Annotated in this window: 61 protein-coding genes and 2 pseudogenes (1 of these 63 running past the window's edge); 38 read left to right on the plus strand and 25 right to left on the minus strand. The window is 66.2% G+C overall.

Translation table 11 applies throughout. The features are described 5' to 3' along the window. The first annotated feature begins 289 nt into the window (after positions 1–289). Genes phnD through HDC95_RS14010 form a run of 6 tightly spaced genes read left to right on the plus strand, consistent with a single transcriptional unit; the run spans position 290 to position 4,570 of the window. Positions 290–1,198: a phosphate/phosphite/phosphonate ABC transporter substrate-binding protein gene (gene phnD / locus HDC95_RS13985; protein WP_259064211.1), complete on the plus strand. Its 909-nt coding sequence runs from the start codon at positions 290–292 to the stop codon at positions 1,196–1,198. Beyond that, positions 1,195–2,055, plus strand: a complete 861-nt coding sequence (locus tag HDC95_RS13990; RefSeq protein ID WP_259064212.1) for a phosphonate ABC transporter ATP-binding protein — start codon at positions 1,195–1,197, stop codon at positions 2,053–2,055. The genes phnD and HDC95_RS13990 overlap by 4 nt, the downstream gene beginning before the upstream one ends. Further along, positions 2,036–2,908, plus strand: a complete 873-nt coding sequence (phnE, locus tag HDC95_RS13995; protein WP_259064213.1) for a phosphonate ABC transporter, permease protein PhnE — start codon at positions 2,036–2,038, stop codon at positions 2,906–2,908. The genes HDC95_RS13990 and phnE overlap by 20 nt, the downstream gene beginning before the upstream one ends. Next, positions 2,905–3,687: a tyrosine-protein phosphatase gene (locus HDC95_RS14000; protein WP_259064215.1), complete on the plus strand. Its 783-nt coding sequence runs from the start codon at positions 2,905–2,907 to the stop codon at positions 3,685–3,687. Before phnE ends, HDC95_RS14000 begins: the two co-directional genes overlap by 4 nt. Beyond that, positions 3,684–4,304 (plus strand): TetR/AcrR family transcriptional regulator, encoded by a 621-nt coding sequence (locus HDC95_RS14005; protein WP_259064216.1) that lies wholly within the window; start codon positions 3,684–3,686, stop codon positions 4,302–4,304. Before HDC95_RS14000 ends, HDC95_RS14005 begins: the two co-directional genes overlap by 4 nt. 47 nt (positions 4,305–4,351) lie before the next feature. Then, positions 4,352–4,570 (plus strand): SCO4848 family membrane protein, encoded by a 219-nt coding sequence (locus HDC95_RS14010; protein ID WP_259064217.1) that lies wholly within the window; start codon positions 4,352–4,354, stop codon positions 4,568–4,570. 17 nt (positions 4,571–4,587) lie between these two features. Here the strand turns inward: HDC95_RS14010 and HDC95_RS14015 are convergent, their stop codons facing one another. After that, positions 4,588–5,931, minus strand: coding sequence for an MFS transporter (locus tag HDC95_RS14015; protein ID WP_259064218.1), 1,344 nt, complete (start codon positions 5,929–5,931; stop codon positions 4,588–4,590). A gap of 75 nt (positions 5,932–6,006) precedes the next feature. On the opposite strand from HDC95_RS14015, the gene HDC95_RS14020 reads away from it, so the two are divergent. Next, the gene (locus HDC95_RS14020; protein WP_259064219.1) at positions 6,007–6,642 is read left to right on the plus strand and encodes a helix-turn-helix transcriptional regulator; all 636 of its coding nucleotides are present in this window, start codon (positions 6,007–6,009) and stop codon (positions 6,640–6,642) included. A 104-nt stretch (positions 6,643–6,746) separates the two neighbouring features. Here the strand turns inward: HDC95_RS14020 and HDC95_RS14025 are convergent, their stop codons facing one another. Genes HDC95_RS14025 through HDC95_RS14035 form a run of 3 tightly spaced genes read right to left on the minus strand, consistent with a single transcriptional unit; the run spans position 6,747 to position 8,718 of the window. Next, a complete protein-coding gene (locus HDC95_RS14025; RefSeq protein ID WP_259064220.1) occupies positions 6,747–7,433 on the minus strand; it encodes a hypothetical protein in 687 nt (228 codons plus the stop codon). Next, entirely contained in the window at positions 7,433–8,326 is an 894-nt protein-coding gene (locus HDC95_RS14030; protein ID WP_259064221.1) for an ABC transporter ATP-binding protein, read from the minus strand. Before HDC95_RS14030 ends, HDC95_RS14025 begins: the two co-directional genes overlap by 1 nt. Next, a complete protein-coding gene (locus tag HDC95_RS14035; RefSeq protein ID WP_259064222.1) occupies positions 8,323–8,718 on the minus strand; it encodes a GntR family transcriptional regulator in 396 nt (131 codons plus the stop codon). Before HDC95_RS14035 ends, HDC95_RS14030 begins: the two co-directional genes overlap by 4 nt. 148 nt (positions 8,719–8,866) lie before the next feature. Here HDC95_RS14035 and HDC95_RS14040 point away from each other — a divergent pair, with 148 nt between their 5' ends. From HDC95_RS14040 to HDC95_RS14070, 7 genes are all read left to right on the plus strand, one after another. Then, positions 8,867–9,679, plus strand: a complete 813-nt coding sequence (locus HDC95_RS14040) for a glycosyltransferase family A protein (RefSeq protein WP_259064224.1) — start codon at positions 8,867–8,869, stop codon at positions 9,677–9,679. After that, positions 9,676–10,512, plus strand: a complete 837-nt coding sequence (locus HDC95_RS14045; protein ID WP_259064225.1) for an endonuclease/exonuclease/phosphatase family protein — start codon at positions 9,676–9,678, stop codon at positions 10,510–10,512. Before HDC95_RS14040 ends, HDC95_RS14045 begins: the two co-directional genes overlap by 4 nt. Before the next feature lie 8 nt (positions 10,513–10,520). After that, positions 10,521–11,120 carry a hypothetical protein gene (locus HDC95_RS14050; protein WP_259064226.1) on the plus strand — a complete coding sequence of 200 codons (600 nt, stop codon included), beginning with the start codon at positions 10,521–10,523 and terminating at the stop codon, positions 11,118–11,120. After that, a complete protein-coding gene (locus tag HDC95_RS14055) occupies positions 11,121–12,341 on the plus strand; it encodes a class I SAM-dependent methyltransferase (protein WP_259064227.1) in 1,221 nt (406 codons plus the stop codon). A 337-nt stretch (positions 12,342–12,678) separates the two neighbouring features. Continuing rightward, positions 12,679–13,974: a glycine betaine/L-proline ABC transporter ATP-binding protein gene (locus HDC95_RS14060; RefSeq protein WP_259064228.1), complete on the plus strand. Its 1,296-nt coding sequence runs from the start codon at positions 12,679–12,681 to the stop codon at positions 13,972–13,974. Continuing rightward, positions 13,974–14,903, plus strand: a complete 930-nt coding sequence (locus tag HDC95_RS14065) for a proline/glycine betaine ABC transporter permease (protein ID WP_259064229.1) — start codon at positions 13,974–13,976, stop codon at positions 14,901–14,903. Before HDC95_RS14060 ends, HDC95_RS14065 begins: the two co-directional genes overlap by 1 nt. Before the next feature lie 40 nt (positions 14,904–14,943). Next, positions 14,944–15,858: a glycine betaine ABC transporter substrate-binding protein gene (locus tag HDC95_RS14070; RefSeq protein WP_259064230.1), complete on the plus strand. Its 915-nt coding sequence runs from the start codon at positions 14,944–14,946 to the stop codon at positions 15,856–15,858. Positions 15,859–15,988: 130 nt separating this feature from the next. Here HDC95_RS14070 and HDC95_RS14075 read toward each other — a convergent pair whose 3' ends face one another. Next, on the minus strand, positions 15,989–16,783 hold the full coding sequence (locus tag HDC95_RS14075; RefSeq protein WP_259064428.1) for an SDR family NAD(P)-dependent oxidoreductase: 795 nt from the start codon (positions 16,781–16,783) through the stop codon (positions 15,989–15,991). 102 nt (positions 16,784–16,885) lie between these two features. On the opposite strand from HDC95_RS14075, the gene HDC95_RS14080 reads away from it, so the two are divergent. Then, complete coding sequence (locus HDC95_RS14080) at positions 16,886–18,334, plus strand: lipase maturation factor family protein (RefSeq protein ID WP_259064231.1); 1,449 nt, start codon at positions 16,886–16,888, stop codon at positions 18,332–18,334. Positions 18,335–18,488: 154 nt separating this feature from the next. Here HDC95_RS14080 and HDC95_RS14085 read toward each other — a convergent pair whose 3' ends face one another. Beyond that, on the minus strand, positions 18,489–19,304 hold the full coding sequence (locus HDC95_RS14085) for a hypothetical protein (RefSeq protein WP_259064232.1): 816 nt from the start codon (positions 19,302–19,304) through the stop codon (positions 18,489–18,491). On the opposite strand from HDC95_RS14085, the gene HDC95_RS14090 reads away from it, so the two are divergent. The 4 genes from HDC95_RS14090 (at position 19,299) to HDC95_RS14105 (ending at position 22,205) form a co-directional block, all read left to right on the plus strand. Next, a complete protein-coding gene (locus HDC95_RS14090; RefSeq protein WP_259064438.1) occupies positions 19,299–20,027 on the plus strand; it encodes a hypothetical protein in 729 nt (242 codons plus the stop codon). The genes HDC95_RS14085 and HDC95_RS14090 overlap by 6 nt on opposite strands. Further along, on the plus strand, positions 20,014–20,259 hold the full coding sequence (locus HDC95_RS14095) for a hypothetical protein (RefSeq protein WP_259064429.1): 246 nt from the start codon (positions 20,014–20,016) through the stop codon (positions 20,257–20,259). Before HDC95_RS14090 ends, HDC95_RS14095 begins: the two co-directional genes overlap by 14 nt. Before the next feature lie 15 nt (positions 20,260–20,274). Further along, positions 20,275–21,330 carry a phosphogluconate dehydrogenase (NAD(+)-dependent, decarboxylating) gene (gene gnd, locus HDC95_RS14100; RefSeq protein WP_259064233.1) on the plus strand — a complete coding sequence of 352 codons (1,056 nt, stop codon included), beginning with the start codon at positions 20,275–20,277 and terminating at the stop codon, positions 21,328–21,330. 131 nt (positions 21,331–21,461) lie between these two features. After that, positions 21,462–22,205, plus strand: a complete 744-nt coding sequence (locus tag HDC95_RS14105; RefSeq protein WP_259064235.1) for an SDR family oxidoreductase — start codon at positions 21,462–21,464, stop codon at positions 22,203–22,205. Positions 22,206–22,271: 66 nt separating this feature from the next. On the opposite strand, the gene HDC95_RS14110 is transcribed toward HDC95_RS14105, so the two are convergent. From HDC95_RS14110 to HDC95_RS14145, 8 genes are all read right to left on the minus strand, one after another. Continuing rightward, positions 22,272–22,457: a hypothetical protein gene (locus HDC95_RS14110; RefSeq protein WP_259064237.1), complete on the minus strand. Its 186-nt coding sequence runs from the start codon at positions 22,455–22,457 to the stop codon at positions 22,272–22,274. Positions 22,458–22,546: 89 nt separating this feature from the next. Beyond that, on the minus strand, positions 22,547–22,900 hold the full coding sequence (locus tag HDC95_RS14115) for a TraR/DksA C4-type zinc finger protein (protein ID WP_259064238.1): 354 nt from the start codon (positions 22,898–22,900) through the stop codon (positions 22,547–22,549). A gap of 144 nt (positions 22,901–23,044) precedes the next feature. Next, entirely contained in the window at positions 23,045–23,209 is a 165-nt protein-coding gene (locus HDC95_RS14120) for a hypothetical protein (RefSeq protein ID WP_259064240.1), read from the minus strand. Positions 23,210–23,244: 35 nt separating this feature from the next. After that, a complete protein-coding gene (locus HDC95_RS14125; RefSeq protein WP_259064241.1) occupies positions 23,245–23,952 on the minus strand; it encodes a DUF2786 domain-containing protein in 708 nt (235 codons plus the stop codon). 224 nt (positions 23,953–24,176) lie between these two features. Next, positions 24,177–24,353, minus strand: coding sequence for a hypothetical protein (locus tag HDC95_RS14130; RefSeq protein WP_259064242.1), 177 nt, complete (start codon positions 24,351–24,353; stop codon positions 24,177–24,179). Continuing rightward, complete coding sequence (purL, locus tag HDC95_RS14135) at positions 24,350–26,680, minus strand: phosphoribosylformylglycinamidine synthase subunit PurL (RefSeq protein ID WP_259064243.1); 2,331 nt, start codon at positions 26,678–26,680, stop codon at positions 24,350–24,352. The genes HDC95_RS14130 and purL overlap by 4 nt, the downstream gene beginning before the upstream one ends. Before the next feature lie 81 nt (positions 26,681–26,761). Further along, positions 26,762–28,138, minus strand: a complete 1,377-nt coding sequence (locus tag HDC95_RS14140; protein ID WP_259064244.1) for a plasmid pRiA4b ORF-3 family protein — start codon at positions 28,136–28,138, stop codon at positions 26,762–26,764. A gap of 255 nt (positions 28,139–28,393) precedes the next feature. Next, complete coding sequence (locus HDC95_RS14145) at positions 28,394–28,987, minus strand: biotin transporter BioY (RefSeq protein ID WP_259064245.1); 594 nt, start codon at positions 28,985–28,987, stop codon at positions 28,394–28,396. A gap of 65 nt (positions 28,988–29,052) precedes the next feature. Here HDC95_RS14145 and HDC95_RS14150 point away from each other — a divergent pair, with 65 nt between their 5' ends. Continuing rightward, positions 29,053–29,673 carry a TetR family transcriptional regulator gene (locus HDC95_RS14150; protein WP_259064246.1) on the plus strand — a complete coding sequence of 207 codons (621 nt, stop codon included), beginning with the start codon at positions 29,053–29,055 and terminating at the stop codon, positions 29,671–29,673. An 82-nt stretch (positions 29,674–29,755) separates the two neighbouring features. After that, positions 29,756–29,983: a DUF2188 domain-containing protein gene (locus HDC95_RS14155; protein ID WP_259064247.1), complete on the plus strand. Its 228-nt coding sequence runs from the start codon at positions 29,756–29,758 to the stop codon at positions 29,981–29,983. 22 nt (positions 29,984–30,005) lie between these two features. On the opposite strand, the gene HDC95_RS14160 is transcribed toward HDC95_RS14155, so the two are convergent. Beyond that, on the minus strand, positions 30,006–31,007 hold the full coding sequence (locus HDC95_RS14160) for an SDR family NAD(P)-dependent oxidoreductase (protein ID WP_259064248.1): 1,002 nt from the start codon (positions 31,005–31,007) through the stop codon (positions 30,006–30,008). 75 nt (positions 31,008–31,082) lie between these two features. On the opposite strand from HDC95_RS14160, the gene HDC95_RS14165 reads away from it, so the two are divergent. Both HDC95_RS14165 and HDC95_RS14170 read left to right on the plus strand, forming a co-directional pair. After that, positions 31,083–31,652: a TetR/AcrR family transcriptional regulator gene (locus HDC95_RS14165; protein ID WP_259064249.1), complete on the plus strand. Its 570-nt coding sequence runs from the start codon at positions 31,083–31,085 to the stop codon at positions 31,650–31,652. A 53-nt stretch (positions 31,653–31,705) separates the two neighbouring features. Beyond that, positions 31,706–32,242, plus strand: coding sequence for a hypothetical protein (locus tag HDC95_RS14170; protein WP_259064250.1), 537 nt, complete (start codon positions 31,706–31,708; stop codon positions 32,240–32,242). Here the strand turns inward: HDC95_RS14170 and HDC95_RS14175 are convergent. Beyond that, positions 32,239–32,751: a DUF4188 domain-containing protein gene (locus HDC95_RS14175; RefSeq protein ID WP_259064251.1), complete on the minus strand. Its 513-nt coding sequence runs from the start codon at positions 32,749–32,751 to the stop codon at positions 32,239–32,241. The two genes, HDC95_RS14170 and HDC95_RS14175, sit on opposite strands and share 4 nt — an antisense overlap. 69 nt (positions 32,752–32,820) lie before the next feature. Here HDC95_RS14175 and HDC95_RS14180 point away from each other — a divergent pair, with 69 nt between their 5' ends. Both HDC95_RS14180 and HDC95_RS14185 read left to right on the plus strand, forming a co-directional pair. Beyond that, positions 32,821–33,465: a MerR family transcriptional regulator gene (locus HDC95_RS14180; RefSeq protein ID WP_259064253.1), complete on the plus strand. Its 645-nt coding sequence runs from the start codon at positions 32,821–32,823 to the stop codon at positions 33,463–33,465. Between the two features lie 4 nt (positions 33,466–33,469). Further along, entirely contained in the window at positions 33,470–33,646 is a 177-nt protein-coding gene (locus HDC95_RS14185; RefSeq protein WP_259064255.1) for a hypothetical protein, read from the plus strand. Between the two features lie 164 nt (positions 33,647–33,810). Here the strand turns inward: HDC95_RS14185 and HDC95_RS14190 are convergent, their stop codons facing one another. Continuing rightward, positions 33,811–35,334 (minus strand): ATP-dependent DNA ligase, encoded by a 1,524-nt coding sequence (locus HDC95_RS14190; RefSeq protein WP_259064256.1) that lies wholly within the window; start codon positions 35,332–35,334, stop codon positions 33,811–33,813. A 46-nt stretch (positions 35,335–35,380) separates the two neighbouring features. Then, positions 35,381–36,334 (minus strand): hypothetical protein, encoded by a 954-nt coding sequence (locus tag HDC95_RS14195; protein ID WP_259064257.1) that lies wholly within the window; start codon positions 36,332–36,334, stop codon positions 35,381–35,383. Positions 36,335–36,436: 102 nt separating this feature from the next. Between HDC95_RS14195 and HDC95_RS14200 the strand changes: the two genes are divergently transcribed. Next, entirely contained in the window at positions 36,437–38,215 is a 1,779-nt protein-coding gene (locus tag HDC95_RS14200) for a serine hydrolase (protein WP_259064258.1), read from the plus strand. A 33-nt stretch (positions 38,216–38,248) separates the two neighbouring features. Here HDC95_RS14200 and HDC95_RS14205 read toward each other — a convergent pair whose 3' ends face one another. Genes HDC95_RS14205 through HDC95_RS14215 form a run of 3 tightly spaced genes read right to left on the minus strand, consistent with a single transcriptional unit; the run spans position 38,249 to position 40,633 of the window. Continuing rightward, positions 38,249–39,313 (minus strand): LacI family DNA-binding transcriptional regulator, encoded by a 1,065-nt coding sequence (locus HDC95_RS14205; RefSeq protein WP_259064259.1) that lies wholly within the window; start codon positions 39,311–39,313, stop codon positions 38,249–38,251. A gap of 13 nt (positions 39,314–39,326) precedes the next feature. Continuing rightward, complete coding sequence (locus HDC95_RS14210) at positions 39,327–39,659, minus strand: hypothetical protein (RefSeq protein ID WP_259064260.1); 333 nt, start codon at positions 39,657–39,659, stop codon at positions 39,327–39,329. 8 nt (positions 39,660–39,667) lie between these two features. Further along, on the minus strand, positions 39,668–40,633 hold the full coding sequence (locus HDC95_RS14215) for a DUF6772 family protein (protein ID WP_259064261.1): 966 nt from the start codon (positions 40,631–40,633) through the stop codon (positions 39,668–39,670). A gap of 289 nt (positions 40,634–40,922) precedes the next feature. Here HDC95_RS14215 and HDC95_RS14220 point away from each other — a divergent pair, with 289 nt between their 5' ends. From HDC95_RS14220 to HDC95_RS14265, 10 genes are all read left to right on the plus strand, one after another. Next, positions 40,923–41,846 (plus strand): ABC transporter permease, encoded by a 924-nt coding sequence (locus tag HDC95_RS14220; RefSeq protein WP_259064263.1) that lies wholly within the window; start codon positions 40,923–40,925, stop codon positions 41,844–41,846. Further along, positions 41,843–42,730, plus strand: a complete 888-nt coding sequence (locus HDC95_RS14225) for an ABC transporter permease (RefSeq protein WP_259064264.1) — start codon at positions 41,843–41,845, stop codon at positions 42,728–42,730. The genes HDC95_RS14220 and HDC95_RS14225 overlap by 4 nt, the downstream gene beginning before the upstream one ends. Further along, positions 42,730–43,767: an ABC transporter ATP-binding protein gene (locus HDC95_RS14230; RefSeq protein WP_259064265.1), complete on the plus strand. Its 1,038-nt coding sequence runs from the start codon at positions 42,730–42,732 to the stop codon at positions 43,765–43,767. Before HDC95_RS14225 ends, HDC95_RS14230 begins: the two co-directional genes overlap by 1 nt. Continuing rightward, positions 43,760–44,584 (plus strand): ABC transporter ATP-binding protein, encoded by an 825-nt coding sequence (locus tag HDC95_RS14235; protein ID WP_259064266.1) that lies wholly within the window; start codon positions 43,760–43,762, stop codon positions 44,582–44,584. Before HDC95_RS14230 ends, HDC95_RS14235 begins: the two co-directional genes overlap by 8 nt. Next, positions 44,581–45,240, plus strand: coding sequence for a histidine phosphatase family protein (locus HDC95_RS14240; RefSeq protein ID WP_259064267.1), 660 nt, complete (start codon positions 44,581–44,583; stop codon positions 45,238–45,240). The genes HDC95_RS14235 and HDC95_RS14240 overlap by 4 nt, the downstream gene beginning before the upstream one ends. Then, on the plus strand, positions 45,237–46,034 hold the full coding sequence (locus HDC95_RS14245; protein ID WP_259064268.1) for an endonuclease/exonuclease/phosphatase family protein: 798 nt from the start codon (positions 45,237–45,239) through the stop codon (positions 46,032–46,034). The genes HDC95_RS14240 and HDC95_RS14245 overlap by 4 nt, the downstream gene beginning before the upstream one ends. Before the next feature lie 55 nt (positions 46,035–46,089). After that, on the plus strand, positions 46,090–47,670 hold the full coding sequence (locus tag HDC95_RS14250; RefSeq protein WP_259064269.1) for an ABC transporter substrate-binding protein: 1,581 nt from the start codon (positions 46,090–46,092) through the stop codon (positions 47,668–47,670). Positions 47,671–47,781: 111 nt separating this feature from the next. After that, entirely contained in the window at positions 47,782–48,711 is a 930-nt protein-coding gene (locus tag HDC95_RS14255) for a DUF6772 family protein (RefSeq protein WP_259064270.1), read from the plus strand. Continuing rightward, positions 48,708–50,069 carry an FAD-dependent oxidoreductase gene (locus HDC95_RS14260; protein WP_259064271.1) on the plus strand — a complete coding sequence of 454 codons (1,362 nt, stop codon included), beginning with the start codon at positions 48,708–48,710 and terminating at the stop codon, positions 50,067–50,069. Before HDC95_RS14255 ends, HDC95_RS14260 begins: the two co-directional genes overlap by 4 nt. Positions 50,070–50,073: 4 nt before the next feature. Next, positions 50,074–50,400, plus strand: a complete 327-nt coding sequence (locus HDC95_RS14265) for a DUF6385 domain-containing protein (protein WP_259064273.1) — start codon at positions 50,074–50,076, stop codon at positions 50,398–50,400. 66 nt (positions 50,401–50,466) lie between these two features. On the opposite strand, the pseudogene HDC95_RS14270 reads toward HDC95_RS14265, so the two are convergent. Then, positions 50,467–50,610, minus strand: a pseudogene (locus HDC95_RS14270) (alpha/beta hydrolase); the annotation flags it as partial. Between HDC95_RS14270 and HDC95_RS14275 the strand changes: the two are divergent. Further along, positions 50,607–51,046: pseudogene (locus HDC95_RS14275) on the plus strand (helix-turn-helix transcriptional regulator); the annotation flags it as partial. The pseudogenes HDC95_RS14270 and HDC95_RS14275 sit on opposite strands and share 4 nt — an antisense overlap. A gap of 20 nt (positions 51,047–51,066) precedes the next feature. Here the strand turns inward: HDC95_RS14275 and HDC95_RS14280 are convergent. The 3 genes from HDC95_RS14280 to HDC95_RS14290 all read right to left on the minus strand — a co-directional run bounded on the left by HDC95_RS14280 (position 51,067) and on the right by HDC95_RS14290 (position 54,577). Then, positions 51,067–51,453 (minus strand): hypothetical protein, encoded by a 387-nt coding sequence (locus HDC95_RS14280; protein WP_259064439.1) that lies wholly within the window; start codon positions 51,451–51,453, stop codon positions 51,067–51,069. Positions 51,454–51,631: 178 nt separating this feature from the next. Beyond that, entirely contained in the window at positions 51,632–53,419 is a 1,788-nt protein-coding gene (locus HDC95_RS14285) for a class I mannose-6-phosphate isomerase (protein ID WP_259064275.1), read from the minus strand. A 141-nt stretch (positions 53,420–53,560) separates the two neighbouring features. After that, positions 53,561–54,577 (minus strand): LacI family DNA-binding transcriptional regulator, encoded by a 1,017-nt coding sequence (locus HDC95_RS14290; RefSeq protein WP_259064277.1) that lies wholly within the window; start codon positions 54,575–54,577, stop codon positions 53,561–53,563. A 204-nt stretch (positions 54,578–54,781) separates the two neighbouring features. Between HDC95_RS14290 and HDC95_RS14295 the strand changes: the two genes are divergently transcribed. After that, positions 54,782–54,824, plus strand: the start of a protein-coding gene (locus HDC95_RS14295; protein ID WP_259064278.1) for an ABC transporter substrate-binding protein. Its footprint extends 1,199 nt past the window's final position; the window shows 43 of its 1,242 coding nt (coding positions 1–43); the start codon lies at positions 54,782–54,784; its stop codon lies beyond the right edge, outside the window.

Raw genomic sequence — 54,824 nt, forward strand, 5'->3', positions numbered from 1 at the left:
CGACCGACTCTCGAGCTACAGACTCCAGCCAACCGACTCAACGAGCTACTACTCGCCGCATGACCCCGGCGTTGCTCCCACCACTTGACATTGCCCGGCGCATCCGGTGCAAGAACCTCCCGTCGATCCGGCGCGGTGGCGGCGCGCAACGACTCAAGGCCGTGCCGAGTCACTCGCTGTTCACCGGACATTCCATTCCAAGTACGACGGTCTCGTAATTCCTGGACACCTTCGGGAGTTCGAATACAGGTGTTCTCGAAATCCCGTCATCCTCGGAAAGGTCACACCCATGCGTCGCTACACCCTCCCCGCGGTGGGCTTGCTCGGCATCGCTGCTCTCGCCCTCACCGGTTGCCAGACCCCGGCCGCAGACGCCGACGCCGCTCCTGCTGCGTCCGTCGTCCCCATCACGATCGCCACGCTCCCGCTCGGTGAGGATCCCACGGCGGAGAATCCGATCGAAGTCTTCGCCGAGCTGTTCGAGGAAGCGACCGGCCGCGAGGTCGAGGTCACCGATGTTCCCGACTATCTCAGCGTCGTCGAAGCCATCCGCAACGACCACGTCGACATCGGGATCATGAGCGGGTTCCCGTCGGCGCTCGCCGTGAACACCGGTGAGGTCGATCCCGTCGTCGCGTTCAAGGGCGACGACGAGCCCGTCTCGACCTGCGTCGTCTTGAACGACTCCCCGATCGAAGAGGTCGAGGACTTCAAAGGTAAGACGGTCGCATTCGCCGATCAGGCGTCGAGTTCCGGCTACTTCATGCCGGTGTACATGCTTCACGAGGCAGGGCTCGAGCAGGGAGTCGACTACGAGGCGATCTTCGCCGGCGGCCATGAGGGCAGCTTCGCCGCACTCGCGCAGGGCCAGGTGGATGCCGCGTGCACCGCGAACATGCTCACCGAACTCGGTGCACCGATGTTCCCCTTCGCCGATGGGGAATGGCGCGGCGTCGGCCAGAGCCCTTCCATGAGCGTGCAGGGCACGGTGCTGGGTCGTCAGTCGCTCGACGAGGTAACACGCGCCGTGATCGCCGAGGGGATCGCCGAGGTCTTCAGCGCAAAGAATGCCGAGCGCCTTGGCGCCATGGGGTCGTTCGCGACGCTTGAGCAGACGGTTGAGCCTGACGCCTCGCTGTACGCTTCCTTCGCCGAGATCGCTGCAGTGGCGGGTGTCGAGCTCGAGGATCTGGAATGAGCAGCTCCGTGACACGGGTGGCGGATGCCGCGGCATCCGTCACCGCTGAGCCGGCGATCACTACGGCCGAGCTGCGCCAGGCGCTTCCGCTCGTCACCGTGCGCGGGCTGCGCGTCGCCTACGACGAGAAGCCCGACACGAAGCCGGTACTCGACGGCGTCGATCTCGACCTGTTCCCCGGCGAGATGGTGGCGCTGCTCGGTGCGTCCGGGTCGGGGAAGTCCACGCTGATGAAGAGCCTTACGGGATTCGCGCCGGTCTCTGGCGGGTCGGTGCGCATCGCCGGGCATGACGTCACCAACCTTGCGCGGGGCGAGCTGCGCACGCTTCGCTCGGATGTCGGACAGGTGTTCCAGCAGTTCCAGCTGATTCCCCGGCTGAGCGTGCTCACCAATGTGCTCACGGGAGCGCTCCACGGCGCGGGGCCGATCAACCTCGTCGGCGGGTTCTCCTCGGTGCACCGTCAGCGCGCGCTCGCACTGCTGGACCGCGTGGGCATCCTCCACAAGGCCAAGGACCCCGCCCGTTCGCTGAGCGGTGGCCAGCAGCAGCGGGTCGCGATCGCCAGGGCGCTCATGCAGCAGCCGCGCGTCATCCTCGCCGACGAGCCGGTGGCGTCACTGGATCCGAAGCTCGCCGATTCTGTCCTCGGGCTGCTGCGCCGGATCGCGAGCGAGGACGGCATCCCGGTGCTGGTCAGCCTGCACGTGCTGCCCCTCGCGCTCGCGCACAGTGACCGGATCGTGGGGCTCCGCCACGGCGAGATGCTCGTCTCGGCGCGCACGACCGATCTCGAGGCCGCGGAGCTGTCGGTCCTGTACGAAGAGGAGGACGACGATGTCGACCACCACGCCTGAATCACGCACGCCTGCATCGACCACGCCTGAATCACGAACGAAGCGCGAGCAGTCGACGCTGCCGACGGCGGATCGTGCGCGGCTGGAGCGCGCGTTCTCGATCCCGCGGACCCGCTTCCTGATCGGCATCCCGGTGGCGATCATCGTGCTGTTCTGGTCGGCGGGAGGGGTCGGGTTCGACTTCCTGAAGCTCGGCGAGGGCGCGATCAACATGGGCGAGTTCCTCTCACGGCTGTTCCCACCGGACTTCTCCAAGATCGGCATCATTCTCACTCTGCTGCTGGAGACGCTGCAGATGGCGATCATCGCGACCGTGCTCGGTGCGGTGCTCTCGCTGATCGTCGCCTTCGGCGCGGCATCCAATATCGCTCCGCGCTGGCTGTACTACCCGTCGCGCTGGATGATGAACATCATCCGCTCCGTGCCGGATCTCGTCTTCGCCCTCATGTTCGTCTCGGCAGTCGGGCTCGGACCTTTCGCCGGAATCCTGGCGATGACTCTCGGCTCGCTCGGCTCGATCGGGAAGATCTTCGCCGAGGTGATGGAGTCCGTCGATCGCGGCCCCATCACCGCGATGCATGCGGTCGGAGCATCCAAGCGCCAGGTCATCCAGTACGGAGTGCTGCCGCAGGCGGCGCCCCTGCTCGTGTCGTACACGCTGCTGCTGTTCGAGGGAAATGTGCGCGGCGCGACCATCCTCGGCCTTGTGGGCGCCGGTGGCATCGGGCTCGAACTCACCACGGCGATGCGGATGTACGACTACGGACACCTCAGCGCCATCATCATCTGCATCATCGTGCTCGTCACGGCAATCGATCAGGGCAGCGCCCTCATCAGAAGGAGAATCACATGACCACGGCATCCATGGACACCGCCACGACCGATATCACTCTCAGCGCACCGGCCAACCTGCGCGACCTCGGCGGCATCCCGATCGACGGAGGAGTGCTGCGAGAAGGTCTCGCCATCCGCACCGACGACCTCGCCTACGTCACCTCCGACGTGGTCGATGAGCTCGTCGGTGCCGGTCTCACCGCGATCATCGACCTGCGCTCTCCGGCCGAGGTCGCCGCCACCGGTCGCGGACCGTTCGGTGAACGTGCCCTGGGATACCACCACCTCCCGCTCATCGCGAACGTCGCCGACTCGATGGCCGAAGACGCACCGGATCTCAGCCATGAGGGCATGGGAAAGATGTATGTCCGGATGGTCGAGACCGCAGCGCCTCAGCTCGTCACGGCGTTGAACGTGATCGCGTACACCCCTGGTGCGACGGCGTTCCACTGCGCCGCGGGCCGCGACCGTACCGGCGTGCTTGCCGCGATGCTTCTGCTGGTTCTCGGCGCAGACGACGACGATATCGTCGCCGACTACACCCGCACGGGAGAGAACATGATCGCGATCTTGCAGCGCACCGCCCCCGTCATGAGCGCGATGTGGCGGGCGCTCGGCTTCGAACCCGACGCTCGTCAGGCGTCGTCGAAACTGCTCGAGGGATCCATGGAGGTCTCGATGCGCTCACTGCTGACCACCCTGCGCGAGCGGCACGGCGATGCACTGGCGCCGCTGCGCGCCGCCGGACTCAGCGAGGACACGATCGCTCGGCTTCGTGCGCGGGCGCTCTCGGCATGACCGTTGCCGTGGCGGATGCCGGGGCCGCGGTTCGCCGTGGCCCTGGCCGTCCGCGTGATGAGGAGATCGACGGTCAGATCATCGCGGCGACGCTTGAGCTGATCGACATCGAGGAAGAGGTGACCGTCGCCAGGATCGTCCAGCGCAGCGGTGTCAGCAGGGCGGCGCTGTACCGTCGCTGGCCGTCGCTGACGACGCTGATCGCCGCGGCCCTGGATGTCGGACGTTCTATCCCGCCCGAAGTGGACGCGGAAGGCGACCTCCGCACAGCGCTGTTCGCATCGATGTTCGGCGCCGCAGGGATGGCGACGGCATCCGGCTACTCCGACGCGCGCTTCCGGCAGCGCATCCGTCTCGTGATGGCCGATCGCGCGCTGCAGAAGGCGTACTGGAGATCGCACGTCGCGCGACGCCGCGTTCCGGTCGAAGCCGCGCTGAGTGCAGGCATCGAACGTGGCATCCTGCGTGACGATCTCGACGTCGGGGCGTGCTTCGATGCGATTGCCGGAGTCGTCTACTATCAGCTGGTCGTTCGCGGCGACCGGCTCGAGGAGAAGGCCACGAGCGCCAGAGTGAGCGCGGCGATGGACGTCGTCTGGCGCGGGATGCTGGCCTGACATCGAGGTGCGACCGACCGCGGCGACCCAGGCAATAGCGTGGAGGGGTGATAGCTCTCTCCGTGCTCCTGTTCGTCAACGCGGCCTTCAACGTCATCGTGTGGCCGCGGTTCTACAAGCGGGTCGCGAACGACCCTCGTGCACGGGGTGCCGAGGGCAAGGCGACGACGTTCCTCAAGGTGCACGCTGCGCTGATCGGGCTTGCGCTGGTGATCGCACTCGTCTCCGTGGTCGCCGGTATCGCCGCGCTCGCCGGGGCTCTGTGACGCCGACCCCAGCTGACTCACTCGAACTGTCGCGCGTGCGCTGACCAACCAGCCTCGACGGGGAGTGCGCGCAGGCCGCGGTTCGCGACGGCGAGCAGCACCGAGATCGCGCACAGGGCGGATGCCGTGACGAGCGTGCTCTCGCGTCCGATCACGGCGAGTCCGAGCCCGGCGATCAGCGGGGCGAAGGGCATCGCCCCCATGCCGAGTACCGCGGATGCGCTGTTCGCCCGGCCGAGCAGCTCGGTCGGTGTCGCGACCATGAAGTAGCCCATCAGTGCGGCGTTCACGGCGGGGATGAAGAACACCGTCACCGCGAGGACGGCGATCAGCGCCAGCGGCTCCTGCGCGGGAATCGTTCCGAAGACGCCGAGTGTCGCGACGCCGAGTCCACCGATGATGACCACGCTCGCCCGCACCCGCGACACCAGGAGCGGGGCGATGAGTGCGCCGATCAGCATCGCGACGCCCGCGCCGGTGGCGAGCAGTCCGATCGTGATCGTGGAGTGGCCGGCCTGCTGCAGTGCGTAGATGACCGTCGTCATGGCGGTGCTGAATCCGAGGTTGACGATGGTCGCCACGAACAGCACACCCCGCAGGTCGGGTCGGGAGATCAGCCACCGGAATCCCTCGGCGATCTCCCGCAGTGCATTCGGGCGCCCGATCGCCACTGCTGCGGCTGCAAGGCCGACCTCGGATGCCAACTCGTCCGGGTTTTCCAGACCGGTGGATGCTGCCTCGAGGGTCTCGGCCCCGTGCGGGCCGTCATCGCCAGGGGCTGAGCGCCGCAGCATCCATGCTGTCACCATCGCGATCAAGTGGGACACGGCCATCGCGGCGCCGATCAACCACGCCCCGGCCGCGAGCAGTACGCCGCCGAGCGGCCCTCCTGCGATCTGCAGCACGGCGTCTCGTCCCTGGTTCGCCGCCTGAGCTCTGCCCATCGCGTCGTCGGGGACGATCTCCTTCAATGCGCTCTCGCCGGCGACGTCGAACAGGCCGGCGCGCGCGGCGAGTGCTACATCGATCACGAGCAGAGTGACGAACGTGAGCGCGTCCATGAGGGCGAGCGCGGTGAACGCTCCTGCGAGCACGACGCCTGCGGCGGAGCCGACGATCATCATCACGATGCGGCTGTGACGGTCGGCGAGCACACCGCCGAACACGGTGGTGATCGTGCGGATCGTCATGCCCACGGCGCTGATGATGCCGGCCTGCGCCGGATCGTTCGTGACGAACAGGGCAATCAGCGCAATGGCGAACCCGAACAGGGCAGAAGCCAGACCTTTCGCGGTGTCGCTGATCAGCCAGATGATGTAGCGGACATTGCGCGACAGGCGATGGGCGATGGCGGTGGTCATGACTTCGAGCATAGATGCGCAACAGAACTTGCGCAACTACAATTGCGCAATGGTTGCTGTGGATAGAATCTGAGCATGGCAGACGACAAAGCTCCGGCCACGGCGCAGTCAGGCGCGGGGACTGCGCGCTCGGAGCCGACGGCTTCGCACCACGACGGACGGCCAGCGACCACGGCGATGCTCAAGGCGTACGCCCACCCGCTGCGGCGGCGCATAGCCAAGTCGGTCGCCGGCCGCGGTCACGCGCGTGCCGCCGACGTCGCGGCCGACCTCGGGGTTCCCGCCAACGCTGTGAGCTTCCATCTGCGCGTCCTCGCGGAGGCCGGGCTCATCGAGGAGGCGCCGGAGCACGCCCGCGACAAGCGCGACCGGGTGTGGAAGTCGACCGCGGAGTCGTGGAACGTCGGATCGCCCGAGCATCCGATCGCTGATGAAGAGCTCGGGGGAGTGCTGATGAATGCGCTCGCCGACGATCATCTCGAGATGCTGCGGAGAGTCATGGCGTGGGCGCCGGAGTACGTGTCGGGTCGTGATCCCGTGGTGCACGGCACCTTCACCCAGGCCAACCTGCGACTGACCGAGGATGAGTTCAAGGATATCGAGCGGCGGATCCACGAGATCATCAAAGAGGTCGAGGACGCCCACGACCCCGACGATCCCGACACTCGCATCTGGAGCCTCGACATCGTCGCCGCCGACGACAGGATCTGACGCCGGCAGCGTTCGTGACTCCTCAGGGAACGCGAGAATCGGCCCGATCGAGGCGCATCTGGCGCGGATCGGGCCGATTCTTGAGGAGTTGTGAACGCGGCGGCCTACGGCTTCGCCCGGCGGAACGCCAGGAACGAGATCCCTGCTAGCACGGCGACCACGACCAGGCCCCACAGCGCCAGGCCGAGCGCACCGAGATCGAGGATGCCGAACCACACCTGCTCCCACAGCTCGAGCCGCGTGATCAGGAAGACGATTCCGAGCAGCACGAGAGCGACAGCGACTCCGGCGACCGAGATCACCACGGGGCCCCAGCTCTTGTAGATCGTGGCTCCGGTGAACCCGACCACGAAGAAGAACAGGGCGAGGGTGAAGTAGACGACGAAGGCCCCGAAGGGGCCGGCCTCCCACAGCCACGGCAGGTGGAAGACGTAGCCGTTCACGCCGTAGCCGTTCGTCAGCATCTCGATGCCGCCGCCGATCAGGAACAGCCCACCCATGAAAGCGCTGCCGAGAACGGCGGTGATCAGGGTGCCGACGAAGAACTCTCGTCGGGTGATGCTCATCGCCTGCGAGAAGGGGAAGGTCAGGGTCATCGCCGTCATGCCGACCGCGAAGAATACCCATAGCGGAGCCTGTCCGCCGCCGCCGTACTTCGGGTCGCCGCCGGGAATCATCGCGTAGATCAGCACCGACATGAGCGTGGCGCCGCCGAGGACGATCAGCGGCACCCAGATGAAGGTCTGCTTGTTGATCAACTGCAGACGGATGACATTGAGCGTGCGAGACATCAGCGGACCTCCTGGTTTTCTGCGCTGGCTTTCTGGGTGAGGCGGACGATGAGCTGTTGCAGCGAGACGGGCGCGAGATCCAGGCCGGATGCCGTGACTTCGGCGCGCTCGCGCGGAGTCAGTGCGCCGAGCACGGTGACGGACGCCACGCGCCCGAGCTGATCGCGGTGCAGCACTTCGTGCGACTCGGCCCAGGCGTCGACCTCGGCCGAGTCGCCCACGACGGTCACTGCGCGGTCGCGCATGGCATCCGTCTCCTCGTCCAGGAGGATCTTGCCGTCGTCGATCACGATGACCCGCTCGATGAGATTCGAGACCTCGTCGATCAGGTGCGATGACAGGATGATCGTGCGCGGGTGCTCGGCGTAGTCTTCGAGCAGGCGGTCGTAGAAGATCTGCCTGGCGACGGCGTCGAGACCGAGGTAGGGCTCGTCGAAGAACGTGATGTCGGCACGCGAGGCGAGGCCGATGATGACGCCGACGGCGGACAGCTGCCCGCGGGAGAGTTTCTTGATCGTCTGCTTCATCGGCAGCTGGAAGTCCTTGATCAACTGCTCGGCGAGCTCCTGATCCCAGTTGGTGAAGAACAGCGACGCCGCTTTGAACGCGTGACGGGGTGTCGCGTCATCCGGATACTTCTGGCTCTCGCGAACGAAGCAGATTCGGCTGAGCACGCGGGAGTTCTCGTACGGTTGCTCACCGAACACCCGCGCCTCTCCGGAGGTGGCGAAGTTCTGAGCTGTGAGGATGGACATGAGGGTCGTCTTACCTGCACCATTGCGGCCCAATAGGCCGTAGATGGCGTTGCCCTCGAGTGACAGCGACACGTTGTCGAGTGCCCGCTTGTCCTTGTAATGCTTGGAGAGGTTTTGCACCTCGATGACGGCGGTCATGCGGGGTTCCCTTCGGTGGTGGATTCGGATGCCGCGGCCGCTGCGCGTTCGCGAAGCAGTGCGGCGAGATCGTCGGCGCTGAGGCCGAGTGTGTATGCTTCGGCGAGCATGGGATCGATGTAGCGGTCGGCGAAGGCGGAGCGCCGCTCGCCGAGCAGCAGTTCGCGTGCTCCGGCGGCGACGAACATGCCGATTCCGCGGCGCTTGTACAGCACGCCCTTGTCGGTGAGCATTGCGGCTCCTTTTGCGGCGGTGGCGGGGTTGATGCGGTAGAAGGCGGCGAGCTCGTTGGTGGACGGAGCTTTGGATTCTTCCTCTAGCGAGCCGTCGAGGATCGAGTCTTCGATCTGCTCGGCGATCTGAAGGAAGAGTGCCTTGCCTTCTTCGATCACAGGTGCCTCCAGTTTGTCACTTGGTTACCTACTTGACTAAATAACCATATAACCTGCGGCGCGTCAACGGCAAGATTCACGTCATGCCTCCGATGACGCGTTCGTCAATCCCCTGGGCGCAACGGGGATTGTCAGGCGTAATAGGATCATGCAAACCGATCGAGTCGTGGACGGGCGTATCCCAGGGACGGATGCCGTCGCACCGCGGATCTCAGTGGTGATCCCTGTCAAGAACGACGCGGCCCACCTCGAACGTTGTCTGACCAGACTGGCGCTGCAATCGCGACCTCCCGACGAGCTGATCGTCGTTGACAACGGCTCATCGGATGGGTCGGCCGAGGTGGCCGCCCGCTTCGGTGCGGCCGTGGTGAGATGTTCTGAACCGGGAATCCCTGCTGCCAGCGCCCGCGGCTACGATGCCGCGAACGGGGACATCATCCTGCGCCTCGACGCGGATTGCGTCGCTCCGATCTCTTGGATCGAGAATGTCGTCTCTGCATTCGGGCGGCGTCCGGATATCGCCGCCGTGACCGGTGCAGCACGCTTCATCGACGGGCCGCTGGCGCTGCGCGTTCCTCTGGCGAGCGTCTACCTGCTCGGGTACGTTCTCGTGACGGTGCCGACGCTCGGACACCTACCGGTGTTCGGGTCGAACTTCGCGATGCGCGCCAGCACGTGGCGCAGCGTCGAGCGCCTGGTCCACCGTGATGACCCCGAGCTTCACGACGACCTGGACATCGCGTTTCACATCGGAGACAGGCGCCGTATCGGTTATCTGCGAGGCGAGGCGATGGGCATCTCGATGCGGCCGTTCCGCAGCGCGAGTTCGTTCGTCACCCGGGTGTCCCGCGGCTTCCGCACGGTCTTCCGGCACTGGCCGCGCGATTTTCCGCCGCACCGCTGGTGCCGTGTGGCGTGGCATCGCGTATCTGACCACCGGTTGCGGGGGAGGCCCTCATGAGCTACGGCCCCCAGGCTCTGAGGCCTCTCATCGGGAAGGCGCGCGCGCCCGCGCTGCATGTCATGACGTGGAATGTGCGTCGTGCGGTGCCCCTCGGGATTCGAGATGCCGGTCGGTGGAGACGTCGAGCACCGCGCCTCGCCGCGCTGCTCGCAGCGGAGCGACCGACCGTGCTCGGAGTCCAAGAGGCGCTTCCGCAGCAGGCTCGGTTCATCCGGAATGCGCTCGGTGGCTCCTTTCGATACGTCGGCCGCGGACGCGCTGGCGATGGGCGTGGCGAGGGTTGCCCGATCTTCTATGATTCGAACCGACTCGAGCTGGTGAACGCTCAGCAGCTCGCGTTGTCCGACCGACCGAACGTTGCCGGATCCCGGTCGTGGGGCAACGTCCTGCCGCGGATCAGGCTCAATGCGACATTCCGTGATCGTGCGACAGGTCGAAGCCTCTTCGTGGTCAACACCCATCTCGACCATCTCTCACGGCATTCTCGACTTCGTTCCGCAGAAGCGGTTCGGCGGTCGGTGGCCGCCTGCGGGCTGCCGGCGATCGTGACGGGCGACATGAACGACGACGAGTGCGGCGCGACGATCGACGAGCTGTTTCGCGATGATCTGCTCGCAGATGCCTGGTCGCGTGCGCACGTGCAGCTGACTCCGCCGTGGGGTACGCGGCCGAATTACCGTCGCCCCCGGCGGAACGGTCGTCGTATCGACTGGATCGCCGTGTCGTCGGGGCTGCGCGTGTCCCGAGCGGCAGTGAACGCGCACCGCTACATCGGCGGGTGGGGATCGGATCATCTGCCGGTGCAGGTGGAGATCGTGTCGCCTGAGTAGTCTGGCCGATGATGATCGAGAACTTTCTTCGTAGGCCGCAGACCGCGGGCGAGATCATCGCGGATGCGGTTCGCGTGTTCGGACTTCTCAGCGTCGTGATCGCGGCCGTATGGTTCGAACTGACGGATGCCGGCGTGCTCGCCTTCACCCTGCCTGGACTGCTGATCCCGCGTTTCATCGGCGTGCGAGCGGGAGCCGACGTCGCATTCTGTCTCACGCTGCTCGTCGCCGCGTGGAGCAATGTCTTCGACCTGTACACCCGCATCGTCTGGTGGGATCTTGCTGTCCACTTCGTGTGCACGGGGGCGAGCGCTGCGATCTGTTACCTGTTGTTCAGCCGATTGCGTTTCGTGCCGACTCCGGGACAGAAAGTCGTACTCGGTGCAGTGCTGATCACGACGACGCTGGGACTTGCGATGAGTGCCCTCTGGGAGATGGTGGAGTGGTTCGGTCACGCTTTCATCAGCGAAGACATCTTCGTCGCGTATGACGACACCATTGCCGACATGGCTGTCGGCGGGCTCGGCGCCCTGTTCGCAGGGTTCGCGGTCTCGTTCGTGCGATTGCTTCGCCCGGACGCGGTCGAACATGCTGGCTACAGTGGGTAGGTGAATGAGTTCGGATTCGAGCGGCTGCGGCGCGCACCGGACGTCGAAGCGTCGAACCTCTTCGCGTACGACGCGACGGATCGGTTGCTGGTCGAGCGGGCGCTCGCCCTGAGCGCGGAGCAGAGGCTGTCGGGATCGGATATCGCCGTCATCGGCGACGAGTACGGCGCGATCACGCTCGCGCTGACGGATGCTGGGTATCGCGGTATCCGCCTGCATCAGGACCTGGTGACCGGGCGGCGGGCGCTGGCGCGCAACGCCGATGAGCTCGGAATCAGCGGGTTCGAATCGCACGAACTGGATTCGTCGCTTCTCGAAGGTGCGCGCCTCGTGCTGCTGCAGCTGCCGAAGTCGCTCGCCGAGCTCGAGGAGATCGCGGATGCTGTGGCCCGCTGGGCTGCGCCCGATGTGGTGCTCGTCGCCGGTGGGCGCGTCAAGCACATGACCCTCGCGCAGAACGAGTTACTCGGGCGCAGCTTCGCGGAGGTTCAGCCGCAGCGGGCCGAGCGGAAGTCGCGGCTGATCGTGGCGTCAGGCGCGCTGGCCGTGCCGGCACAGCCGCCGCATCCGCAGCGGGCCGAGCACCCCGAGTTCGGGCTCACCCTCGTGGCGCACGGCGGCGCATTCGCCGCGAACCGGATCGACATCGGCACACGCGTGCTGCTCGAGGTGCTGGCCGGGGAAGCCGGATCCGCCGCACAACTCCGGAGAAGTGCGCGCCTGGCGCCCGAGAGCCGCCGAGATCATGCCGAACTCCAGAATTCCTCCGGAGTTATGCCGGACGAACCGCAGGTCGTCGTCGACCTCGGCTGCGGAACCGGAGCGCTCGCCGCGCACTACGCGCTGCATCACCCCGAAGCGCACGTCATGGCGACCGACCGCTCGGCGGCTGCCACGGCATCCGCACGCGAGACCATGATGGCGAACGGCGTGGCCGACCGCGTGACGGTGACGCACGACGACGCCGGCTCCGACCTGCCAGCCGCCGGCGCCGACCTGATCCTGCTGAATCCGCCCTTTCATCTCGGCGCGAGCGTCCACACCGGCGCGGCGACGCGTCTGTTCGCGGCATCCGCTCGCCTGCTCCGCCCCGGCGGTGAACTGCTCACCGTGTTCAACTCGAGCCTCGCGTATCGTCCCGAACTGACACGTCTGATCGGCCGGACAGAACAGGTTCATCGCACGTCGAAATTCACTGTGACCTGCAGCATCCGCCGCTGACACGCCAACACGCAGATTGTCGACATTCGACAGAACCCCCGTTCAGATAACAAAAAGCCTATCGTTCAATCTCGACGGGATTTGCCCCTGACCGGCCATATTGTTACGTTGAGATGTAGGCCTTTTCGGCTTATAGACCAGTCCGCGGTCACGTCCTTCATTCGATGAGCTGTGCTGCGAAGAGGCGTGGGCGTACGGTTGATGTTCTTTGCGCGGATCCGAAATCCGTCGCCTGAGCCGCCAGCACGACACTGTCGAAGCGGCCTCGTGATCATCACCCGGGCGTAACCGAAGTCGGCTACCGAGACCCGAAGAATCGGAAGCCATCGGGGGAAAAGTGACCGAAACCGCTCTCGAAGCGCGCCATCTCTTCAAGGTGTTCGGCAGGAATCCGAACCAGGCCGTCCGTCGCCTGAAGGCGGGCGAGTCCCGCACAGACATTCAGGATGCCGGAACCGCTGCCGTCATCGACGCCAGTTTCACCGTCAACCGCGGCGAGATATTCGTCATCATGGGGCTGTCCGGATCGGGCAAGTCCACCATAATCCGCATGCTCAACGGGCTGCATGACATCACCGACGGCTCCGTCATGATCAACGGCGACGAGATCGCCGGTGTACCGGCATCCCGCCTGCGCGAGATCCGCCGAGAGAACGTGTCGATGGTGTTCCAGCACTTCGCGCTGCTGCCGCACCGCACAGTCGCCGACAACGTCGCCTATCCGCTCGAGCTGCGTGGAGTCGGGAAGGCCGAGCGTCTCGCGAAGGCCGAAGAGGTCATCGCCATGGTGGGGCTCGAGGGCTGGGGTGACAAGCTGCCCAGTCAGCTCTCCGGTGGAATGCAGCAACGCGTCGGCATCGCGCGTGCGCTTGCCGCGGACACCGAGATCCTGCTCATGGATGAGGCCTTCAGTGCGCTCGACCCGCTGATCCGCCGCGAGATGCAGGAGCAACTCATCGAGTTGCAGCAGAAACTGCAGAAGACCATCGTCTTCATCACCCACGACCTCAACGAGGCCATGTTTCTCGGCGACCGCATCGCCGTGATGCGTGACGGTCGGATCGTCCAGATCGGCACGCCGGAGGACATTCTCACCGATCCGGCCAACGACTACGTCGCCCAGTTCGTGCAGGATGTCGACCGCACTCGTGTGCTCACAGCAGCCAATGTCATGGAGCGTCCGCGTGCCGTTGTCCCAGCGAGCGGTGGGCCCCGCGCGGCACTGCACGAGATGCGCGATGCATACTCCTCGGCCGTATACATCGTCGGCCGTGACCGCAAGCTGCTGGGCATGGTCACCGACCGCGATGCGGTCAAGCTCATCCGCAAGGGAGAGAGCTCGCTGACCTCCATTCTCAAGCCCGTGCCGCAGAGCGTGAACGAATCCGATGTGCTCGCCGACCTGTTCATTCCTGCCGCAGAATCGCAGCTCCCGCTGGCCGTGACGGACGCGGAGGACCGCCTGGTCGGTGTCATCCCGCGCGTGACGCTGCTGGCCGCGCTCGGGCCTGGTCCGAACGCGACCGGCGAACTGACGATCCCGTTGCAGCCGATGCCGACAACGGTCATTGATGAAGTGCTGGGCGGCCCCGCCGGCGAAGAGCCGGCCACCGATGTGCAGGAGGTGCGCTGATGGATGGTTTCCGTCTTCCGATCGGCCAGGCCGCGGATGTCATCGTCGATTGGATTCGCGACAACTTCAAGTTCCTGCTCGACATCATCTCGAACATCGTCAGCTTCCTCGTCGAGGGTCTCGCCGACGTTTTGAATTTCCTGCCCGCACCGATCATGATCGTCGTGTTCGCACTGATCGCCTGGTTGCTGCGCTCATGGCAGCTGGCGGTCGGCACGGCGGTGACCTTCACGATCATCGTCGGCATGGATCAGTGGGACCACGCGATGGAGACGCTCGCGCTGGTGCTCATCGCCGCGCTGGTCACCGTGGCGATCTCGATACCCCTCGGCATCTGGGCGGCACGCAACGACCGGGTCAGCGCGATAGTGAAACCCGTGCTCGACTTCATGCAGACGATGCCCTCGATGGTCTATCTGATTCCCGTGATCGTGTTCTTCGGCGTCGGATTCGTCCCCGGCGTGATCGCGACTGTGATCTTCTCGCTCCCCCCGGGAGTGCGACTCACCGAGTTGGGTATTCGCGGTGTCGACTCCGAAACCGTCGAGGCGGGACAGGCGTTCGGTGCAGCCCCCGGCCAGATCCTGCGCGGCATCCAGCTCCCGTTGGCGATGCCGACGATCATGGCCGGCATCAACCAGGTCATCATGCTCGCCCTGTCGATGGCCGTCATCGCCGGTATCGGCGGCGCCAATGGTCTCGGTAAGGAGGTCGCGGCCGCCCTGTCGACAATCAACATCCCTCAGGGCGTCGAAGCGGGCCTCGGCGTCGTATTCATCGCCGTCTTCCTCGACCGCGTGACCGCGGCGCTCGGCGACCCGGGTTCGCAACGGTCGTCACTGCTCGGTATCCTGGCTCGTCGCCGCAGCTCGCAGCAGGCGATGAAGGCGGATGCCGTGTCGGAGCCTGTTGTGGCACGAACCCACTGAACTCATACGAAACGCAGCAGAACATACGAAAGGAAGCACTATGAAGAAGTTCCGGCACATCACAGCCATCACAGCAATCGGTGTAACAGCATCCCTCGCCCTCGCGGGCTGTGCGACAGGCGGCGACGCCGGTGGCGACGGCGGCGACAATGGCGACATGGGCACCATCACGCTCGGCTACCTGCCCAGCTGGACCGATGGTCTGAGCATGGCGTACCTCGCGCAGGACCAGCTCGAGAAGCTCGGCTACACGGTCGAGATGGAGGAAATGACCGAGGCGGGCCCGCTGTTCACCGGCCTCGCGCAGGGCGACTTCGACGTGTACCCGTCGGCATGGCCTGAGGTGACGCACGCGGCGTACATGGAGCAGTACGGCGATGATCTCGAGGATCTCGGCGCGTACTACGAGGGCGCCGTGCTCACGATCGCGGTCCCGACCTACATGGACGACATCAACTCCCTCGAAGACCTCAAGGGTCAGGCCGATCGTTTCGACGGAAAGATCACCGGCATCGAGCCCGGTGCAGGTCTGACGAAGGCTACTCAGGAGTCGATGATGCCGGCCTACGGTCTCGACGGCGAGTACGAACTGCTCACCTCGTCGACCGCCGGCATGCTTGCCGAGCTCGACACCGCGTATGCGGCCGAAGAGGACATCGTCGTCACGCTGTGGCGTCCGTTCTGGGCCTACAACGACTGGGAGATGAAGGACCTCGAGGACCCGCAGGGCGCAATGGGCGAGCCGGAGACGCTCAACTTCATCGCGCACGCCGGCGTCAGCGACGAGTTCCCCGAGGCGGCCGAGCTGTTCGGGAAGATCAAGCTGGATGATGATCAGTACGGCTCGCTTGAAGGGCTGGTCACCGGCGACGAGTACGAGGGCGACCCGGCAGCTGCCGTGGACGCCTGGATCGACGAGAACGGCGACCAGTTCGACTGGCTCGTCACCGAGTAATTCTCTGACTCGCTCGCTGAGCGTGTTGATGGGCGTCGCGACTTCGGTCGCGGCGCCCTTTGTGGTTCCGCGACGACAGATCCCGTCGCAACGGCTTCGCCGCTCGGATGCCCGACGCCGAGGCGTCGCGCTACGGAACGATCGAGTCGATGTACCCACCGTCGACCCGCACGGCGGCTCCCGTCGTCGCGGATGCCAGCGGCGAGGAGAGGTAGGCGACCATGTTCGCGATCTCCTCGGGTTCGATCAGGCGCTGCAGCAGCGACTGCGGCCGGTGCAGGCGCATGAATTCGCGCTGCGCCTCACCCCACGGAAGGGTGGAGTCGACCAGTTCGTAGACGAACGTCTCCACACCACCTGTGTGCGTCGGGCCGGCGAGCACGGAGTTGACCGTGACGCCGGTGCCGGCGGCATCCTTCGCGAAGCCGCGGGACACCGCGAGAAGGGCGGTCTTCGACATGCCGTAGTGGATCATCTCGGCCGGGATGACCACCGCAGAATCGCTGGCGATGCTGAGCACGCGCCCCCATCCGCGCGACTTCATACCGGGCAGCGTCTCCCGGATCAGCCGCACAGCGGAGAGAACATTGACGTCGAAGTAGCGGCGCCACTCCTCGTCGGTGATCTCCAGCGCGTCGGTCGTGCCGAAGATCCCGAGGTTGTTGACGAGCACGTCTATGTCGCCGGTGGCGGCGAGCACGGCATCCGCTCCCTCTTGATTCGTGACGTCGCCGGGGGCGGCGATCAGGTCGCGGTCGGTGGACTCCGCCTGCAACTCCGCGATGACGGATGCCACGGTGTCGGCGCTGCGGCCGTTGATGGCGACGCGTGCTCCTGTGTCGGCCAGGGTGGCGGCGATGGCCCTCCCGATGCCCTGGGTGGAGCCGGTGACGAGTGCAGTCTTGCCGCCTAGATCTATACGCATGGTGGATGCAACCACGGCCGGACCGAAATCATGCCGCCGCACTGATGCAGGGCCGGTGCGCAACCCCCTGCCGCATCCGGAAGACGCGCGTAGCCTGACGACATGGACGGGTTCGCGGCTGTCGACTTCGGCTTCGCGCGCGAGGTGCTCCAGCGAGGCATCGCGGCGCTCTATCTCGTCGCCTTCGTCTCGTCGCTGAACCAGTTCCGGCCGCTGCTGGGCGAGCACGGACTGCTGCCCGCACCGGCGCTGCTGCAATGGGCCTCCACGTCGAAGGCGCGCGGGCGGATGCTGCAGCCGACGCTGTTCCGCCGCATCAGCTACACCGACCGACGCCTCGCGGTGCTGTGCTGGGCGGGCATCGTCATCGCGGCGCTGCTCGTCGCCGGTGTCCCGCAGATGGCGCCGCCGTGGGTGCCGATGGTGTGCTTCCTGCTGCTGTGGTTCGGATACATGTCGATCTCCAGTATCGGGCAGACGTTCTACGGGTTCGGGTGGGAGATGCTGCTGTTGGAGGCGGGCTTCCTCGCCGCGTTCCTCGGCTCGCGCGATCAGCCGCCGCCGACCGTCGTGATCGTGCTGTTGTGGTGGCTGGTGTTCCGCCTGGAGTTCGGTGCGGGTATGATCAAGATCCGCGGAGGGCGGGAATGGCGCGATCTCACGGCGCTGACCTTCCACCACGAGACGCAGCCGATGCCGGGGCCATTGAGCCGCCAGGCGCATCTGCTGCCGCGGTGGTTGCACAAGGCCGAGGTGGTGGGCAACCACTTCGCGCAACTGGTCGTGCCGTTCTTCCTGTTCGCGCCGCTGCTCTCGCTCTGGATGCCGGGGTCGGTACCGCTGCTCATCGGCGCCGCTGCGGGCGCGATCGTCATCGTGACGCAACTGTGGCTCATCTTCACGGGCAACTTCGCGTGGCTGAACTGGGCGACGGTCGTGATCGCGTTCTCAGCGATCGGGATGCCCGCGAATGCCCCCGGAGCGGACGCGCTCCCGCTCTACTGGATCGTGATCACGTCGGCCGTCGGCATCCTGTATCTCGTCGTCAGCTGGCCGGCCCTGCATAACCTGTTCGCGCGTCGTCAGCTGATGAACGCGAGCTTCAACCGCTGGCAGATCGCGAACGCCTATGGCGCGTTCGGCACCGTGACGAAGGAGCGGGTGGAGATCGTCATCGAGGGCACGCTCGATGACGACCCGGATGCCGCGACCTGGCGCGAGTATGAGTTCAAGGGCAAGCCCGGAGATGTGCGCCGCGTGCCGCGGCAGTTCGCGCCGTACCATCTGCGCCTCGACTGGCTGATGTGGTTCCTGCCGCTCGGGCGCTCGCTGGACGACTGGTTCACGGTGCTGCTGGCGAGGCTACTGCAGGCGGATGCTCCGACCCTGGCATTGCTGCGTGTCGATCCGTTCGAGGGACAGCGGCCGCGGTGGGTGCGGGCGGTGTCGTACCGATACCGCTTCGCGACCAGGGAGGAGCGCCGGAAGAGCGGCGTGGTGTGGGTGCGCGATCGGCGACGCGAGGTCGTGGGGGCTGCGGAGCTGCGGTGAGTGCCGAGCGGATTCGGTACGGATGCACGACCCGGGAGCGGATGCACGATCATTCGGGGTCTCCGGTCGTGCAGGTGTTCCTCGATCGTGCAGGTGTGCCCGGTCGTGCCGACTCCCCGGCGGCAAGGACCTCGGGGTGACAGGGACGCCCGAGCTATGCCCGCTCGTCGTCCCGGTGCAGACTGGCGGGCTCCGGCTCGGGTGCGCGTTCTGCGAGCGGTTCGCGCTCCGGGGTCGGCGTAGGCGTCGGGCCGGACGTGATCTCCCGCGCGACCTGCTTCTCGAGCACCGTCACAGCGTCGTCGGAGAGGACGATGAGCCCGTCGAGCTCCTCGCGGACGCGCTTGTATGCGACGTTGCGCTCCGCCTGGGTGGCTGATTCATCCACGGCGACCTTCAGGAGCTTCTGCGCACGGTCGAGCTTCTTGCGCTCGGCCTCGGTGAACGACGAGTCGCGCAGGCGCCTGGCATCTTTCTCGGCGATCTCGAATGCGACGGCGTAGTTGCCGACAGCATCCAGATAATCGGACACGCGCTGCTCGCTGACCTTGGCGTCCGCGGTTGCCGGACGCAGAGCATCCGCCGTCTTCTTCGCCCGCAGGAATGCGGCGGTCAAGGGCTGGCGCCCGTCGCTCATGGCGGGGAAGGCGATGAGCTTCGCGACGTCGAGCTCGTAGTCCAGCCACCGCGCGGTGATCTCGTCATGCTCGGCGAACAGCCGCTCCAGCAGCTGGTTCGACGACACCTGCGCATCGGAGGCGATCTCCCGCGGCTTCTTCGAAGGAACGACCTGACCCCGCGCGGCGAGTTCTGCGGCCTTGAGCTCACCCTTCAGGCGCAGCGTCTCGAGGCGTCGTTCGTGCCGGCGCTTCGCGCCCTGCTCCCACGCCTTCGCAGCCCCGCCGGCCATTCCCATGATGGGGAAGATGAGCCACCAGAAGTTGCCCGCCCACTGCCAGAACTCTTGCATGATGGGATCAGCCTACTGCGGCGTAGCGGCGCGGAGGAGTGGCTGCCTGCTCAGCGACCCGGCGAGACCAGCCCTGTCTCATACGCCATCACGACGAGCGCTGCGCGGTCGCGCGCGGAGAGCTTGCCGAGCGAGTACGGCGTCGACGAGCTGACGCTCATCGTGCAGGACAAGGAGTTCGACAGGGGCGGTCGCCTCGTGCTGAGCGACGACGGATCCGAGCCGGGGATGCTGGGCGACACCGTCATGGTCAACGGTCAACGGCACGGTCGACGCGTACCAGGAGGTGACGACCGAACGCGTGCGTCTGCGACTGCTGAACGGTTCGACCGCGAGGACGTACACGGTCGAGATGGATCGGGTGCGCCTCGCTCCGGGCGAGCGGGCCGAGGTCGTCGTCGAGTTCGAGCCGGGCGAGACCGTGCGGTCGCCAAGACCGACCTCGGCGGGATCGTGGTGCCCGCGACCTCGGGCGGGAACGACGAGTTCGATGTGCTGGAGTTCCGGGCCGCCGATTCGCTGACACCGTCTCCCGAGCCGTCGTGGCCCGAGGCGCAGGATGCTGTCGCCGACAAGCTGCACGAAGACGAAGCATCCGTCACTCGAGAGTTCGTGCTGAATACCCGTGAACCCGAACCTGACGTACCGACTGCTGGTGCGCTTCGAGGACTAGGCCGATCCGACCATGCCGTTCATGTGCCACTGCCACATGTTGCTGCATGAGGACGAGGGGATGATGGGCCAGTTCGTCGTGTTCGAGCCGGGGGTGAGGACAAGGTGCGGGCGGTGTCGGAACCAGCACCGAATTCGGAGAACTGCACATTCTTCGAAGCGATCTGCCCTGTCGGCTCCGCAGAAGCTGCATTTCTCCGAAGAAGACGCGGGCGGGATGCTGGCATCGTGCTCCAGGCCGTGTCAGGATGACCACGACTCGGCTCACGGCGGGCCGAACTGAACGGCAGGAGCGGATATGCAGCTGGCCATGGTCGGACTCGGCAGGATGGGCGCGAACATCGTCCGACGATTGATGCGCGACGGGCACGACTGCGTCGTCTACGACGTGAACGCGGATGCCGTCGCTGCACTCGTCGCAGAGGGGGCGACCGGTGCCGAGAGCATTGCGGATCTCGCCTCGAAGCTCGAGCCGACCCGGGTCGTGTGGATGATGGTGCCCGCATCGCTCACCGGATCGGTGGCCGAAGAGGTGGCCGGTGTTCTCGACAGGGGCGACATCCTCATCGACGGCGGAAACTCGAACTACCGCGACGATGTCCGCCGGGCCGCATCACTGCACGAGCGCGGCATCGAGTACGTCGACATCGGAACGAGCGGCGGTGTGTTCGGACTCGAGCGCGGCTACTGCCTCATGGTCGGCGGCAGTGAGAATGCGTTCGCGCACATCGAGCCCGTGCTGCGCACGATCGCACCGGGGGTCGGAGAGGTCGAGCGAACCCCCGGACGGAATGGCGATCTCACACCCGAGGAGCAGGGCTATCTGCACTGCGGACCCTCCGGCGCCGGACACTTCGTGAAGATGGTGCACAACGGCATCGAGTACGGAGTCATGGCATCGATCGCCGAAGGACTCAACCTGCTCAAGAATGCGGATGCCGGTGTGCGTGAAGCCGAGCACTCCGCCGAGATCGCACCGCTGGAGGAGCCGGAGTTCTACCAGTTCCCGATCGACACCGACAAGGTGGCCGAGCTGTGGCGGCGCGGGTCAGTGATCTCGTCCTGGCTGCTCGACCTCACCGCAGCCGCTCTGCACGAGAACCCGACGCTCGACGGGCTGGCCGGCCGGGTGTCGGACTCGGGCGAGGGCCGGTGGACGGTCAAGGCCGCAGTCGACGTGGGCGTTCCGGTTCCGGTCCTTGCGGCGTCGCTCTTCGAACGGTTCGCCTCGCGTGATGAGGACCAGTTCGCCAACCAGGTGCTCTCGGCAATGCGACTGCAGTTCGGCGGGCACCAGGAACGCCCGGCCGGCGACGTGATGGAAGCGGGCGCGCGCAAGGCCGACGCCGGCTGAGGCTGGACTCGCCGCGTGCTGCCGGTTGCCTTGGACCCGGCCGCTGATTGACGAGGGGCACATGTCAGTCGAAAGCACAGATGTCGGCTGGCATCAGCTGTTTGGGCCGACAACTGTGCCGATCGACTGACATGTGTACCCGGCACGGTGTCGAGGCGCGGTCCGAGCCGGAATCAGCCCTTCGCTGCCCGCTCGTCCGCTCCGAACCGCTGAGCCCCGAGCACCCCGAGCAGCCGGAGCTTCTCCTCGTCCTCGCTGCGGGGTGCGGCGGTCAGCACGAGCAGACGGATGCCGCGTCCATCACCGATGCAGCGAACGAGGTCATCGCGCGTCATCCCGATCTCAATGTGCTGATCCCGATGGCGGGCATCATGCGCATGGAGGACTGGACGGAACCCGGCAGCTTCCTCCAGAACGCCGAGGCGACCGTGACGACGAACCTGCTCGGGCCGATCCGCCTGATCTCGGCGTTCATGGAGCATCTGCTCGCACAACCGGATGCCACGATCATGACCGTCTCGTCGGGGTTGGCGTTCGCGCCGCTGCGCGTCACGCCCACGTACAACGCGACGAAGGCTGCGATCCACCAGCTCAGTGAATCGCTGCGGCTGCAGTTCGCAGGCACGAACGTGAGCGTGGTCGAACTCGTGCCGCCGTCGGTGCAGACCAAACTCATGCCGGGGCATCAGGACGACCCGTTCGCGATGCCTCTGGACGAGTACATCGATGAGATCATGGCCCTGCTCGAGGCGCAGCCGGACGTCACTGAGGTGCAGGTCGAGCGCGTGAAGTTCCTGCGCTACGGCGAAGCGCGCGGGGATCAGGCGCAGGTCATCGCGGCGCTCAACCGAATGGACGCGCTCGCCGCGAGCTGAGGTTCCCGGGTGCACGGCTACGGGACCGGTGGCCGCGCACCGTGTGGTCAGGCGTCGGCACCCTGCTCAGGCGTCGGCATCCGTCTCGTCGGAATCGTCGTCGTCGTCGCCCTCTGCGTCTTCCTCCGCCGCCTCCGCGGGCGCGAGGTCGTCGAGATAGGCGCGGTCATCGTTCGGATCGCCGGTGCCCCCATCGAGGCCGGTCTCGATCGGGTCGTCCATGCGAGGTTCGCCGGTGTTGGGGTCGCTCATGAGGTGCTCCTGTCGTGAGTGTGTCCGCCCAGCGTCGTCCGGCCGCCTCGCCGTCGCCAGAGGGTTGACAACCCGCGTCCTCCCCGAGGTCAGCGCCCCAGTTTCTCTGCGCACGGCACGCAGAGCGTGGCGAACGGCCTGACGCGCAGCCGCGCGATCGGGATGCTGCGACCGCAGTTCGCGCAGACGCCGTAGTCGCCGGAATCCATCCTGGCCAGCGCGTCATCGAGCTGCTGCAGTTCGTCGCGCGCCCCGTCGAGCAGCCCGCTCAACCTCGACCATTCGGCCGACAGCGGAACGCCCTCCGGATCGTGCTCGTCATCATCGCTCTGGCTGCTGCGATCGTGCGTCAGCTCGGTGAGCGTTGCCGCGAGCGACTCCGTGCGAGCGTTCGCCTCGCGGCGCAGCACTTCCAGCAGGGTGCGCAGCTCGGTGTCGGTCACGGTCTCAGAGTAGCGCCGGGTGCAGGTGCGGGGTCGGGTACCGGCGGGGGTACAGGCGTCAGCCAGAATCACGGATGTCAGCCGAGAACCGGCTGTTTCGGCTGACATCCGTGTCGATCGACTGACATGTGTCCCGGGTGAACGCTATTCGAGCCACTCCGTCACGAAGCGATCGTTCGCGTGCACGTGCGTGGCCTCGTACGTGCCTCCGTCCAGCACCTCGAAGCGGTGCGTGACGAGCGCGGGCACGACGAGGAGCTGCCCTCCTGTGCCGACGACCTTCTCGTCTCCGACCGTGAACAGAACCATGCCGTGGTGGATCACGAAGACGTTGGCGCAGCGCGTCAGGACATGACAGCATTCCCGCCGGTGTTCGCCTCACGACCCGAGCGATGCCCGTGGGTGAAGGCCGAGCGGTCCGCGCCCTGGCGTGCCCGTCCCCGTCGATGAGGAATCGCGTCGACGAATGCATCGACCCGGTCCTGACGGTCTGCCAGCACGAGGGCGGTGCCCGACCCGGATTCTTCGATGATCGCGGCGCGGCTCTCTCGAAGGCGCTCGGCGGCACCGATCCCGAACCCGCGGATGAATCCACTGCGTGCGCGTCGCTTCTCGCTCTCGGAGTGCCACCGGTACAGCTCTCTGCGACTCGCCCACCATGACCTCATCGCGACCATCGCCTGCACCTCGAGGCTTGCGGTGAGGATCTTCGCCTGCTGGACGTCAGACGTGAACCCGACGAAGTACAGGATGTATCCGCCGCCCGGTCGCTCCGACTGCATCGGTCTGATCGAGCCGAGCGCGAAGGCGACGTTGCCGCCCAGTTCGCGGATGTCTCGTGCGTAGGAGCCGGTGAACATCATCTGCTCCTGCACGATCTCTTCGCGTTCCTGACCCGTCTTCGCGCGCCGTGCATCGAGCCGTGCCTGCTCGATGCCGTACTTCACCATCAGCCTCTCGGCATGCTCGGTGAGGGCCTCGGCTTCCTCCGGCATCGTGCTCTCGGCTTTCGCCAGCAACTTCGCAATCAGGTCCAGTTTGGCTTCACTCATTGCGTCCTCCTTCGTCTGCGATGTGTTCAGCCTTCGCGGATGCTCCGACATCGCAGAGCGCGAAAGCGCGAAAGGTGGATGCTTCGCTGAACAGCGGATGCGGTGGAGGAGGAGTCAGAGACAACGATCCTCAGAGAGGGCCACGGCGCGCGCGGACCCCCGGAACCCGAGACGGCGCAGGAAGACGGCGCAGAAAGACGGACCGAAGACGGCGCAGGAAGAGGTCAGCCGAACAGCAGCGACAGCACGGTCGAGCCGCCGCCGATGAGGATCAGCGATGCGATCGTCGCCCAGGCGACGATGCGCATGCGCCTGGTGCGGCGCTCGCCGAGGCGGCCGTAGTCCTCTTCACCGGGGTGGCCGCCGCCGTTCGAGTGGCCGTGTCGCTCGACGTCGCTCATACGGGCTCCGACACGGTCGGGCCGAAGGCCGCGGGAAGAGTCGCCTGCGAACGCTCGCGCAGCTCGGATGCCGAGACCGTGAACAGCCCCGTGACCTCGAGGTCGGAGACGGTGTCGGTCACGCCGATGCGCAGCACGGGGTAACCGCGTCCTTCGCACAGGCCCTGGAACTTCACGTCGTCCTCACGGGGCACGGTCACGATGACGCGGCCGGTCGACTCGGAGAACAGAGCGGATGCCGCATCCACGCCATCGCGATCCATGAGCTCGGTCAGCCAAACGCGGGCGCCGACGCCGAAGCGCATGACGCCCTCGGCGAGAGCCTGAGCGAGTCCGCCCTCCGACACATCGTGAGCCGACGAGATCAGCCACTCGTCGCGTGCCGCGGCGATGAGCCCTGCGAGACGCTTCTCGCCGGCGAGATCGACCCTGGGCGGCAGCCCGCCGAGGTGCTGGTGCACCGTCTCGGCCCATGCCGAACCCGACAGCTCGGTCGAGGTGATGCCGAGAAGGTAGATGTTCTGCCCCTCGTCCTGCCAGGCCGAGGGGATGCGACGCGAGACGTCGTCGATGATGCCGAGCACGCCCACCAGCGGCGTGGGGTGGATCGGGGTGTCACCGGTCTGGTTGTAGAACGAGACGTTGCCTCCCGTGACCGGGGTGCCCAGCTCGTAGCATCCGTCGGCCAGACCGTCGACCGTCTGGCCGAACTGCCACATGACTTCGGGGTTCTCGGGGGATCCGAAGTTCAGGCAGTCCGTGATGGCGGTCGGGGTCGCGCCGGTGACGGCGACGTTGCGGTACGCCTCGGCGAGTGCCAGCTGCGCGCCCGCATACGGGTCGAGCTGGCAGTAGCGGCCGTTGGCGTCGGTGGAGATCGCGAAGCCGAGGCCGGATTCCTCGTCGACGCGGATCATTCCGGCGTCGTCGGGGAAGGCCAGGGCGGTGTTGCCGAGCACGTAGTAGTCGTACTGGTTGGTGATCCAGCTCGTGTCGGCGAGGTTCGGGGATGCGACGAGCGAGAGGAACTGCTCGCGCAGCACCTCGGCGTCGTTCGAGCGGGGAAGCAGCTCCGCAGCATCCGCCTGCAGCGCGTCGATCCACGTCGGGTAGGCGACCGGGCGGTCGTAGACGGGTCCGTCGACCGCGACCGTCGACGGGTCGACGTCGACGATGCGCTCGCCCTGCCAGTCGATGACGAGGCGGCCGTCGCCGGTGACCTCGCCGAGCACGCTGGTCTCGACCTCCCACTTGTTCACGACCGCCATGAAGGCGTCGAGCTTCTCGGGGGCGACGATGGCCATCATGCGTTCCTGCGACTCCGACATGAGGATCTCCTCAGCGGTCAGCGTGGGGTCGCGCAGCAGCACGTTGTCGAGCGAGACCTTCATGCCGCTGTTGCCGTTGGCTGCGAGCTCGGATGTCGCGCAGGAGATGCCGGCGGCGCCGAGGTCCTGGATGGCCTCGACGAGCTCGCCCTTGTAGAGCTCGAGGCAGCACTCGATGAGCACCTTCTCGGCGAAGGGGTCGCCGACCTGCACCGCGGGGCGCTTGGTCGGGCCGCCGTCGTCGAAGGAGTCGGAGGCCAGGATGCTGGCGCCGCCGATCCCGTCGCCGCCGGTGCGGGCGCCGAAGAGGACGACCTTGTTGCCGGTGCCCGTCGCGTTCGCGAGCTTGAGGTCTTCGTGGCGGAGCACGCCCACAGCCAGGGCATTCACGAGCGGGTTGGCCTGGTAGACGGAATCGAAGACCGTCTCGCCGCCGATGTTCGGCAGGCCGAGGCAGTTGCCGTAGAACGAGATGCCGGCGGTGACGCCGTGCACGACGCGGGCGGTGTCGGGGTGGTCGATCGCGCCGAAGCGGAGCGCATCCATGACGGCGACGGGGCGAGCACCCATGGAGATGATGTCGCGGACGATGCCGCCGACGCCGGTGGCTGCGCCCTGGAACGGCTCGATGAAGGAGGGGTGGTTGTGCGACTCGGCCTTGAAGGTGACGGCCCAGCCCTCGCCGACGTCGATGACGCCCGCGTTCTGGCCCATGCCGACCATGAGGCGTTCCTTCATCTCGTCGGAGACCTTCTGGCCGAAGCGGCGCAGGTAGTTCTTCGACGACTTGTAGGAGCAGTGCTCCGACCACATGACCGAGTACATCGCCAGCTCGCCGGAGGTGGGGCGGCGGCCCAGGATCTCGCGGATGCGCGCGTACTCGTCGGGCTTCAGCCCCAGCGCCGCGTAAGGCTGTTCCTTCTCGGGCGTCGCCGCGGCGTTGCTCACGGAGTCGGGGACGTGCTGACGAGTGGATGCTTCGGGGGTGGGGGTGGTCACGCGCACTCCAAGATCAGGGCCGGCGGGGCGTGGTCAAGTCTACCGGCGGTTTAGGCGCTTCAATCTGTGTGCGCGCTCGCACTACCGCAGCGCCGCGCGTGCGAACAACTTCACCAGCGGGTCTTCCTCGCCACGGCGACGGCGGCGACCAGACAGCTCCCCGAGCTGATCCAGTACCCGCTGTGCCTGGAAGGTCGCGTGGCCGATGTCCTGCTTCGTGAACCGCCACCCCGTCGATGACTGCCATCCGCACATCTCCAGCCCGAACGCGATGCTGCGCCAGCGGTCTTCGGGCGCGGTGCCGTCGGCGATCGTCAAGAGCAGCAGCACCGCAGCATCCTTCTCGGCATCACTGAGCTTTCGATACAGGCCACCCGCGATCAGGCGCAACTGACGCTGCGGATCGCCCAGCGCCTTCATCGCCGCGCTGCTCAGCAGCAGGCGTCCCTTCTGCACGCGCACGAGAGCCATCCTCTGTGCGGTCTCGCGGAGCACTGCCATGGGAGGGGTCAGATCTTCACGGTTGCCCTTGCCGATCCACTCGTCGATCCAGCCCAGCTCGGTCATCCCGGCGAGAACAGTGGCCGGCGGCATCCATCCGGCTGAGGTGAGGGCGAGCCCGTCCGCGCCGATCGTGTTCATCAGCCATGCATACGGGCGGACGATGCGACGTGCCGTGTCGATATCGATCCCGACTGGTTCGAGGAGGCCAGTGTGGTGAAGATGCTGACGCAGTTCGGACCGGATGGGTGGCGGAAGCTCGGAGGCGAAGTCGGCGATCGGCGACGCCTCATCCACGTCGCCAGGCCGGCGATGCGCCTCGATCTTGACGATCCCCGACATGTCGCGCGGTGAGATGCCTGAATTCTGCGGGTTGAAAAGCAGATTCAACTCACTCTGCATGCCGACGAGATCGAAGACCCCGGGCGCGCGGGCGCCCCACGGCCCGACTGTGGTGTCGATCCAATCGGTGATGGATTCGTGCTCCGGATGCTGCGGGTCGGCGGCGATCGCGATCTTCTCGGCGTATCCGTGCACACCGCCGGAGTCTTCGAACGGCCCGCGGCGTGCACCGTCGAGAAGGACGACCGTCGTCAGGTGCTCATCTGAGGGCGTCTGTTCGACCACGTCGAGGCGGTGCACCCACCCGTCGCCGAAGTCGTACTCGTACCAGAGCGGCCCGCCGTCCCGCAGCACGTCATCGACCGTGAAGTCGTCTTCGGAGAGCGTTCCCTCTTCGCCCTCGATATCGAGAGCCTCCCAGCGCCGTGGCGGATGCTGCGGGCGAGAGTGCGGGTCGGCGTCCGTGAATGCGTGCAGATGCGATTCGCGCCAGCCCATGATCGTCTGCAACGCGAGATGCAGCATCCGCAGCCGCGCGCTTCCTTCGACGTCGAACGTGCGCCAGATCTCGGGTTCGCTGCCGATGAGGCTCATGCGCAGCCGATAGCGGGTCATGCGTCGAGACTAGCGACGGGGTGGGACACGTCACTCCCGGCGTCGATCAGGTGCAGCGCTGTTCCAAGAGGGTGGCAGCAATGGGTGACCCGCATCGGCGGCCACCATCCGTTCACCTCACCTGCCGAGCCTCGGGTGCGTTGTGCTCCTTCGCGCACAGGAGATGGAGCACCGGATGCCGCAGCGGACGATGGCTGTCTAGGATGCTGGCGCTGCTCGCGGATGCTGTGGCTGCGATCTCTCGCCGGGATGCGGTCAGCCGCGCTCGCCCGACCGGTCGATGACGCGCCATGTGAGCGGCAGCAGTGCCGACATCGCTGCGATCTTCACAGCATCGCCGATGAGGAACGGCAGCACGCCCAGAGTGAAGGCCGTGACCAGGTCGATGCCCAGGAATGCGGCGAGCCACGACACCCCGAAAGCGTAGATCGTGAGCGATCCGACGGCGGCGAGGCCCAGAGTCGACCAGACCGAGCGGTCGGAGCGACGGCGGGCGAGTGCCCCGACGAGCAGTGCCGCGACGACATAGCCGACGATGTATCCGAAGGACGAGAACGCCCAGCCGGAGGCGCCGTGCGCGAACAGCGGTACGCCGACGAGTCCGAGCACGAGGTAGAGTCCCGCGCTCGCTGATCCCCGGAGCGGACCGAGCGCCGCGCCGGTGAGGAGCACGGCGAACGTCGCGAGCGAGATCGGGACGGGCGTGAACGGCAGCGGAATCGTGATGTACCCGGCCACGGTGATGAACGCCGTGCCAATGAGCGTCAGGACGACATCGCGGACTCGTGCGCCGGGGATGAGGTCGGCCAGTACGGGGAAGGTGCGGCGCGGGGCTGTTGCGGTTGTCATGTGGTTCCTTTGGGATGAGCGTCCTGAACAGTGTTCACCTGAACGGTGTTCTGTAGAGTAGCAGGATGAGTGCCGTCCCTGCATCCGCCCGCAACGACCGAACAGCCGTCGTCGATGCCGCGATGCGGGTGTTGGCGGAGAACGGTCTGCCCGGCCTGTCGATGCGGCGGATCGCCGACGTGCTCGACGTGCAGGTCAGCGCGCTGTACTGGCACTTCCCGAACAAACAGAGCCTGCTCGCGGCGGTGAGCGAGCGGATCGTCGCGCTCGGGACAGCGGATGCTTCGGACGATCTTGCCCCGATTGCGACGTCATTGCGTGAGCGGCTGCTCGCACATCGCGACGGCGCCGAACTGGTGTCGAGCTCGCTGGCGCTCGGGCTGCTGGAGCTGCCCAGTCGGACGCAGCTCGAGAAGGCGGCGCGCAGCGCCGGGCTCGATGACGCATCGGCAGGCATCGCCGCCGACACCCTGGTGCACTACGTTATCGGCTACACGTTCCATGAACAGCAGCGGATGCATGCGGCCGTCGTCGGAGCCGTTGATGCATCGGTCGATCTCGCCCCCGATCGGGTCGCAGACAGTGTCGACGCTTTCGAGGCCGGGCTGGCCATGGTGGTGGCCGGAGTGCAGGCTGCCGTCGGATCCCTTGACCGCCGCGTCTCCGACTCTGGGCGCCGTCGCTAGTCCGCATTCGGCCCTCGGGCAAGGGGGTTTTCGTGACGCACGCGCCGGCATAGAAATGGGGAACGCGACAGAGGGAGACGTAATGGCTGCAGGTGACATCGAGACGTTTCGGCAGGACGGGCTGTGGTTCAACCGGATCGAGGGGGAATCACGCACGCTCGGTGAGGGATACGAGAAAGAGGCGGAGGCGATCGCCGCAGGACGCGAAGCCGCTATGGCGCGGCAGGTCGAGCACAATCTGAAGTTCTCCGAAGGGCCGACGGACGACCGCGCTGCCTACGGTACGAATCCCCGCGACCTCATCGGCTGAGACGCGGGGATCCGAGACGGGGCTACTGAACCGACCAGCCGCCGTCGCTCGCGACGATTGCGCCGTTGATGTTCACGGCGTCGTCCGACAGCAGGAATGTGATCGACGCGGCGAGGTGCTCGGCCGTCGCCACTTTCGGGATGGCCTGTTGGAAGGGCGCGAGACGCGCGGAGCCGATCTCCGACATGTTCGGGGGCATCGGGATGCCGGTGGCGACACCGCCCGGAGCGACCGAGTTCACGCGGACGCCCTTGGGCCCGTACATGAATGCCGCCGACTTCGTGACGCCGATGATGCCGTGCTTGCTCGCGGTGTAGGCGTTGCCGGACGCGTTTCCGCGCAGGCCGGCTTCGCTCGAGACGTTGAGGATCGCACCGCCGCCCGCAGCCTCCATCAGAGGCAGCACAGCGCGCATGAGCTTGAAAGGTGCGGTGAGATTGATCGCGATGACGCGGTCCCACACGGCGTCCGGGGTCTCGCCCGCCGGCGAGAAGTCGTCGTTGACGCCGGCGACGTTCGCGAGACCGTCGATCGTGTCTCCGGCTGCGGCCACGACGGCGTCGATCGACTCCTGCTTCGTGAGGTCGCCGGCGACGGTGATGATGTCGGCATCCGCGATCTCGCTCTTGAACGCGTCGAGCTTGTCGGCCGCGATGTCGACGGCGATGACGCGGCCGCCTTCGCGAGCGATGCGGGACGCCGTCGCCTTGCCGATGCCGGATGCTGCGCCGGTGACGATGATCGTCTTGCCGGTGAAGCGGTCGGGGGTGGTCTTCTCGACCCAGCCGGTCGGGGCGTCGTCGGTGGGGATCTCGCCATGGTTCGCTGCGCGGACGAGGTCGTCGACGACCGACTGGGCCATCGCGCCCTGGCTCAGGACGACCATCTGCTGCAGCGGCAGGCCGAGCACGGGGGTGAGGGAGTCGGCGCTGGCGCCGGCCTGGGCGAGCATGCCGCGGACGAGTTCGCCGCCGATCGGATCGTCCAGCCATTCGCCGATGGTGGAGTGTGCGGTCAGTGCCATGGTTCTCCCTTTCATGAGCGTTTCGCAACGGTGCGTCTACTTATCCTCGATCGTACTCCTCGATACTCTGACAGAGTGCCGAGGCCACGAAGTGAACAAGCCCGTCAGGCGGTGCTGGCGGCGGTGCGTCGCGCAGTCTCGGCCGAGGGCTACGCGGCGGTGACGATCGAGGGCCTCGCGGCGGAGGCAGCGGTCTCGAAGCAGACGATCTACCGGTGGTGGCCGTCGAAGGCGGCGATCCTCGGAGAGGCGCTGCTCGAGGGCGAGCTGCCGGGTGCGGATGTGCCGCTGGCCGCATCAGGCGATCTTGAGGCAGACCTGCGCGCATGGTTCGCGGCGTCGTCGGCGAGGCTCGCCAGGCCGGAGTCCGTTGCGCTGGCGCGCGCGCTGATCTCGGTGACGGCGACCGACCCCGAACTCGGTGCGGCTCTCAACGAGCGCTTCGCGAGTCCGATCGCCCGGTGGATCGCCGCGCGGATCTCGCGCGCCAAGGACGCAGGAGAGGTGCGAGCGGATGCCGATGCCGAAGTCATCGCGGATCAGTTCGTGGCCACCGCGTCGTACGCCGCGCTGCAGGGACGGCCGCTGAGCGAGGAACGCGTGCGTGCGACGGTCGAGGTGCTGCTGCGGGGCATCGCGGCGTAGTCTTCCTGGGTCCGCGACACCGCACGCGACCCACCACCGCGTAAGGTCGTGGGGTGTCCGCATTCGCCCTCAAGTACGCCCTGATCGCGCTGGCGATACTCCTCGTCGCTGCCGGAGTGTGGTGGGCGATGAAGCGTCCGAACCGTTCGAAGCGGGCTTCGTCGCGCGTGCGGATGCCGATCTTCGTCCCCCTCGCCGGATGGCTGCTGCTCGCTGTCGGATTCCTGATGGCACTGAGCGCGTTCACGTCCCGCTTCACGGCGGATCTGATGCCGATGCGCATCGCGTCGCTCGTGATCGCCGCCGGAGGCGTGTTCTTCTTGGTGATGTACAACAACTGGTACGTCGACGCCCGCTCCGACGAGGTGCACTTCCGCACGATCTTTGGGCGCGAGCACGTGATCAGATACGTGGAAATCGTCGACTATCGGATGCGGCAGGTCAACGGACAGCCGAGCTTCCGGGTGCGTTCGTCTTCCGGCGTGAAGTTCAGCATCAATCCGCGGCTGTTCCCCGTCGAGCCGCTGTTCGACGCCATCCGTTTCCGCGACCGGACCGGCCGCTGGCCGCTGGTCGGCGAGCCGCGTTAGTCGGATCCGCTCGGCGCCGGCGCGCTCGCCGCAGTCCGCCCGTCCACGAATCGGGCCTGTGCCCGCTCGTGGCGCCCCGCCACAGCAACATGCTCGGTGGCCTTCGCGAGCCCCATCGGCCTGGTGGACACGTAGATGCTCTCGGCGCGCTCGACCAAGAACGTCTCGTGCCACACACCCACCGCACCTGGAGCCTTGCGGGCGGCCTTGTTGAAGGCGGTCCATGCCGGGCGGTGCTCCTGCGCCGGCGCGGATGCATAGGCGTAGAGCTTCTCGACCGACGACCAGTACTGCACCACGTACGGGCCGCCGTTGCCGACCAGTAGTTGGTACCCGAGGAATCCGGATTCCTTGTCCATTGACAGCTCGCGCAGCATCCGGGGCATGGCCATGAATGCCGGAAGCCAGAGGTCCGGTCGCCACCAGCGGTTGATCTGCATGCCGATGTGGAACACGACGAGCTCGCCTTCGTGGCGATGGGTCATTCGACCGTTGACGACTTTCGACATGACATCTCCTTACTGGATAGCTGTGCTATCCATAATGGATAGCGATACTATCGATGTCAAGAGGTGACCATGAGAATTTCTGAACTGTCGGCGCAGACGGGCGTTCCCGTGCCGACGATCAAGTACTACCTGCGCGAAGGGCTGCTGCCGGAGGGGGAGCGCAGCGCGCCGACTCAAGCGGCGTATGGCGAGACGCATGTGCAGCGACTGCGCGTCATCCGGGCGCTGATCACGGCGGGCGTGAGCATCGCCGAGGCGCGGCGCGTGCTCGCTGCGCTGGATGATCCGCCCGCGGATGCGCACCGGCTGCTCGGCACGGCGCACGCGGCGATCACTCCGGCCGCCGACGACTCGCTCGATCTGACCGCGGCGCAGCGCGCCGTCGAAGGGCTCGGCTGGAAGCCCGGGATGTGCGACGACGCGGTGCTGCACGACGTCGCGCGCGCACTGCAGGGACTCGAAGGTGCAGGCTTCGAATTGGCGAAAGGTGCGCTGCCGGTATATCTGAAGAGCATGCGCGACATCGCGGATGCCGAGATCGCCGGAGTGCCGACCGAGTCGGTGGAGGCGGCGGTCAGATACGTCGTGCTCGGGTCGGTGCTCGTCGAGCCGCTGCTGCTGGCACTGCGGCGCGTGGCGCAGCAGGTCGCGTCGGCAGAGCGGTTCGGCGCTGTGGACGCCGAGTCGGACGCGGATGCTGCGCGGTTAGGCTGAAGGCATGAACAAGAACAACGTCTGGACAATCGTCGGTGTCGTCGTCGCGGTCATCGTCGCGTGGTTCGTCGTCAGCGCGCTGTTCTCGGTGCTGTGGTTCATCGCGAAGCTCGCAGTCGTCGCCGTGGTCGCGGTGCTCGTGTATCTGGTGCTGCGCGGGGTGTTCAGCAGGCAGGAGTAGCGGCCGCGCCGGATCGCAAGGACCTCCCACGGCAATTCGCGGCGCGTGGCTCGAAGGGAAGAAGAGTTTGCGGGGTTCTCGCGCCTGATAACCCCGCAAACTCTTCTTCATAGCGCACACGTCGGGTGCTCCGGTGGCGGACCGGCCCCCGCGGCCGTCCCGCCTCACCCCCGCAGCAGCGCGCGCAGCGACTGGATGCTGTCGGCCTCGGCCGCGGTCTTGTCGGGGCGGTACCCCTTGACGCGCGCGAAGCGCAGCGCGATGCCGCCGGGGTAGCGGGGCGAATTCTGCACCCCGTCGATCGCGATCTCGACGACCAGCTCCGGGCGCAGGAACACCGCGTACGCACTGCGTTCCCTCTCGTACTCGGGGAACGTGTCGGTCTGCCACTGCAGCAGTTCGTCCGTGAGTCCCTTGAAGGTCTTCCCGACCATCACGAAGCCGCCGGGTTCGCCGAACTCGTTGTCAGGATCGTGGGCGCCGAGGTGCAGGTTCGAGAGCTTGCCGCGCCGGCGGCCGGAGCCCCACTCCGCCGCGAGCACGACGAGGTCGTAGGTGAGCACCGGCTTGACCTTCACCCACGACTTGCCGCGCCGCCCGGCGGCGTAGGTCGATCCGATCGCCTTGACGAGGATGCCCTCGTGTCCGGCGGCGAGGGCTTCGCGGGAGAGCTGCTCGGCGGCATCCGCGTCGGAGGTGATGATTCCCGGCATCCGCCACTCGCCCGCGACCCGGTCGAGTTCTTCGAGGCGGACGGAGAGCGGCTCGCCGATGAGATCGCGGCCGTCGACGTGCAGCAGGTCGAAGAACCAGGGGCGCAGGACGACGTCACGGGCGACATCGGCGCCGAAGCGCGACATCGTCTGCTGGAAGGGTCGCGGCCCGCCGTCTTCATCGAGCGCGAGCGTCTCGCCGTCGAGGATGAGGTCGCGGGCGGGCAGGCCCCGCACGATCTCGACGATCTCGGGAACGCGGTGGGTGATGTCGGCGAGGCTGCGGGTGTAGACGCCGACGTCGTCGACGTGCCGGTGCACTTGGATGCGGGCGCCGTCGAGCTTGTATTCGACGGATGCTTCGCCGGTGAGCTCGAGCGCGGCCGTCGCCGTCGCGGCGGTGCCGGCGAGCATCGGCAGCACAGGGCGGCCGACCTGCAGCCCGACGGCCTCAAGCTGTTCGGCGCTGCCGGTCAGCGCGAGGAGTGCCGTATCGCCGAGATCGCCGGAGAGCATCGCGGCGCGGCGAACGCTCGCGACGGGGCGATCAGAGGCGCGGGCGATCGCGTCGAGCAGCACGCCGCCGAGCGCGCCGGTGCGCAGTTCACCGAGCATCGCGCGAGCGAGGAAGTCCCACTCGCGGGCGGTGGCTCGGGAGGCGAGGTCGGTGAGCGCGCTGGTGCGGACGGCTGCCGAGCCGGACCCGGATGCTGCGGCCAGCGCGTCGAGCGCACGATCGACGTCGTCGACGGCGAGGGTCGGTTCGACGGAGTGCGCGATGTCGAGCGCGGCGATGCCGCGCCATCCGACACCAAGGCGTCCCTGGCGAGGAGCGGCGAGCAGCAGGCCGATGAGCGTGGGGATCTCGTCGGGTTCGGCGCGTTCGAGCAGCCGGGCGAGTGCGTCGGTCTTCGCCAGTCGCGACGACGTGGCCGTGACCTCTTCCGTGGTGGTGACGAGCTCGGAGAGCTTCATGTCGGCATTCTCGCACCGGGGTGTGACGTTCGGGGGTTTAAGCAGCTCAGCGTGTAGTTGGCCTCCCGTCCGCAGCCCATGCCACACCCAAGGCGAACAATGTCGACACCCCGTACTCCTCCATCGCCGATGCGATGCGGCGCCGACCGGTTCGCGGGTTGATCCCGAGCCGGCGGGATGCCCCGTCAAGGGTGATGCCCTGCTTCATCAGTGCAAGAAGCGGCGCCCACGGCTGCTCCACACCACCGATCGGCTCTGCGCGATGCCAGAGCTCGCGGTACAGGCTTCGGGCAAGTTCGGCGAGGGACGCGCTCCGGACGCCGATCACGCTGGACGGCCACCCCTCGCCCCATTCGATCGGCAATGCGAGCACATCTCCGTCGATCCAGAACCAACTCGGAAGGTCGTCAAGAAGGCGAAACTCCACCCCGACGGCGGCGTAGCGCTCGGCGATCGCCAAAAGCCGGGGGTCGTTTGCCATCGAGCGGGGCAGAAGGGCCCGCACCGATCGCTTGCCGACGAACATCTCTGCGAAGCGGCTGGAGCGCGCGAGGTCCGTCTGCAGGTAGCGTTCGAGATCGGGAAGCACCGACCACGCGGTGTTGCTGTGCTCGCGTGCGATGTCGTACCAGAGGTCCTCCGCGGCCTGCGGCCCATGTCGCACGAAGACCGGAACGAGATCACTGGACGCCTCGCCGACCGCCCAATGACGCAGCAGTCCCGGAAGGTCTGCGACGAGCGCCTCGATGCGCGAGGCGGCTTCGTCCGCTGTCTGCCGCATCGTACGCACTTCGCGTTCGACGACGTCGGCCGTCCACATCGCCGGCGTCGCGTACGCAATCGTGCCGTCGCGCACCGAGATCGCCCCTTCGTGCGCGAGACGCGCGACGGCATCGGCGGCCTCGCCCTCATCCGCGTGCGCTGTGGTGGCGAGCTCCGCCACTGTCTCAGGGCGGCTGCGGTAGATCAGCTCGAGCAGTGCCCTGTCTTCCATCTCCACCTCCGGAGCGTGTGTAGACACCATCATCGCGCATGTGGCCGGTTCCGGACGCCCTCTTAAGGGCGGGGCCGGAAGCGGAGGTTGTTTTGTCCGCTTCTGTCCATGCACACTGACTCCATGGGGAGCGGCGCCCATGGCTTCGTACGCGTGGGGCGTGTACGAAGCCATGGAATCGTCGGCAGGCAGTCGACCGGAGGCAGCGACATGAACGGCATGGGCAGCACGAGCAAGGGCATCGCACGCATCATCGCCGTCTCGACGGTGGCAGTGCTCACGCTGGGAATCACCGCGTGCACCGAGGATGCGGCCGCGGAGCCGTCGTCCTCGAGCGGCCCCGCGGTCGCACTCGGCGCAGATCCCAGCCAGGACGCTGTCGATCTCTACACGGATCGCGACACGGCAGTGGATGCTGCCGTCAAGGCGCTTCCCGAGTTCATCGAGAAGGCGCTCAAGCAGACCGGAGTGCCCGGCGCGGCGGTCGCGGTCGTCTCGAATGGTGAGGTCGTATTCGACGAGGGCTACGGCGTGCGAGATGTGACGACGGGGGAGCCAGTCGATACCGACACCGTGTTCCAGATCGCATCCCTGTCCAAGCCGCTCTCGTCGAGCATCGTGGCCAAGGCGATCACCGATGACGCCGAGCTGTCGTGGGAGGACCCGGTCATCGAGTACCTTCCCGACTTCGCGTTGAACGATCCGTACGTGACGGAGCACGCGAAGATCGCGGACTTCTTCTCGCACCGCACCGGCCTTCCGACCGGTGGCGGCGATGAACTCGAAGACATCGGCTTCGACGCCGACTACATCATGGCCCACATGAATCAGATTCCGCTGGCATCGTTCCGCGACACGTATCAGTACTCCAACTTCGGACTCACGGTGGGAGGCGAGGCGGTCGCGGCATCGCGCGGGCAGACGTGGGACCAGACCGCGCACGCGCTGCTATTCGAGCCGCTTGGCATGACTTCGACGACCACCACCCACGACGAATACCTCGCCGCGGATGATCGCGCGGCGATGCATGCCCGTACCGGAGAAGGTGTGTACGAGCAGCTGTTCGACCGCGACGCTGATGCCGAGGCTCCTGCTGGCGGTGTCGCCTCCACTGCAGGCGACATCGCGAAGTGGATGAACATGGTGCTGGCGAACGGCGAGGTCGACGGCGAGGAGTACATCGATCCGCTCGTGCTTGCAAAGACGTATTCCGCCCATTCGATCACCGGCGGCGATGCGAAGAACCTGATATCGCGCACCGCCCACTATGGATTCGGCGCGAACATCGGCGCCACAGGGACCGGTCGCGTCAACATCAGTCATTCCGGCGCGTTCGGGTGGGGCACCGCCACTAACGCAACGATGATCCCCGACCTGAACCTCGGGATCGTCGTGCTCACGAACGGAGCGCCGTCGGGAGTTCCGGAGGCGATTGCTTCGGAGTTCGTCGATCTCGTGCAGTTCGGCGAGGAGACGCGACCCTGGTTGGATCTGTGGCCCGACATCTTCGCGCACTTCTCTGACCCGGCCGGTGACCTCGTCGGCGAAGAGCCCCCCGCGGATGCGGCGCCAGCAGGCCCTGCCGGCGACTATGTCGGCACGTACACGAGCCCCTACTTCGGAAACTTCGTCGTGACGGAGCAGAACGGTGCCCTCACCGGCGCGCTCGGCCCGGAGGGTGGCTACACGTTCGAGATCGATCCATGGGACGCAGACACGCTTTCGTTCGTGCCGACCGGTGAGAACGCGCTGCCCGGTTCACTCTCATCGGCGGTCTTCGTCCGCGAGGAGGATCAGATCACCGGGGTCACGCTGACGTTCTTCAACAAGTTCCCCGAGGAGGGGCAGGAGCCGAACGGGCTCGGCGTCTTCACCCGGGTCGGGTGACCCTCACTCGACCCGCCAGTTCACAACCCGGTCTCAGCGCGAAACGGGTCCGGTGGACGCTCGCAGCATCACATCCGGCTCAAGGTAGTCGGCGACGACACCTTCCGTGGCGGTGCCGTTCAGCAGCGCGAGCAGTCTCTGCGTGGCACGGCGGGCCACCTCGGCCACCGGCAGTCGGACGGTCGACAGCGGCGGATCCATGTATCGCGAGAACGGGTAGTCGCCCCAGCCGATGACCATGACGTCTTCCGGTATACGGATGCCCCGATCCCGCAGCGCCGCGTAGATCCCGAGCGCGAAGTAGTCGTTGCCCACCATGAAGGCGTGCGGGACGCGACCACTCTCGAGCAGATCCACTCCGACCCGGTGGGCATCCTCTCCGCGCCACAGGGAGGCGCCGCGAGCCGTCCGACGTGAGGGGACGAGCGCCGTCCTGCGTGAGTCGAAAGGGATGCCGTGGGCTTCGAGCGCATCGCGGAAGCCGCCCAGCCGATGGGCCACGGTGGAGATCTGCAGGTCTTCCTCGACGAGCACGATGTCGGTCGCACCGCGTTCGATCAGAGCGGCTGTCGTCATGCGCCGCCCCGCCTCATTGTCGGTGGAGTAGAAATCCGCCTCGAGATCGGGCAGCTCGCGCGCGACGATGACCAGCGGGATACCCGCTTTCGTGACCGCCGTCCACGGATTCGACCGTCCCTGCACGGGAACCGCGATGATGCCGTCGACTCCTGAGCGCAGGGCAGTGTCGACCGCGAACTGCTCTCGGTCGGGATCCTCGTCCGAGAGCAGCAGCAGCAGCGTGTACCCCTCCTGGATTGCCTGCTCTTCGATCGCGGTGACCAGGTCGTTGAAGAACGGGTTGGCGAGATCCGTGATGATCACGCCGATCGTCCTGCGGGAGCCCAGGACAAGGGAGCGGGCGTTGGCATTCGGAACGTAGCCGATGCGCTCGGCCTCAGCCTTGATCCGCGCCCGCGTCGCCTCGCTGACTCCCGGCAAGTCTCGGAGCGCGCGCGAGACGGTGTTGACCGTGAGGCCGAGCGCATCGGCGACGTCCTGCAGCGTTCGTCGCCGAGGCGCTCCCGTCGTTCTGGGCATTAGTGGTCTCCGATCACTCCTTCAGTTCAAGATAGAGGCGCAGCATGGGCTCTGGCCCCGACAGGCGCGTACTGCGCAGCCTCAACCAGTGACCGAAGCGATCGACGGGAATGGAATGGAAGCCCTCGGCACCGATCACCAAGGGCTCGATGCTCTCGTGATCGATCCAGTTCAGACCGTCCGGAGAGATCTGGACACGGAACTCCACTGAGCCGTCCTCTGCTGGACGCAGGAAGTGGATGTACCAGCGGGCCTCGCCCGCCCAGGCCACCTCGAAGGGCTCGGTCTCGTGGACGTCGACCAGATCGACGCCGCGCTCGATGACGGCGCTCTGCGACTCACGCATTTTCGTACTCACCAATCTGCCGAGATGACGACGGAATCGAGGAACAGGAAGTTGCGGTGCGGACCGAGCGTGCGCACCGAGAAGTAGAAGTTGAGCAGGCTCTCGAGCGACTCGTACTTCTCGGCGTAGGGCGGCACCGGAACATCGCGGAGGTCGTAGGTGTCGTTGTTGAACTGCAGTTCCACGTTCGAACGGGTCGTGGTGTCGATGAGGAAGCGCAGGTAGTGCCAGTTGACTTTCGTCGGCACCTCGTTGTAGCAGGCCTCCTGGCGTACGTCATTGAGATACGTCCAGTCGTCAGGGTTGGGTGCCGTGAAGTCGGTGTACTTGCCGTAGTCGTGCTTGCCCTCGAATCGCTCATGCGGTGTGGGCTCCGCGACCGTCGGATACATCCACTTCTGGATGATCTTGCCGTTCTCGTCGGCATTCTGGAAGCGCATCACGTTGTGATATCGGATGCCGTCGTGGTCGAGGTCCGTCGCGACGGTGAAGGCGCCGAACTGCGCTTCGGTGGGATGCGAGTTGGCGTCCCAGCTGATGTCGCCGTACGTATTGGCCTCTTCGCCGCCGCCGAGGTTCGCTTCACCCTTCCACGCGATGTACGCCTCGATCTGCAGGAGGCCGCGGCCGCTCATGGTGAGCCGGCGGATCGCGGTGGAGGTATGGCCGGCCGCCTTGCGGGTCGCGAGCTTGAGCGAATACGTGCCCGTCATGGCGCCGTGGGTGCCGACATCGAAGAAGTTCTGGTTCGACAGCATCGGCGGGCGGAAGTCACGGAAGTGCTCATCCATCGAGTCGAGGTCGCCGCGACCGTTGTAGTTGCCGCCGAGCTCGACCCATCCATGCGCGCCTTCGTTGAAGTCGTCGAAGGTCAGGATGCGAGCGAGCGGATTGAACTTCGACAGACGTAGATCGCTGCTGCGGATCGCGTCACGCAGGCTTGCTGCTGTGCTCGCGACTTCGGGGGTAGTCACCGGTGACTCCTTGACGTTGTGTCGGGCCCCGGCATCGGTGCTGGGGCGGTGTGAGGCAACATTAGTGTTATCGTCATCGGCTGTCAAAGCCCAATTTCTCATCGAAGCATTTGTGGCGGGCATTTGCTGACATTCCCGGAATTACAACGAATAATCAGGGGGGTTGACAATCGCTCGCGGATGCGGGAGGTTCATTAGCGATAATGTTCTGCGGTTCGAAGTTGAACTCGGAACTCGGAACTCGGAACCCGGAATCGGAGATCTACGGTGATCTTCCTCGGAGGTGAAAATGCTCGGTTACACGATCCGGCGGGTACTCCTCGCCGTCTTCGTGCTCTGGGGCGTCGTGACCGTCGTCTTCATCATTGTGCGGCTGGTTCCGTCTGACCCCGCGGTGCTTGTCGCGGGGATCGACGCGACACCGGAGCAGATCGCCACGATTCGCGAACGGATGGGCCTCGATCAGCCGCTGATCGTCCAGTACCTCGGCTACGTCGCCGGCGCGGTCCGGGGAGATTTCGGCACGTCGTACACGTACGGCGCGCCGGCCATGGAGCTCGTCGGGCAAGTGCTGCCGAACACGGCGCTGCTGGCCTTCCTCGGCTGCACGCTGGCCGTCATCGTCAGCTTCCCGTTGGGCCTTCTCGCAGCGCTCCGGGTCAACCGCTTCACCGACCGGGTCGTCACCACTGCGAGCCTCTTCACTCAGGCGCTCCCCGGATTCTGGGTCGGCGTCGTTCTCATGCTCGTCTTCTCCCAGATGCTGCGCCTGCTGCCGAGCGCGGGCCTCGGCAGTCCGGATGCGCTCATACTTCCCGTCGTGACCGTCGCGCTGCCCTTCATCGCGATCCTCACCCGCATGACCCGCAGCGGTCTTCTCGAGGTGGTCGGCGAGGGCTACATCGCGACGGCCCGCGCGAAGGGCCTATCCGAGCGGGTCGTGATTCTGACGCACGCCGCACGTAACGCCCTCATCCCGGTCGTCACACTCGTCGGTCTCGAGTTCGGCGCGCTGCTGGGTGGTGCGGTCATCACCGAGACGGTCTTCAGCTTCCCTGGCGTCGGCAAGCTCTTGGTCTCCTCGATTCTTTCCCGCGACTACAACCTCGTCCAGGCCTGTGTCGTGATCATCGCTGCGGCGTTCGTCATCGTGAACCTGCTCGTCGATCTGCTCTACGGCTACCTCGACCCGAGAGTGAGGCTTGCGAAATGACCGTCCCACCCACGATCGCGGTGCAGACCATGCAGCGCGCTCATCGAGCACGCCGCGGCGTCACCGTGCGGATCACGATCCCTCTCGTCGTCATCGGCCTGTTCATGCTCGGCGCTGTCGTCGTGCCGATGCTTTACCACTTCGACCCGCTGCACACCGACGTGCTTCTGCGCCTCAAGGCTCCGGGAACGACCCTCCCCGACGGATCGTTCGCAGTCTTCGGCACCGACCAGGTCGGGCAGGATCTCTTCGCCCAGATGATGATGGGCGCGCGCGTCTCGCTCACCGTCGGCGTCTGTTCGCTGCTCTTCGCGGGTGTGTTCGGTGTGCTCACCGGGCTGCTCGCGGGGCACTTCGGCGGCTGGGTCGACAACGTGCTCATGCGCATAGCCGACGTGCAGCTCGCGTTCCCGTCGATCCTCCTCGCGATCCTCCTCGCTTCGGTGCTCGGCCCGAGCCTGTGGAACGTCATCGTCGTCATCTCGATCACGAACTGGGTCGTCTTCGCACGCGTCACCCGCAGCCAGGTGCTCACGCTTCGCAGCCGTGAATACGTCGAGGCCGCACGCACCCTTGGCGCGAGCCACTGGCACATCATCTTCCGCACGCTGCTTCCCGGTTGCATCGCTCCGATCCTCGTCGTGGCCACGGTCGAGTTCGGGCACGTGGTGCTTCTTGAGGCGGCGCTGTCGTTCCTCGGGGTCGGCGTCCCGCTCGGCATCCCGAGCCTGGGAACCACGATCAGCAACGGCACCGCGTATCTCAGCACCGCATGGTGGATCTCGACCCTTCCCGGCATCGCGCTCGCCGCTCTCGTCCTCTCCACGGGCGTGCTCGGCGACGCCCTGCGCGACCGATTCGACCCGAAGTTGCGGAGCGCCTGATGACGACCTCCCACGCCCCTGAGGCCCGAACCCCCGACGCCCTATCCGGCGAGCCGCTCCTGAGCGTGCAGGATCTTCAGGTCGAGTTCTCCACCTCGGCCGGTGTCGTGCGTGCACTCGACGGCGTGAGTTTCGACGTCGGAGCCGGCGAGACCGTAGCGGTCCTCGGTGAGTCGGGCTCGGGGAAATCGGTCACCGCGCAGGCCATCATGGCGCTGCTTCCGCAGCCCGCCGGCTCCATCGTCGGCGGCCGCATCCTCTACGGTGGTCGCGACCTCGCCGCGGAGCCCGTCTCGAAGGTTCGGGAGCTCTGCGCGACCGAGATCGCGATGATCTTCCAGGACCCGCTCAGCTCACTCAACCCGGTCTACCGGGTCGGCTGGCAGATCGCAGAGTTGTTCCGACGTCGCCGTGGCACGCCGAAGCAGGAGGCATGGGCGAAGTCACTCGAACTGCTCAAGCGCGTCGGCATCCCCGACGCCGAGACACGAATCCGCGACTACCCCCACCAGTTCTCGGGCGGGCAGCGCCAGCGCATCATGATCGCGATGGCGATCGCCCTTGAACCGAAGCTGCTCATCGGCGATGAGCCGACGACCGCGCTCGACGTCACGGTGCAGCAGCAGGTGATGAACCTTCTGGCCGATCTGCAGGCCGAGTCCGGTATGGGGATGATCCTCATCAGCCACGACCTCGGCGTCGTCGCCGAGGTGGCCGACCGCGCCGCGATCATGTACGCCGGTCGGATCATCGAGACCGGCGGTATCCGACAGGTCTACGACCACCCTGCGCACCCGTACACTCGTGGCCTGCTGGATTCGATACCGAGCACCACCTCGGGTGAGCGGCTCAAGCCGATCGTCGGCTCGCCGCCGAATCTGCTCGCGCTGCCGAGCGGATGCACATTCCATCCGCGCTGTCCGTATGCGACCGAGCTGTGCCGCACCACGCCTCCTGCCCTGCGGCAGCCGGAGGGCTGGAGCGCCGGCCATGTTGCGGCCTGCCACCGGTCGGAGGAGGTGCTTCCTCATGACTGACGAGTCGAAACCGCTGTTGAACGTCGAACATCTCAAGGTGACGTATCCGACCCGGTCGTCGATCCTGCTGCGAAAGATCGGCGAGAACGTCGCCGTCTCCGACGTGAACTTCGAGATTCGACCCGGCGAGACCGTGGGGCTGGTGGGCGAATCCGGATCGGGTAAGTCGACGATCGCGCGCACGATCATCGGACTCGTGCCCGCAGCGGACGGCATCATCCGCTTCGAGGGCAACGACATCGCGCAGCTCTCCCTGCGTCAGATGAAGGACATGCGCCGCGACATGCAGATGATCTTCCAGGACCCGTATGCCTCGCTCAATCCGCGGCTCACGGTGCGCGACATCATCGCCGAAGGCTGGCGCGTGCACACGGGCATCGTGTCGCGCGAGCGCTGGACGGCTGAGGCGAAAGATCTCATGGAGCGCGTCGGGCTCAACCCGGACTACTCCGATCGGTATCCGCACCAGTTCTCGGGCGGGCAGCGTCAGCGCATCGGCATCGCGCGGACACTCGCGCTGCGGCCGAAGCTCATCATCTGCGACGAGGCGGTCAGCGCGCTGGACGTCTCGGTGCAGGCGCAGGTGCTCAACCTGCTCGAGGACCTGCAGACAGACCTCGGACTCTCGTATCTCTTCATCTCGCACGACCTGTCCGTCATCGAGCACATCTGCGACCGCGTGCTTGTGCTCAACAAGGGCGTCGTCGTCGAGGAGGGCACCGCCAGGGAGCTCTTCGAGAACCCGCAGCATCCTTACACGAAGGCCCTCATCGCCGCGGTTCCGGTCGTGCGGCCCTGGCTGGAGGAGACATCGTGAGCCAGAGCATCACCGTGCACCTCGTGCGCCACGGCGAGTCGCTCTGGAACGTCGAAGGGCGTTACCAGGGTCAGCAGGATTCGGGCCTCACAGCCGACGGGCGAGCCCAGGTAGCGCAGTTCGCAGAACTTTTCGCGCAGCAGGTACCGGCTCCCGACCTCGTCGTCTCAAGTGATCTGCCGCGGGTGAAGGACACCGCCGCGCGCTATGTCGAGCTCATCGGGGCGAACATCAGCCATGACCCTGCGCTGCGGGAGATGAGCGTGGGGGACTGGGCGGGCATGACGCTCGAGGAGGCTGAGCGGCAGCATCCCGAACTCGTTGCCGCGGTCGCGGCCGGTGAGGACCTTCGACGCGGAGGGGGCGAGACGTTCGGCGAGACCAGGGAGCGAGTCGTCAGGGCGATAGAGCAAGTCACCGCCGAGCTCGAGAAGAGGGACGGCGACCGGGTCGCCGTGATCTTCACGAGCGGCAACCCCATCCGGCTCGCCGCCGCTCACATGCTCGGCATCCCGTCGCCGGGTCATATGCCCCTCGGGGCACCCGATAACTGCTCTGTCACGACCTTCCGTCTGCGGGGCGCGCGCAGCGAGGTCGTGCGCTACAACCATGACATCGCGCCGGCACGACCGGCGGACCCGAGGGAGATCTCGTGACCGCACCGCTCACTTTCATCGCACAGACTCACAACCTGTGGGGCGATCATCATGCCGCCGAGCGGGAGACCGCGATGCGCGCCCTCTACGAGCTCCGCGCTCCCGATCTGCTCGCCACGCAGGAGACGCGTGCCTGGTCGCGTGACCTGCTGGATGCCGCGATGCCCGGGCACGATCGTGTGCACGACGATTTTCCCGGGTGGGAGAAGCAGAGCAACCTGTGGTGGAACCGCGACCTGTTCAGCGAGGTCGAACACGGCGCCGAGGACGTCGGCATCCACGACGCGAACGCCCGCCTGTTCTGGGTGCGGCTGCGCGTCGAAGACGGAGACCGGTCGATCCTCTGGACGACCGCGCACCTCTCCTACTCCGGCAACGCGGTCGAGGTCGAGACGGGGATCAACCAGCGCACGCCGCAGGCGCATCGCGTCGTGGAAGAGCTCGCCCGACTCGGGCAGGACGACGAACCGGTCTTCTTCGCCTCCGACACGAACGCGATCGCGACGGCCATCTGGGTGATCGGCAACGCCGGCTACCTCGACTCGTTCAGCGCGCTGAACCGGCAGGCTCCGCCGACGCATCCCGTCGTGCCCAATCCGTTCCGCGAGACCGTCGGCACACCGAAGTCGCCCATCGCGAGCCCGCACAAGACCATCGACTACATCTTCTTCCGAGGACCCGTGCGCCCGCGCAGCGCCGAGGTCGTGGAGTTCTTCGATCGGGGGATATCGCCCAGCGATCATCACCCGGTCGCATCAGTGTTCACCCTGCCCGGCCAGTCCGTGCTCGCGTGAACCGCACCAAGTTGGACCCGACAAACCAAGTCACATCGAATCAAAGGAGACAGCAATGACATCGCTACGCGCAAAGATGCGCTCGATCGCCGCAGTCGCGGTGGCCGGCGCTCTTCTGCTGACAGGATGTTCGGGCGGAGCCGGCGGCGGAGGCTCGACAGAGCCGCTGCCCGACGACGAGCAGACCCTCACCTATATCCCGGCCTACGGCTGGGCCGCTTCCGACATCTCCCAGGCGCCCCTGGAGATCGGCATCAACATGGCGATCTCGCAGACGCTCGAGACCCTCGTCACGCTCGACGACGAGAACCAGCCGCAGCCCAAGCTCGCGGAGTCCTGGGAATGGACCGACGACACGACCCTCGTCTTCCACCTGCGTGAAGGCGTCACCTACTCCGACGGCACGCCCTTCACGGCTGCCGACGTGAAGGGGTCGCTCGAGCGGTACATCGCGTGGGAGGCCGCACTCAAGACGGTGCTCTCACCGATCCAGTCCGTCGAGGCCACCGATGACCTCACGGTCACCATCAAGACCGCAGGTCCCTCGGGAACGCTGATCGGCGTGCTCTCGATGGTCTACATCGGAAAGGCCGAGTTCTCGCATCCCGATACGACGATCCAGGCCGACAACGACTACTGGGCGCAGCCCGTCGGGACCGGACCGTTCGTCATCGACGACTACGTCGCCAACGACCACTTCACCTTCCAGCGCAACGAGGACTACTGGGGCGAGAAGGCCAAGCTCAAGACGCTGACGATGAAGCAGATCACCGACGTCAACGGGAAGATCACTGCGCTGTCGAACGGTCAGGCGCAGATCGTGGGCGACGTGCCCTACGATCAGGTCGCGCAGGTCGAGGCGATGAACGACGTCAAGTTCGTGCAGGAGAGCAGCCTGAACTACTACTTCCTGTGGTTCGACAACAAGAACGAGTTCCTCCAGGACCAGCGCGTCCGCGAGGCGATGTGGGCCGCTCTCGACCTGAAGACGATCCAGGAGTCGCTCTACGGCGACACGGCGAAGACCATGACGTCGTTCTGCCCCGAGGCGGCCTTCGGATGCGTCGAGCCGACCGAAGGCATGGTCGAGTACGACCCGGAGCACGCGAAGGAACTGCTCGCCGAGGCCGGATACTCGGACGGCTTCACCGTGGACGCGATCTACAGCAATGCCAACGGCGCCGGCTTCGCCAACATGATGCAGGCCTTCATCTCGGCATGGCAGGAGATCGGTGTCACCGTCGAGCCGCGCGCACTGGATGCCGCGTCCTGGCTGAAGGAGTTCGGCACGGTCAACGAGGATGGGACCCACGCATGGGATATGGACGTGCAGCCGAACCAGACGATCACCGGTGACGCCGACTACACGATCTACCGTCTGTACAACTGCACGGCGGCTCGTCTCGGGTACTGCAGCGAAGACCTGGATGCCGTGACGACGAAGGCGCAGCAGCTCACCGATCCGGATGAGCGTCTCGAGCTGTACCAGCAGGCGGTCGACATCATGCGTGCCGACACCCCGGCGATCCCGCTGTTCGAGATCAACGTCAACGCGGCCATGACCTCGAACGTCGAGGGTCTCGTGATCCCGGCGAACGAGTTCATCGACTTCAGTTCGGTGTATCTCACACAGTGACACCCGATGGCGGGGGCGGCGCGAGCCGTCCCCGCCATCGTCGTCTCAGCATCCGATTCCCAGCATCCGATTCTCGGCATCCCAGTCCCGGCATCCAAGGAGAGTAAGCGCATGGAGAAAGTCCTCAGCTACGACCGTGGTCTGGAGCGGTTCAACCCACTGGCCAGGGTGATCACCTACGACGATTTCGACACCGGATACAACGGCTGGCTGGATCTCACACCGAACTTCGTCTACGACGACTACGAGTCCTTCGATTCGGTCGTCGACCTCTCGAGCTGGGCGCCGACCCAGCTCAGCTCGGGCGCGATGCGGTTCGCCTCCTCGCACGGGTCGATGGAGGGCACGTACTCGCTCAAGCTCAGCACGGCGCCGACCGGCGGCCCGCACACGCAGCCGCCGCGTCCGGGGAGTATGGGGCACGCGATCAAGCGGCTGTCCCGCTTCGGCGATCCGGATCTCATCCAGATCGAGGCGTGGTACTCGTACACGCCGGCGCAGGACCGCTTCGGGATCGGCGAGGAAGACATCCGCGCGTTCGGCTTCTTCTTCGATGTGCAGGATGCCGAGCACCGCTACATGCCAGGCGTCAGGTACGTGAACGCGCTCGGCGGGAAGCCGGTGCGGAAGTGGCAGTACTACCGGGTCGCTGATGGTGTGAGCAGGGCGGACTGGAACTTCGGCGTCGAGGACGGCTGGTGTGTTCCCGGCGTGGACAACCAGTGGTACGGACGCCGCTTCGACGACGGCTCAGCCGACGGGTATCAGTGGATCCCCGGGGGCGAGCAGCAGCTGGTGTTCAACGAGAGCCCGGACAAGATCAACTGGATGTACTTCCGGCTCACCGTCGACGTGCGCCAGAGACGTTATGTCGAGTTGCAGTCGATGGACCAGGTGTTCGACATGCGCGATCTGGCGCCCACTCTCGTGCCCGGATACAAGTCGATCAAGGACCTCATCAATCCGGTGTTCTTCGTCGAGACCGACACCGATCGAAGCGTGAACCTCTACCTGGATTCGGTGGTGTATTCGTGCGAGTGAGCGGGGAGAGAACGCTCGGGTCGGTCGCGGAGCCGGCACGCGAGACGCCCGTCGTCGGGGCGTTCGACGTGATCGTGGCCGGCGGTGGCCCCGCGGGGGTGATCGCCGCGGTTGCCGCGGCTCGGGGCGGTGCGCGCACGCTGCTCATCGAGCGGTACGGGTTCGTGGGCGGGATGGCGACGAGTGCGCTGGTCACGCCGATCAGCGAGTTCCGCGTCGGAGGGCAGCAGCACATCGGGGGAATCCCGCTTGAGCTCATGCAGCGTACGGCGGAGCTGGGCGGGGCCGAACTCGACCGCGACAGTGGCAACTGGCCGGTCAACGACGAGATCTTCAAACTCGCCGCTCAGCGGCTGCTGCTGGAGAGTGGCGTGACGCTTCTGTTGCACAGCTGGATCGCCGACGTCGCCGGCGAGGAGGGCCGCGTCAGTCACGTGATCGTGCAGAACAAGGCGGGCCGCGTGGCCTACGCCTGCGAGGCGGTGGTCGACTGCACAGGGGATGCGGATGTCGTGCGGGCAGCGGGGCTGCCGACCACCAAGGGTGACGTGCTGCAGCCGGCGACACTGTGGTTCCAGCTCGGCGGCGTCGACACCGACGCGCTCGGGTACGTCTTCGGGGATGCTGTGGACGGCATCCTCCCCGTGTCGGAGTCGATCCGCGGCCGGTTGGCCGAACTGCACGAGGCCGACGAGGTGCCGCTGTTCGGCGGTCCGTGGATCAACAGTTTCTTCCACGACGGGCTCGTCAGCATCAACGTGCTGCGCGAGCCCACCGACGCGAGCGATCCGGAATGGTTCTCCCGCACCGAGACGAGCCTGCGCGAGAAGATGCACGCGATCATCGATGTCCTCCGCCGGGAGTTCCCGGAGTTCCGGGATGCGTGGCTGGCGAAGTCGGGCATCCAGACCGGGGTGCGGGAGACGCATCACATCGTCGGGCTGTATGAGCTGACCGGGGACGACATCCTGCACCCGAAGGCCTTCCCCGACACTGTGGCGAAGGGCGCTCACACGATCGACATCCATCACACGGACAGCATCGATCAGAACGACCTCGTCATCCTCCGCCATCCCTACAACGTGCCGTTCCGCGCTCTCGTGCCAGAGGGCAGTGAGAACGTCGTCATCGCCGGGCGGTGCCTGTGCGCCGATGGCCCTGGTTTCGGATCGGTGCGCGTGATGGCGACGTGCATGGCGATGGGGCAGGGGGCGGGAACCGCCGCCGCGCTCGCCGTGCGTCACGGCCTGTCGATGCCGGAGATGGACTTCGACCTGCTGCGTTCGGGGTTGATCGACGGCGGGGCGATCGTCGACTTCGACAACGTGGTGGCACTCGCCGGAACAGACAGGAGCTGACGTCATGCTGCAGAACAACACATCCGTGCTGGCCAGGAGGGTGGTCGTCGACGGAGATTTCGCGACGCTGCCGTACGAGGCCGGGTGGGCGCGTGAGGTCGTCGTCTTCGTGCAGGTCGAGGGCGACCATCCGGATCTCGCCGTCGCGACCGAGATCTCGCCGGACGGGATCAACTGGATCCGTCGCGGCGCGCCGGTGACGCTGTCGTCGGATGCGAGCATCGCGGAGCTGACGCTGTCGGAATTCGGCAACTGGCTGCGGGTGACGGTGACGGGTGCGTCGCCGGAGGCACCCGCCCGCATCCTCATCCACGTCAACGGGAAGGGCTGAGTGGGCAGCTCAGTCGGTTCGAGAAGCCGCTGACTGAATGATCTTGGCGAGGTCGCCGGGGCGGCTTCACGTAGGCCAATGCCCCGTTGGAAGGTCGATGACGTCGAGGTTCTCGATGTGCGCGACTTCGGCGAACATCGCGTGGCCCGCGCGTGCCAGCTCCAGCACCTGCGCACTCGGGATCGAGCAGCACTCCACGGTGGCGCGCACCGTCCACTGCATCCGATGCTCCATACGCCGATCTGGCAGCAGCAGGGATCCAGAAGATCCTGGACGTTCTCGATCCCAGAACTCGAGCAAGAGCCGACGAACTCGCCGGCCGGGTCTGGGTCAACCCCGTCCCCTCCTCTTCGCGCGCAATCAGATCGGCACTGGAGGAGGCCAGGGCCGAGCAGCGAGTGATCCGCATTCGCTACACATCGAGAGATGGGATCACCACGACCCGTGACGTCGAGCCCGTGCTGTTCGCCTCCACCAACGGCCAGTGGTAGCTGGTCGGGTGGTGCCGACCGCGCGATGCGATGCGATGCGATGGTTCACCGTGTCGCGCATCGAGCGCGCCAGCGTCACCAAGACGGCCTGTGGCGGCCATACCGTCCACGAGGTCGGAGAACCCCCGGCGAACGCCAGACCGGTGCACGGTCAGGCGAGTGACTCATGGTTCCGTCAGCGCGACGACACCAACTGGTGCGCTCGCTGGTGCGAGATGCCGAGGATGGCCCCGATGTCCCGAACCGGGACGTCGGCTGCCGCAAGAGTCCGCGCCAATTCAGTCGCGTGCTGAGCCGCAGCTTTCTCCAGCTCGGCGGCTCGCGCACGTTCTTCGACAATCGCGGCCACACGATCGGTCACATCCTCGACCTCTCCGATCGGGGCGAAGGACAACGTGACAGAGACCGTCTCAAGCGGAACATCCTGGGACGCCGCGATGTACTCGCGCGCCATGTCACTGGCTTCGCTGAGACGGCGCGCTTGGGTGAGTCCGTCGATCGCAGGGACGCTCACCATCCACCACTTGCCGTCGCGGACCACGGTCGCTTCGTATGCAGTCATTGGTTGTCCTCGTCCAGATTGCGGTACACGCCCGGGCTGATCGTGTTGTGCCCATCGGGAAGTGTGCAGGTCGTTCCGTTCGGCCTTCCCAAGTGGTGTGGCTCCCAACCGTTCGCAATGCGCGCCAGCCACTGCGCTTCAGCAGCCGGGTGGCCTTGCGCGTCGTTGTTCTGAGAATTCAGTCTATCTCACTAGACTGAACGGTGTCAGCCGCCGAGAAGGCGGTACCGCGGACGAACGCCTTCACCGTCGCGTGGCTCTCTCCGACACCTTGACCGTGTGGCCGGATCGTGTACTCGCCCACAGCTGCCGGCACGATGAAAGTCTCGGCATAGTGCACGACGAAGGGCTCGAAGGCTCCGGACGGCGACTCGACGACGGCCTCAGAACCTTCCACGAGATTGAGTACGTTGACCGTTCCATGCGTGTCGTGCGGGGCGGTGCCGGTGAACCAGTGCCGCCGCACCTCGATGAACTCGAGATGGTGGAGACCAGTGCGCTCCTCCCGCCATCCATCGCCCTCGGTGACGGATTCGACCTGGTCGACGAGGTTGTCGTTCGTCCACTCGGTCTCGCGATCCCACTGGATATTGGCCAGAGCGTGTTCGAGGTGGATAGGGCGAGGCGTTCCGTCGAGGCCTACGCGGTCCCAGTCCCACATCTTGAACGTGAAGATGTACGGCGTCGCCGAGATCTCGAGCACCATCGAGTTGCGTCCGGAGCAGTGCACCGTGCCGGCAGGAATGGCGAAGTGGTCGTGCTTCCTGGCCGGGTAGGTGTTGACGTAGTCCTCAGCGGGGAAGGAGATCTCGCCCGACTGCGCGCGGGTGAGGTCATCGGTGAGGCGCTGGCGGTCGACGCCGGTCTTCAGCCCGAGGTACACGAGTGCGTCGTCGCCGGCGTCGAGCATGTAATAGCTCTCGTCCTGGGTGTACGACATGCCGAATCGGTCGCGGATGTAGTCGGTGAGCGGATGCACCTGCAGTGAGAGGTTGCCGCCGCCCATGGTGTCGAGCAGGTCGAAACGGATGGGGAACTCCGCACCGAAGCGGGCGAAGGTGCGCTCGCCGAGAAGCTCGCGCGGGTGTGCGAAGACGAGGTCGATCGCGGGAATCTGGAAGGTGGACTCGCCGTCGGTCAGGAGCAGGCTGTTCTCCTCGGGGACGCCGTCGAAGGACCAGGCGTAGTTCGGCTCCGATTCGTCGAGACCGCACACCTGCTTCATCCATTGCCCGCCCCAGACCCCGGGGTCGAAGTACGGCGCCACGCGGAACGGACGGGTGGGTGCTGCGGCGAGGGCACCACGGAAAGCATCTCCGGAGATGAGCGAAGGCTCATGCGTGTGATTCAGGTCGAGCACGAAGTCAACGGTGTCGAAGAGCGGACGTTTGTGTCGGTCGGCTGCCCGCCACTCCAGGAAGAACCCGCGCTTGATCTTGCGGAGCGGGTCTTCGTCGGCGTTGTCGGCATGCCAGTTGGGCATGCCCCGCCGATACCGCTGTTGGATCTCCCACCGCGCCATCTCGCCCAGCACAGTGACATCGGCGTCGGCGATGGTCGCGGCGCCCCACCCTACGAGCACCGTTCCGCCGCGGCGCTGCTGCGCGTCGGCCTTCAGTGTGGCGACCTTCCCCGGGTCGAAGAAGGCGTCGATGGTGGCGTGCGACATGACCCCGAAGACACGGTCATCGGTGAGGTTCTCGCGGAACGACGTCTCCAGGAGCTCCGTCGACAGCGCCGCGCTCTCGACGTCGATGACTTCGAAACCTGGCAGCCCGGCGTGCACCTGCTCGATCAGCACCGAGAGGTCGGTGCCGGGGTAGGTGTCGATGGCGATCAGCGGACGGTCCCCATGGGAACTCGCGGCTCCGCGCAACGACGCCCACAGATCCTTGCCCGTGAGCACTCGCTCGCCGCGCGGCAGGTCGATCGTCGGGGTGCGATCGTACGCCGATGTGGTGGGCATGCCATCGCGAGCGGAGGGAAGGGGGTGCATCGTTGCCAGCCTTTCGTTACGGACTTCGACGCGCGCCTCAGATCGGGCCGCCATCGCACTGGTATCGTTATCAACCTACCTCACGAAAAGGAGATCCGCATCCGCCGGCGATCATCTCCGGAAGCGCGTGGGGAGCTGGATCATCTCCGACTCCCGCTCGTCGTCGGCCTGCATCCGGCTCATGACCATGCGTGCGGCGGTCCGTCCGAGCTCTCGGGGGTCATGCTCGATGACGGAGAGCGTGAAGGGCATGAGGCTCGACAGCTCGAAGTCGTCGAACGCGACGATGTGCATCGAATCGGCGGCGCTGCGATGCTCGGCCAGCGCGCGCAGAACACCCACCGTGTTGCGGTTGTTGGCACTGAAGATCGCTGTCGGCGGGTCGTCCAGAGCGAGCAGATCGATCATCACGTCGTGGGCGGCGACGTCGTCGTTCTGGCCTGCTCGGACCAGTGCTGGATCGAACGCGACTCCGGCCTCGCGGTGCGCACGTTCGAACCCCTCTTGACGACGCCGGCTGGTGAAGACCGATAAGCGGTTGCCCAGGAACGCGATGCGGCGGTGGCCCTCAGCGAGGAGGTGCGCTGTTCCGTCTCGCGCTCCGCCCTCGTCGTCCACGAGTACGACGTCGGCGTCCAGGCCGTCCACCTGGCGTGATGCCAGGACGAGCGGAACTCCGGCGGCCGTGGCTGCGCGCAGATGGGCCACGTCGCCTCCAGCGGGAACCACGATGAGTCCGTCCACCTTGCGCCCGATGAAGTCGTTGACGAGAGCGCGCTCGCGCTCCGTGTCCTCGCCGCTGTTGCCGACGAGAAGTCGCATCCCATCGGAGGTGACGATCTCCTCCACGCCCAACTGCACTTGGGCGTAGTACGGGTTGGCGACGTTGGTGATCACCACACCAAGCAGTCCGGTGCGCTGCCCTGGACGGAGGCTGCGGGCGTTCTCGTTGCGACGGTAGCCCAGTGCGGACGCGGCATCCATCACCGCTTGCACCTTCTCGGGGCGAACGTTCGGGCCCCCGCTCAGCACGCGCGACACCGTCATCGGGGAGACGCCGGCGGCTGCTGCGACATCTTGCACAGTGGGAGCGGTCGCCCCCCGGTTCTTCACAGCGCGCGCGGACATGCCGTCATGGTATCGATAATCTCCGGACCGACAGCGTTTCCGCGCTCGGGGCGTGTGCTCGCAACGCTTCCGGTCTCGGCTTACGGCGCGGAGTCAGCGCCTTGCCCTTTGGTGGAATATCGTGTTAGTGTCCGATTCTGGTAACGATATCAATCCGACCCGACTCGATCATCACCCTTGAAACCCGAACGAAGGAGTTCCGCGTTGAAGCTCTCACGAAAAGCGGCCACCGGCGCCGCAGCCCTGA

Source organism: Microbacterium sp. AK031, from assembly GCF_024807145.1.
Classification (GTDB): domain Bacteria; phylum Actinomycetota; class Actinomycetes; order Actinomycetales; family Microbacteriaceae; genus Microbacterium.

Coding starts and splice junctions, on each gene's coding strand:
- phnD (WP_259064211.1), top strand. CDS start 290: ATGCGTCGCTACACCCTCCCCGCGGTGGGCTTGCTCGGCATCGCTGCT.
- HDC95_RS13990 (WP_259064212.1), top strand. CDS start 1,195: ATGAGCAGCTCCGTGACACGGGTGGCGGATGCCGCGGCATCCGTCACC.
- phnE (WP_259064213.1), top strand. CDS start 2,036: ATGTCGACCACCACGCCTGAATCACGCACGCCTGCATCGACCACGCCT.
- HDC95_RS14000 (WP_259064215.1), top strand. CDS start 2,905: ATGACCACGGCATCCATGGACACCGCCACGACCGATATCACTCTCAGC.
- HDC95_RS14005 (WP_259064216.1), top strand. CDS start 3,684: ATGACCGTTGCCGTGGCGGATGCCGGGGCCGCGGTTCGCCGTGGCCCT.
- HDC95_RS14015 (WP_259064218.1), bottom strand. CDS start 5,931: ATGACCACCGCCATCGCCCATCGCCTGTCGCGCAATGTCCGCTACATC.
- HDC95_RS14020 (WP_259064219.1), top strand. CDS start 6,007: ATGGCAGACGACAAAGCTCCGGCCACGGCGCAGTCAGGCGCGGGGACT.
- HDC95_RS14025 (WP_259064220.1), bottom strand. CDS start 7,433: ATGTCTCGCACGCTCAATGTCATCCGTCTGCAGTTGATCAACAAGCAG.
- HDC95_RS14030 (WP_259064221.1), bottom strand. CDS start 8,326: ATGACCGCCGTCATCGAGGTGCAAAACCTCTCCAAGCATTACAAGGAC.
- HDC95_RS14040 (WP_259064224.1), top strand. CDS start 8,867: ATGCAAACCGATCGAGTCGTGGACGGGCGTATCCCAGGGACGGATGCC.
- HDC95_RS14045 (WP_259064225.1), top strand. CDS start 9,676: ATGAGCTACGGCCCCCAGGCTCTGAGGCCTCTCATCGGGAAGGCGCGC.
- HDC95_RS14050 (WP_259064226.1), top strand. CDS start 10,521: ATGATGATCGAGAACTTTCTTCGTAGGCCGCAGACCGCGGGCGAGATC.
- HDC95_RS14065 (WP_259064229.1), top strand. CDS start 13,974: ATGGATGGTTTCCGTCTTCCGATCGGCCAGGCCGCGGATGTCATCGTC.
- HDC95_RS14070 (WP_259064230.1), top strand. CDS start 14,944: ATGAAGAAGTTCCGGCACATCACAGCCATCACAGCAATCGGTGTAACA.
- HDC95_RS14075 (WP_259064428.1), bottom strand. CDS start 16,783: ATGCGTATAGATCTAGGCGGCAAGACTGCACTCGTCACCGGCTCCACC.
- HDC95_RS14080 (WP_259064231.1), top strand. CDS start 16,886: ATGGACGGGTTCGCGGCTGTCGACTTCGGCTTCGCGCGCGAGGTGCTC.
- HDC95_RS14085 (WP_259064232.1), bottom strand. CDS start 19,304: ATGCAAGAGTTCTGGCAGTGGGCGGGCAACTTCTGGTGGCTCATCTTC.
- HDC95_RS14095 (WP_259064429.1), top strand. CDS start 20,014: ATGTTGCTGCATGAGGACGAGGGGATGATGGGCCAGTTCGTCGTGTTC.
- gnd (WP_259064233.1), top strand. CDS start 20,275: ATGCAGCTGGCCATGGTCGGACTCGGCAGGATGGGCGCGAACATCGTC.
- HDC95_RS14105 (WP_259064235.1), top strand. CDS start 21,462: ATGTGTACCCGGCACGGTGTCGAGGCGCGGTCCGAGCCGGAATCAGCC.
- HDC95_RS14110 (WP_259064237.1), bottom strand. CDS start 22,457: ATGAGCGACCCCAACACCGGCGAACCTCGCATGGACGACCCGATCGAG.
- HDC95_RS14120 (WP_259064240.1), bottom strand. CDS start 23,209: ATGGTTCTGTTCACGGTCGGAGACGAGAAGGTCGTCGGCACAGGAGGG.
- HDC95_RS14125 (WP_259064241.1), bottom strand. CDS start 23,952: ATGAGTGAAGCCAAACTGGACCTGATTGCGAAGTTGCTGGCGAAAGCC.
- HDC95_RS14130 (WP_259064242.1), bottom strand. CDS start 24,353: ATGAGCGACGTCGAGCGACACGGCCACTCGAACGGCGGCGGCCACCCC.
- HDC95_RS14140 (WP_259064244.1), bottom strand. CDS start 28,138: ATGACCCGCTATCGGCTGCGCATGAGCCTCATCGGCAGCGAACCCGAG.
- HDC95_RS14145 (WP_259064245.1), bottom strand. CDS start 28,987: ATGACAACCGCAACAGCCCCGCGCCGCACCTTCCCCGTACTGGCCGAC.
- HDC95_RS14150 (WP_259064246.1), top strand. CDS start 29,053: ATGAGTGCCGTCCCTGCATCCGCCCGCAACGACCGAACAGCCGTCGTC.
- HDC95_RS14155 (WP_259064247.1), top strand. CDS start 29,756: ATGGCTGCAGGTGACATCGAGACGTTTCGGCAGGACGGGCTGTGGTTC.
- HDC95_RS14160 (WP_259064248.1), bottom strand. CDS start 31,007: ATGGCACTGACCGCACACTCCACCATCGGCGAATGGCTGGACGATCCG.
- HDC95_RS14175 (WP_259064251.1), bottom strand. CDS start 32,751: ATGTCGAAAGTCGTCAACGGTCGAATGACCCATCGCCACGAAGGCGAG.
- HDC95_RS14180 (WP_259064253.1), top strand. CDS start 32,821: ATGAGAATTTCTGAACTGTCGGCGCAGACGGGCGTTCCCGTGCCGACG.
- HDC95_RS14185 (WP_259064255.1), top strand. CDS start 33,470: ATGAACAAGAACAACGTCTGGACAATCGTCGGTGTCGTCGTCGCGGTC.
- HDC95_RS14190 (WP_259064256.1), bottom strand. CDS start 35,334: ATGAAGCTCTCCGAGCTCGTCACCACCACGGAAGAGGTCACGGCCACG.
- HDC95_RS14200 (WP_259064258.1), top strand. CDS start 36,437: ATGCACACTGACTCCATGGGGAGCGGCGCCCATGGCTTCGTACGCGTG.
- HDC95_RS14205 (WP_259064259.1), bottom strand. CDS start 39,313: ATGCCCAGAACGACGGGAGCGCCTCGGCGACGAACGCTGCAGGACGTC.
- HDC95_RS14210 (WP_259064260.1), bottom strand. CDS start 39,659: ATGCGTGAGTCGCAGAGCGCCGTCATCGAGCGCGGCGTCGATCTGGTC.
- HDC95_RS14220 (WP_259064263.1), top strand. CDS start 40,923: ATGCTCGGTTACACGATCCGGCGGGTACTCCTCGCCGTCTTCGTGCTC.
- HDC95_RS14225 (WP_259064264.1), top strand. CDS start 41,843: ATGACCGTCCCACCCACGATCGCGGTGCAGACCATGCAGCGCGCTCAT.
- HDC95_RS14230 (WP_259064265.1), top strand. CDS start 42,730: ATGACGACCTCCCACGCCCCTGAGGCCCGAACCCCCGACGCCCTATCC.
- HDC95_RS14235 (WP_259064266.1), top strand. CDS start 43,760: ATGACTGACGAGTCGAAACCGCTGTTGAACGTCGAACATCTCAAGGTG.
- HDC95_RS14250 (WP_259064269.1), top strand. CDS start 46,090: ATGACATCGCTACGCGCAAAGATGCGCTCGATCGCCGCAGTCGCGGTG.
- HDC95_RS14255 (WP_259064270.1), top strand. CDS start 47,782: ATGGAGAAAGTCCTCAGCTACGACCGTGGTCTGGAGCGGTTCAACCCA.
- HDC95_RS14265 (WP_259064273.1), top strand. CDS start 50,074: ATGCTGCAGAACAACACATCCGTGCTGGCCAGGAGGGTGGTCGTCGAC.
- HDC95_RS14280 (WP_259064439.1), bottom strand. CDS start 51,453: ATGACTGCATACGAAGCGACCGTGGTCCGCGACGGCAAGTGGTGGATG.
- HDC95_RS14285 (WP_259064275.1), bottom strand. CDS start 53,419: ATGCCCACCACATCGGCGTACGATCGCACCCCGACGATCGACCTGCCG.
- HDC95_RS14290 (WP_259064277.1), bottom strand. CDS start 54,577: ATGTCCGCGCGCGCTGTGAAGAACCGGGGGGCGACCGCTCCCACTGTG.